General features: G+C 41.6%; 44 protein-coding genes (2 of these 44 cut by a window edge). 33 read left to right on the top strand and 11 right to left on the bottom strand.

The genetic code is table 11. The features are described 5' to 3' along the window. The 6 genes from LH29_RS12950 to leuB form a co-directional block, all read left to right on the top strand. On the top strand, positions 1 to 1,258 hold the 3' portion of the coding sequence (locus LH29_RS12950; RefSeq protein ID WP_052670898.1) for an OstA-like protein. The gene continues 332 nt to the left of window position 1, outside the view; 1,258 of the gene's 1,590 nt are visible here — the last part of the coding sequence; its start codon lies beyond the left edge, outside the window; it ends in the stop codon at positions 1,256 to 1,258. A gap of 379 nt (positions 1,259 to 1,637) precedes the next feature. Continuing rightward, the gene (locus LH29_RS12945) at positions 1,638 to 3,143 is read left to right on the top strand and encodes a 2-isopropylmalate synthase (protein WP_045030487.1); all 1,506 of its coding nucleotides are present in this window, start codon (positions 1,638 to 1,640) and stop codon (positions 3,141 to 3,143) included. A 132-nt stretch (positions 3,144 to 3,275) separates the two neighbouring features. Further along, positions 3,276 to 4,676: a 3-isopropylmalate dehydratase large subunit gene (gene leuC, locus LH29_RS12940; RefSeq protein WP_045030485.1), complete on the top strand. Its 1,401-nt coding sequence runs from the start codon at positions 3,276 to 3,278 to the stop codon at positions 4,674 to 4,676. A gap of 84 nt (positions 4,677 to 4,760) precedes the next feature. Further along, positions 4,761 to 5,348, top strand: coding sequence for a 3-isopropylmalate dehydratase small subunit (leuD, locus tag LH29_RS12935; RefSeq protein WP_045030484.1), 588 nt, complete (start codon positions 4,761 to 4,763; stop codon positions 5,346 to 5,348). A gap of 56 nt (positions 5,349 to 5,404) precedes the next feature. Further along, complete coding sequence (locus tag LH29_RS12930) at positions 5,405 to 6,985, top strand: alpha-isopropylmalate synthase regulatory domain-containing protein (RefSeq protein ID WP_198152444.1); 1,581 nt, start codon at positions 5,405 to 5,407, stop codon at positions 6,983 to 6,985. A 48-nt stretch (positions 6,986 to 7,033) separates the two neighbouring features. Next, complete coding sequence (leuB, locus tag LH29_RS12925; protein ID WP_045030482.1) at positions 7,034 to 8,098, top strand: 3-isopropylmalate dehydrogenase; 1,065 nt, start codon at positions 7,034 to 7,036, stop codon at positions 8,096 to 8,098. Positions 8,099 to 8,315: 217 nt separating this feature from the next. Here the strand turns inward: leuB and tnpA are convergent, their stop codons facing one another. Together tnpA and LH29_RS12915 are read right to left on the bottom strand one after the other, a co-directional pair. Then, positions 8,316 to 8,735, bottom strand: a complete 420-nt coding sequence (tnpA, locus tag LH29_RS12920; protein WP_045030480.1) for an IS200/IS605 family transposase — start codon at positions 8,733 to 8,735, stop codon at positions 8,316 to 8,318. 122 nt (positions 8,736 to 8,857) lie between these two features. Further along, positions 8,858 to 9,790 carry a CPBP family intramembrane glutamic endopeptidase gene (locus LH29_RS12915; protein WP_045030478.1) on the bottom strand — a complete coding sequence of 311 codons (933 nt, stop codon included), beginning with the start codon at positions 9,788 to 9,790 and terminating at the stop codon, positions 8,858 to 8,860. 205 nt (positions 9,791 to 9,995) lie between these two features. On the opposite strand from LH29_RS12915, the gene LH29_RS12910 reads away from it, so the two are divergent. The 5 genes from LH29_RS12910 to ilvA all read left to right on the top strand — a co-directional run bounded on the left by LH29_RS12910 (position 9,996) and on the right by ilvA (position 14,162). Continuing rightward, positions 9,996 to 10,625 carry a hypothetical protein gene (locus tag LH29_RS12910; RefSeq protein ID WP_198152443.1) on the top strand — a complete coding sequence of 210 codons (630 nt, stop codon included), beginning with the start codon at positions 9,996 to 9,998 and terminating at the stop codon, positions 10,623 to 10,625. Further along, positions 10,622 to 10,933, top strand: a complete 312-nt coding sequence (locus tag LH29_RS12905; RefSeq protein ID WP_045030474.1) for a winged helix-turn-helix domain-containing protein — start codon at positions 10,622 to 10,624, stop codon at positions 10,931 to 10,933. The genes LH29_RS12910 and LH29_RS12905 overlap by 4 nt, the downstream gene beginning before the upstream one ends. Positions 10,934 to 10,985: 52 nt before the next feature. Beyond that, positions 10,986 to 12,326, top strand: a complete 1,341-nt coding sequence (gene creD / locus LH29_RS12900; protein ID WP_045030472.1) for a cell envelope integrity protein CreD — start codon at positions 10,986 to 10,988, stop codon at positions 12,324 to 12,326. A gap of 152 nt (positions 12,327 to 12,478) precedes the next feature. Further along, positions 12,479 to 12,832 carry a diacylglycerol kinase family protein gene (locus tag LH29_RS12895; protein WP_045030471.1) on the top strand — a complete coding sequence of 118 codons (354 nt, stop codon included), beginning with the start codon at positions 12,479 to 12,481 and terminating at the stop codon, positions 12,830 to 12,832. Positions 12,833 to 12,902: 70 nt separating this feature from the next. Continuing rightward, positions 12,903 to 14,162: a threonine ammonia-lyase gene (gene ilvA / locus LH29_RS12890; RefSeq protein ID WP_045030470.1), complete on the top strand. Its 1,260-nt coding sequence runs from the start codon at positions 12,903 to 12,905 to the stop codon at positions 14,160 to 14,162. A gap of 83 nt (positions 14,163 to 14,245) precedes the next feature. On the opposite strand, the gene aqpZ is transcribed toward ilvA, so the two are convergent. Beyond that, entirely contained in the window at positions 14,246 to 14,935 is a 690-nt protein-coding gene (gene aqpZ / locus LH29_RS12885; protein WP_045030469.1) for an aquaporin Z, read from the bottom strand. 385 nt (positions 14,936 to 15,320) lie between these two features. Between aqpZ and LH29_RS12880 the strand changes: the two genes are divergently transcribed. From LH29_RS12880 to LH29_RS12860, 5 genes are all read left to right on the top strand, one after another. Next, the gene (locus LH29_RS12880) at positions 15,321 to 16,547 is read left to right on the top strand and encodes a dicarboxylate/amino acid:cation symporter (protein WP_198152442.1); all 1,227 of its coding nucleotides are present in this window, start codon (positions 15,321 to 15,323) and stop codon (positions 16,545 to 16,547) included. Between the two features lie 550 nt (positions 16,548 to 17,097). Then, on the top strand, positions 17,098 to 18,114 hold the full coding sequence (locus LH29_RS23845) for a sensor histidine kinase (RefSeq protein ID WP_052670896.1): 1,017 nt from the start codon (positions 17,098 to 17,100) through the stop codon (positions 18,112 to 18,114). 15 nt (positions 18,115 to 18,129) lie between these two features. Then, the gene (locus LH29_RS12870) at positions 18,130 to 18,867 is read left to right on the top strand and encodes a LytR/AlgR family response regulator transcription factor (RefSeq protein WP_045030468.1); all 738 of its coding nucleotides are present in this window, start codon (positions 18,130 to 18,132) and stop codon (positions 18,865 to 18,867) included. 115 nt (positions 18,868 to 18,982) lie between these two features. After that, positions 18,983 to 20,104, top strand: coding sequence for a serine hydrolase domain-containing protein (locus LH29_RS12865; RefSeq protein WP_045030466.1), 1,122 nt, complete (start codon positions 18,983 to 18,985; stop codon positions 20,102 to 20,104). A 75-nt stretch (positions 20,105 to 20,179) separates the two neighbouring features. After that, positions 20,180 to 20,800 carry a DUF4230 domain-containing protein gene (locus LH29_RS12860; RefSeq protein WP_045030463.1) on the top strand — a complete coding sequence of 207 codons (621 nt, stop codon included), beginning with the start codon at positions 20,180 to 20,182 and terminating at the stop codon, positions 20,798 to 20,800. Here LH29_RS12860 and LH29_RS12855 read toward each other — a convergent pair. Further along, positions 20,797 to 21,663, bottom strand: a complete 867-nt coding sequence (locus tag LH29_RS12855; RefSeq protein WP_045030461.1) for a 3-keto-disaccharide hydrolase — start codon at positions 21,661 to 21,663, stop codon at positions 20,797 to 20,799. The two genes, LH29_RS12860 and LH29_RS12855, sit on opposite strands and share 4 nt — an antisense overlap. A gap of 12 nt (positions 21,664 to 21,675) precedes the next feature. Then, on the bottom strand, positions 21,676 to 22,893 hold the full coding sequence (locus tag LH29_RS12850) for a serine hydrolase domain-containing protein (RefSeq protein WP_052670894.1): 1,218 nt from the start codon (positions 22,891 to 22,893) through the stop codon (positions 21,676 to 21,678). Between the two features lie 267 nt (positions 22,894 to 23,160). Between LH29_RS12850 and LH29_RS12845 the strand changes: the two genes are divergently transcribed. The 3 genes from LH29_RS12845 to LH29_RS12835 are packed head-to-tail and all read left to right on the top strand — an operon-like array spanning position 23,161 to position 26,531. Next, a complete protein-coding gene (locus LH29_RS12845) occupies positions 23,161 to 24,585 on the top strand; it encodes a monomeric [FeFe] hydrogenase (RefSeq protein WP_045030459.1) in 1,425 nt (474 codons plus the stop codon). Between the two features lie 20 nt (positions 24,586 to 24,605). Beyond that, positions 24,606 to 25,586 (top strand): oxidoreductase family protein, encoded by a 981-nt coding sequence (locus LH29_RS12840; protein WP_045030457.1) that lies wholly within the window; start codon positions 24,606 to 24,608, stop codon positions 25,584 to 25,586. A gap of 57 nt (positions 25,587 to 25,643) precedes the next feature. Further along, positions 25,644 to 26,531, top strand: a complete 888-nt coding sequence (locus LH29_RS12835; RefSeq protein WP_045030455.1) for a 3'(2'),5'-bisphosphate nucleotidase CysQ family protein — start codon at positions 25,644 to 25,646, stop codon at positions 26,529 to 26,531. A 206-nt stretch (positions 26,532 to 26,737) separates the two neighbouring features. Here the strand turns inward: LH29_RS12835 and LH29_RS12830 are convergent, their stop codons facing one another. The 6 genes from LH29_RS12830 to LH29_RS12805 form a co-directional block, all read right to left on the bottom strand. Continuing rightward, on the bottom strand, positions 26,738 to 27,628 hold the full coding sequence (locus tag LH29_RS12830; RefSeq protein ID WP_045030453.1) for a hypothetical protein: 891 nt from the start codon (positions 27,626 to 27,628) through the stop codon (positions 26,738 to 26,740). 26 nt (positions 27,629 to 27,654) lie between these two features. Then, positions 27,655 to 40,209, bottom strand: a complete 12,555-nt coding sequence (locus LH29_RS12825; RefSeq protein WP_045030451.1) for a DUF7507 domain-containing protein — start codon at positions 40,207 to 40,209, stop codon at positions 27,655 to 27,657. Positions 40,210 to 40,511: 302 nt separating this feature from the next. Continuing rightward, the gene (locus LH29_RS12820; protein ID WP_045030449.1) at positions 40,512 to 42,293 is read right to left on the bottom strand and encodes a tetratricopeptide repeat protein; all 1,782 of its coding nucleotides are present in this window, start codon (positions 42,291 to 42,293) and stop codon (positions 40,512 to 40,514) included. Positions 42,294 to 42,390: 97 nt separating this feature from the next. Further along, complete coding sequence (locus LH29_RS12815) at positions 42,391 to 43,206, bottom strand: hypothetical protein (protein WP_045030447.1); 816 nt, start codon at positions 43,204 to 43,206, stop codon at positions 42,391 to 42,393. Between the two features lie 77 nt (positions 43,207 to 43,283). Further along, positions 43,284 to 43,871 carry an outer membrane beta-barrel protein gene (locus LH29_RS12810; protein WP_045030445.1) on the bottom strand — a complete coding sequence of 196 codons (588 nt, stop codon included), beginning with the start codon at positions 43,869 to 43,871 and terminating at the stop codon, positions 43,284 to 43,286. A gap of 607 nt (positions 43,872 to 44,478) precedes the next feature. Beyond that, positions 44,479 to 46,014 carry an SLC13 family permease gene (locus LH29_RS12805; RefSeq protein ID WP_045030443.1) on the bottom strand — a complete coding sequence of 512 codons (1,536 nt, stop codon included), beginning with the start codon at positions 46,012 to 46,014 and terminating at the stop codon, positions 44,479 to 44,481. Between the two features lie 133 nt (positions 46,015 to 46,147). On the opposite strand from LH29_RS12805, the gene LH29_RS12800 reads away from it, so the two are divergent. The 14 genes from LH29_RS12800 to LH29_RS12730 all read left to right on the top strand — a co-directional run. Then, positions 46,148 to 46,498 (top strand): thermonuclease family protein, encoded by a 351-nt coding sequence (locus LH29_RS12800; RefSeq protein ID WP_045030441.1) that lies wholly within the window; start codon positions 46,148 to 46,150, stop codon positions 46,496 to 46,498. A gap of 155 nt (positions 46,499 to 46,653) precedes the next feature. Next, positions 46,654 to 48,870, top strand: a complete 2,217-nt coding sequence (locus tag LH29_RS12795) for an amino acid permease (RefSeq protein WP_045030438.1) — start codon at positions 46,654 to 46,656, stop codon at positions 48,868 to 48,870. A gap of 72 nt (positions 48,871 to 48,942) precedes the next feature. Further along, entirely contained in the window at positions 48,943 to 49,860 is a 918-nt protein-coding gene (locus LH29_RS12790) for a mechanosensitive ion channel family protein (protein ID WP_045030436.1), read from the top strand. A gap of 33 nt (positions 49,861 to 49,893) precedes the next feature. Continuing rightward, the gene (locus LH29_RS12785; RefSeq protein ID WP_045030434.1) at positions 49,894 to 50,250 is read left to right on the top strand and encodes a hypothetical protein; all 357 of its coding nucleotides are present in this window, start codon (positions 49,894 to 49,896) and stop codon (positions 50,248 to 50,250) included. A gap of 121 nt (positions 50,251 to 50,371) precedes the next feature. Further along, on the top strand, positions 50,372 to 50,830 hold the full coding sequence (locus LH29_RS12780) for a thioredoxin family protein (protein ID WP_045030431.1): 459 nt from the start codon (positions 50,372 to 50,374) through the stop codon (positions 50,828 to 50,830). Further along, on the top strand, positions 50,830 to 51,816 hold the full coding sequence (locus LH29_RS12775; RefSeq protein ID WP_045030429.1) for an FAD:protein FMN transferase: 987 nt from the start codon (positions 50,830 to 50,832) through the stop codon (positions 51,814 to 51,816). The genes LH29_RS12780 and LH29_RS12775 overlap by 1 nt, the downstream gene beginning before the upstream one ends. Positions 51,817 to 51,818: 2 nt before the next feature. After that, entirely contained in the window at positions 51,819 to 52,034 is a 216-nt protein-coding gene (locus LH29_RS12770) for a DUF4266 domain-containing protein (protein ID WP_082063686.1), read from the top strand. A gap of 13 nt (positions 52,035 to 52,047) precedes the next feature. Further along, positions 52,048 to 53,328: a DUF3570 domain-containing protein gene (locus tag LH29_RS12765; RefSeq protein ID WP_045030427.1), complete on the top strand. Its 1,281-nt coding sequence runs from the start codon at positions 52,048 to 52,050 to the stop codon at positions 53,326 to 53,328. Positions 53,329 to 53,659: 331 nt separating this feature from the next. Beyond that, positions 53,660 to 54,175, top strand: coding sequence for a cob(I)yrinic acid a,c-diamide adenosyltransferase (gene cobO / locus LH29_RS12760; RefSeq protein WP_045030424.1), 516 nt, complete (start codon positions 53,660 to 53,662; stop codon positions 54,173 to 54,175). A gap of 538 nt (positions 54,176 to 54,713) precedes the next feature. After that, a complete protein-coding gene (locus tag LH29_RS12750; RefSeq protein WP_157493687.1) occupies positions 54,714 to 55,169 on the top strand; it encodes a hypothetical protein in 456 nt (151 codons plus the stop codon). A gap of 171 nt (positions 55,170 to 55,340) precedes the next feature. Then, positions 55,341 to 55,940 carry a hypothetical protein gene (locus LH29_RS12745; protein WP_045030419.1) on the top strand — a complete coding sequence of 200 codons (600 nt, stop codon included), beginning with the start codon at positions 55,341 to 55,343 and terminating at the stop codon, positions 55,938 to 55,940. Between the two features lie 161 nt (positions 55,941 to 56,101). Then, complete coding sequence (locus tag LH29_RS12740; RefSeq protein WP_045030417.1) at positions 56,102 to 56,536, top strand: hypothetical protein; 435 nt, start codon at positions 56,102 to 56,104, stop codon at positions 56,534 to 56,536. A gap of 90 nt (positions 56,537 to 56,626) precedes the next feature. Continuing rightward, positions 56,627 to 57,199: a hypothetical protein gene (locus LH29_RS12735; RefSeq protein ID WP_045030415.1), complete on the top strand. Its 573-nt coding sequence runs from the start codon at positions 56,627 to 56,629 to the stop codon at positions 57,197 to 57,199. Between the two features lie 105 nt (positions 57,200 to 57,304). Next, positions 57,305 to 57,671, top strand: partial view of a hypothetical protein gene (locus LH29_RS12730; protein WP_045030413.1) — the 5' portion only. The gene runs 236 nt beyond the window's last position; only the first 367 of its 603 coding nucleotides appear in the window; the start codon lies at positions 57,305 to 57,307; its stop codon lies off the right edge, out of view.

The following is a 57,671-nucleotide window of genomic DNA, read 5'->3' as shown; positions in this document are numbered from 1 at the left end:
CGACCGTAGTTTTGCACAGGCCATAAAAAATGTAAAGCTGGTGAATAACGAGGTAACGCTTTACACCGACACACTGGATTACGACATGAACCTGAACGTTGGCTACTACGATTGTTTCGGGAAAATTGTTGACAGCACCAACACACTTACCAGCAAAGTGGGGAAATATTACCTCGACAATAACGAAGCACATTTTACCGACAGCGTTGTTGGTTTCTCTGATAAGTATACCATCAACAGCGAAGATCTGCGCTACAATACGCAAACCGAGGTTATCTATTTTAAAGGGCCAACGACCATACGCGATTCGGTGAATACCCTTTATGCCGAAGATGGTTGGTACAACACCCTAACCGGCGAGGCCGATCTGAAAGAAATGCCAAGCGTATTTAACGAAACGCAACTTTTAACCGCCCGACAAATAAGCTATAATAAAGAAAATGGCGATGGTTATGCCGAGGGAAACGTACATATCGAAGACTTTGAAAACCAAACCATAATTCAGGGAAACAAGGTAATTTACAACGAAACAAAAGAAACGGCGATAGCCACCGATTCGGCGGTTTTTATTTCGTACAGCGAAGCCGACAGCCTGTTCCTGCACGCCGACACCTTAAAAAGTATCCCTGACACCATTGATGGCGAAAATATTGTGATGGCCTATTATGGTGTTCGTTTTTTCAGAACCGACATACAGGGGCTTTGCGATTCGCTGATGTATTTCACCAAAGACTCGCTGGTTCAAATGCACAGCAACCCGGTAATTTGGAGCGAGCAACACCAACTCAGTGCCGACTATATTGAAATGATTCAGCACACTACCGCTCCCAACGAAATGCATATGATGAAAAACAGTTTTATCATTTCGAAACAGGACTCGGGGCGCTTCGATCAGATTAAAGGCAAGGACATGACCGGCTACATTGTTAACGGCAAACTACGCAATATTGATGTGGATGGTAACGGGCAAACCCTGTATTATGCACGCGACAAAGAAGCCATTATCGGGCTGAACAGAGCAGAAAGCAGCAATATCAGTATACGGTTTAAAGAAGGAAAGATTGATGCCATTGCATTTCAAAAACAACCTGAAGGGCAGTTAAAACCAATTCTAAAACTGGAAGATAGCGAGAAAACATTACCGGGTTTCGAGTGGAAAATAAAACTGCGCCCGCTTTCTAAAAAAGATATTTTCTGGCGCCCTGAGAAGAAAGAGGTGATTGAGGAAGAGGCAACAGAAGAAGTCACTGGTCAATAGTCACTGGTTGCTGCGACTGAAAACTGAGACTGCCCACTGAGCTCTAAACTTTTGACTTCATCAAAAGTTACTTCAATGTTAACGCAAAACAGACATTTCGGTATTATTCTTCTTTTTTTAATAAAAAAGCCCCATTTCATTTTCATTTTAAAATAATATTTTCATATTTGCAGGAAATCATAAGCAAATGACAAAAAATATCAACATTTCTATTCTTAACCTCCTCATTGGTATTCTTCTTCTAACAAGACAGAAATGAGAATGGTGTGTTGATTAACGATATTGGAATAAAGAAGCCATTCTCACATTGAGGATGGCTTTTTTCATGATAGATACGTACATAGCTTAAAAGAAAAATAACATAAATAGACAACAAATCATGAGCGACAGACTTTACATTTTCGACACAACTTTGAGGGACGGTGAACAGGTCCCCGGTTGCCAGTTGAACACGGTAGAAAAGATTGAAGTTGCCAAAGCTTTGCAGGAATTGGGAGTTGATGTAATTGAAGCAGGATTCCCCATTTCGAGCCCCGGCGATTTTGAATCGGTAGTAGAGATTTCGAAAGCGGTTACATGGCCAACGATTACAGCCTTAACCCGCGCAGTACAAAAAGATATTGATGTTGCAGCCGAATCACTCAAGTACGCCAAAAAAGGTCGTATCCACACCGGAATCGGAACATCTGACTTTCATATTTACCACAAACTCAACTCAAATCCCGATGCCATTATCGAGCGTGGTGTTGAGGCGGTGAAATACGCAAAAAAATACGTTGAAGATGTAGAGTTTTACGCTGAAGATGCCGGCCGTACCGATAACGAGTACCTGGCCCGCGTAATTGAGGCAGTAATTAAAGCCGGTGCTACGGTTGTAAATATTCCCGACACTACCGGTTACACCTTGCCACACGAATTTGGTGCAAAAATCAAATACCTGGTTGACAACGTGCCTAATATTCATAAAGCGATTATTTCAACGCACTGTCATAACGATTTGGGAATGGCAACTGCGAACACTATTTCAGGAATCCTGAATGGTGCACGCCAGGCAGAGGTTACCATTAACGGTATTGGCGAACGTGCGGGTAACACTTCTTTAGAGGAAGTGGTAATGACTTTGAAAACGCATTACAAAACACTGGGAATTGAAACCGGTGTAAATACTAAGAAAATTTACGGAACAAGCCGTTTGGTTTCTACTTTAATGAACATGCCTGTTCAGCCAAACAAAGCTGTTGTTGGACGTAATGCTTTTGCTCACTCATCAGGTATCCACCAGGATGGCGTGTTGAAAAACCGCGAGAACTACGAGATCATGGATCCGGTAGAAGTGGGTATCAACGAATCGGCAATTTTATTGACTGCCCGAAGTGGCCGCGCCGCGTTGAAACACCGTTTAGAGTTATTAGGTTTCGAATTGGACAAAGAAAAGCTTGACGAAGTTTACGAAGAGTTTTTGAAATTGGCCGACAAGAAAAAAGACATCCGTGATGACGATATCGCGTTGTTGGTTGGCGATGCAACGCGCAAGGAGCACCGTATTAAGTTGGATTACTTACAGGTTGTTACCGGAAAAAGTTTAAAACCAATGGCAACAGTTCGTCTGAATATTTCAGGAGAAAAATTCGATGCCACTTCGGATGGAAACGGTCCGGTTGACGCAGCCATTAAAGCGGTTAAAAAGATCATTCATCGTCAGGTTGTTATCGAGGAATTCCTGGTACAGGCCATTACCCGCGGAAGCGATGATATTGGTAAAGTACACATGCAGGTGGAATACGAAGACGGAATCTATCATGGATTTGGTGCACACACCGATATTATTACTGCTTCGGTTGAGGCCTTTTTGGATGCCATCAATAAATTACCGGCAGCATTGTAATTAAATACGGATAAAAGATGTAGACAATTCATCCCCCTTTATCCCCCTTCGAAGGGGAATGCGACGAAGGAGCAGGGGAATGAGTGTTAAAAAGAATAAAAGTTGAATCCATATAATAGATGGAAAGAAATCATGACAGCAAAAACATTATTTGATAAAATTTGGGATGCACACGTGGTGAAGAAGGTTGAAGGTGGCCCAAATGTATTGTATATCGACCGTCACTTTATTCATGAAGTAACGAGTCCGGTTGCCTTTTTAGGATTGAAAAACCGCGGATTGAAAGTATATCGTCCGGATCAGACCACAGCTACCCCCGACCATAACGTACCTACTATCAACCAGCACCTGTCGATTAAAGACGAACTTTCGCGCAACCAGGTTGACATGTTGAAAAAGAACTGCGATGAAAACGGTATCGTTTATCACGGACTGGGAACTGAAGGTCACGGTGTGGTGCACATTATCGGCCCCGAAATGGGATTAACCCAGCCGGGAATGACCATCGTTTGTGGCGACAGTCACACTTCTACACACGGAGCTTTTGGAGCCATTGCTTTTGGTATTGGTACCAGCGAAGTGGAAATGGTTTTGGCCAGCCAGTGTATTATGCAGCCTAAACCAAAGAAAATGCGCATCACCGTTAACGGTACTTTAGATAAAGGTGTAACTGCAAAGGATATTGCTCTTTACATTATTTCTAAAATTTCAACCAGTGGTGGTACCGGTCACTTTATCGAGTATGCAGGTTCGGCAATCACCAGCCTGTCGATGGAAGGCCGTATGACACTTTGTAACCTGAGTATTGAAAGTGGTGCCCGCGGTGGTATGATCGCCCCCGATGAAACAACTTTCAACTACGTAAAAGGTCGTCAGTTTGCACCAAAAGGTGAAGAATGGGACAAAGCCATGGAAAAATGGGCGGAGTTAAAATCAGACGAAGATGCAGTTTTTGATACGGATTACACTTTTGATGCTGCTGATATTGAGCCGATGATCACTTACGGAACCAACCCGGGAATGGGAATTGGTGTTTCGCAGACGATTCCAACATCGGAAGGTTTGTCAGGAACAGATAAAACAACGTATCAGAAATCGTTGCAATACATGGGATACAACGAAGGCGATGCCATGAAAGGCAAACCGGTTGATTTCGTATTCCTGGGAAGCTGTACCAACGGCCGTATCGAAGACTTCCGCGAATTTGCCGCTTTTGTAAAAGGAAAGAAAAAAGCCGACAACGTTACTGCATGGTTGGTACCGGGATCAAAAGCAGTGCAAAACCAGATTGAAGCAGAAGGACTTGTTCCAATATTAGAGGAAGCAGGTTTTGAATTGCGTCAACCGGGGTGTTCAGCATGTCTGGCAATGAACGACGATAAAATACCTACAGGTAAATATTCGGTATCAACTTCGAACAGAAACTTTGAAGGCCGCCAGGGACCGGGTGCCCGTACTTTGCTTGCCAGCCCGTTAACTGCAGCAGCAGCAGCAGTTTCAGGTGTTATTGCTGACCCAAGAGAAATGATGTAGAACCGCACAGCGCAAAGCGCACAGAGCGAAGCGAAAAAAATCGCTAAGCACTCTGCTCTTAGCACTCTGCAAAAATTGTAAAAAATGGCATACGATAAATTTTCAATAATAAATACTTCGGCAGTACCTCTGCCCTACGAAAATGTAGATACCGACCAGATCATTCCTGCACGTTTCCTGAAAGCAGTTGAACGTAAAGGATTTGGCGATAACCTTTTCCGCGACTGGCGGTATGAAAACGATGGAAGTCCGAAGGCTGATTTCCCGTTGAACAACCCAAAATATTCAGGTAAAATCCTGGTTGGCGGTAAAAACTTTGGTAGCGGATCGAGCCGCGAGCACGCCGCATGGGCCATCTACGATTATGGTTTCCGTGTAGTGGTTTCAAGCTTTTTCGCCGACATTTTTAAAGGAAATGCATTGAACAACGGACTGTTACCGGTTGTTGTTTCACCAGAGTTCCTTGAGAAAATCTTTGATCAGATAGAAAAAGATGCAGATTCAACTTTTGAAGTCGATCTTCCAAATCAAAAATTCACCATAACAGCTACTGGTGAGTCGACTGATTTCGAGATCAATCCGTACAAAAAGCATTGTTTGCAAAACGGATTGGACGATATCGACTACCTCGTTGAAATGAAGGATCAAATAGCAGAATTTGAACAGGCTTAAATCTATGGAGGGTTTCACCGATTGTGAAGCCCTCTATACATAACAGACAGACAAAAATGACAGGCAAAGCAGTAGAAATTTCAGGTAAGCGCCTGACCATTATGGATACCACCCTTCGCGATGGAGAACAAACCTCCGGGGTTTCGTTCAGCGAAGGGGAAAAACTAAGTGTAGCCAAGGTGCTGCTTGAGGATGTGAAAGTAGACCGCATTGAAATTGCCTCGGCAAGGGTGTCGGAAGGAGAATTTAAAGGCACTCAAAAGGTAATGAATTGGGCGGCTCAGAAAGGTCACCTCGATAAAATTGAGGTACTTGGATTTGTTGATGGAAAAATTTCGCTGGAGTGGATTGCCAAAGCCGGAGGGAAAGTGATTAACCTGCTGTGCAAGGGATCGTATAAACACGTTACCGAGCAACTGCGGAAAACGCCGGAACAGCATGTTGACGACATCAAACAGGTACTAAACTATGCCGACGAAATGGGAATCAGGGTAAACATTTACCTTGAAGACTGGTCGAACGGTATGCGCAGCTCAAAGGACTACGTTCATTTTATGATAGCGAGCCTGAAAGATGAAAAGGTGGAGCGTTTTATGCTTCCCGATACATTAGGCATCCTCGATCCGGACGAGACTTACGATTTCTGCCACGAAATGATCGAAAGCTTTCCTGACGTAGAATTCGATTTTCATGCGCACAACGACTACGACCTGGCCATTGCTAACGTATTTCATGCACTTAAAGCCGGAATTCGTTGTATCCACACCACGGTTAACGGACTGGGTGAACGTGCCGGTAACGCTCCCCTTTCGAGTGTTATTGCCACCATAAAAGATCACCTGAAAATGAAAACCCGTGTGAATGAAGCTCAGTTAAATAAGGTTTCGAAACTGGTTGAATCATTTTCTGGAATTCGTATTCCAACCAACAAACCATTGATTGGTGAATTTGTGTTTACCCAATGTAGCGGAATTCATGCCGACGGCGACAGTAAAAACAATCTGTATTTCAACGACTTGCTACCGGAACGTTTTGGCCGGACACGCCAGTACGCTTTGGGAAAAACTTCGGGCAAAGCCAACATCAGAAAGAACCTGGAAGACCTTGGCATTGAGCTGGACAAAGAATCGCTGAAAAAAGTTACCGATAAGGTTATTGAACTGGCCGACCAAAAAGAAACCATCACCAGCGACGAGTTGCCATACATTGTTGCCGATGTTCTGGAGAATGATCTTTTTGATCAACGTGTAAAAGTGGTGAATTACTCGATAAGTTACACTATGGGTTTGCGCCCGATGGCCAATGTTTCGCTTGAAATTGACGGAAAGATTTACGAGGAATACAGCGATGGCGACGGACAATACGACGCATTTGTAAAAGCTTTGCGGAAGATTTATGAACGTCTCGACAAAGCATTCCCGATGCTGGTTGACTATGTGGTAACCATTCCTCCGGGCGGTAACACCAATGCCCTGGTTGAAACAGTTATTACCTGGCGCAACGATCACGAATTTAAGACTAAAGGTTTGCATCCTGATCAGAACGCCGCTGCAATTCTGGCAACAACCCGAATGTTGAACATTATTGAAAACGAGTTCAACTCCACAAAACTGGAAGAATTAAAAAACGAAAAATAAAAACGACCTCGGACCTGCAGTTTTGTGTGTCCGAAAACTTTTAAGAAAATGAAACTTAACATTGCATTATTGCCCGGCGACGGGATTGGTCCTGAAATAGTTGATCAGGCCATGAAAGCAGTGAAAGCTGTTGCAAATAAATTTAATCACGAATTAGAATACACCGAGGCACTAACAGGTGCCATTGCCATCGACACAGTTGGAGATCCGTATCCGGAAGAAACGCACGAATTGTGTATGAAATCGGATGCTGTGCTTTTTGGTGCTATTGGCGACCCAAAATTCGACAACAACCCAAAAGCGCCGGTTCGTCCTGAGCAGGGATTGCTGGCCATGCGTAAGAAGTTGGGACTATATGCCAACATCCGCCCGGTAGAAACTTTTGAATCGTTGTTGCACAAATCGCCACTTCGCCGCGAATTGGTTGAAGGTGCTGATTTTGTTTGCATCCGCGAATTAACCGGTGGAATGTATTTCGGCGAAAAAGGTCGTAAAGACGATGGAAATACGGCTTTCGACACTTGTATTTACACTCGCGAAGAAGTTGAGCGTATCTTGAAACTGGGTTACGAATTTGCTGCCAAACGCAACAAAAAACTTACTGTGGTTGACAAAGCCAACGTATTGGAAAGCTCGCGTTTATGGCGTGAAGTTGCCCAGGAAATGGCTCCAAATTATCCTGATATCCAAACAGAGTACATGTTTGTGGATAATGCTGCAATGCAAATTATTCAGTGGCCAAAGAACTTTGATGTAATGGTAACTGAAAACATGTTTGGTGATATTCTTACCGACGAGGCCAGTGTAATTACCGGATCGCTTGGATTGCTGCCTTCTGCATCGGTTGGTATCCACACTTCGGTATTCGAGCCCATCCACGGTTCATATCCGCAGGCTGCAGGTAAAAACATTGCTAATCCAATTGCAACCATCCTTTCGGCAGCCATGATGTTCGAATATGCTTTCGACCTGAAAGAAGAAGGTAAATTGATCCGCGATGCTGTTGCAGCGTCAATGGCTGAAGGTTTTGTTACCGAAGACATTGCTGAAGGACCGGCACAAAGTACATCGGCAGTTGGCGACTGGATCGCTCACTGGATCGAAAAGAACTAAGAATATGCGGTTTTTAACCGCCTTCTATAAAAATAACCGATCTCTCTGGAGATCGGTTATTTTTTTGTTCCATATTTTATGTATCCGTCAGCTGAAGCTGACGGCAAAAGATATCCAAATCTCAGAAATAAAAATGAAATACATTTATCCTTTGCCGTTGGTTTTAACCAACGGAATAATAATATAGTTCAGACTCCCGGCTTTAGCCACTAATCTTCTAAAAATTATATCTTTTGAAAAACTGATCAACCTCGTCTTCCCATGTCAATCTTCTGTGATGTTCATCCTGATTTTTTATATATTCTCTCACTCTCACCACATGTGATTGACTTACTGAAACAGCGAAATAATCATCCTGCCAATAAAATTTTACCGGCATCACATTCATTTTATTAATCCAATACGAACTCTCACCTTTCAGTTGCTGCATTACATCTGCTATAGTCTGTTTTCTACCAAGATTTATTAGTGCATGCACATGATCTTTATGAAGATTAATGTAATCGAGAACAATACCTTTTTCACTTGCCTTTTCCCTTATATGATTAAGAAGAACAGGTCGAAAGGTATTCGAAATGATACATTCACGATTTTTTGTAGACCAAACACAATGGAGCCAAATTGTTGTGTATGACATGTGATTGAGATTAAATATTTAGTCTAATGTACAAAATTGTTTTGGACTGAAGCCCTTAGATCTGCACCTTATCATCCGTCAGCTAAAGCTGACGGCAAAAAATAGCAATTGAGAAGATTTAACTATACCGACTCCGGTTCTATCTTCTTCCAGATAACCGAAAAATCCCAATCTAAAATCAGTTTAAAAACCACCAGCAAAACTACCGATGAGAGCACTAAAACCAGCGATTCTTTAACAGGATCAGTTTCCTGTTGGAAAAACAACGCCGGAACTTGTATCGCTGATTCTTTACTGGTAACCAATAGTGCGCCCAGTGTATTATTAACGGCATGTATTCCAATGGCTAATTCAATTCCGTCATCAAGAACTGCTGTGATTGCGAATGCAACACCAAAAACAAAGTACGAGGGCATCATCATCCAGAAGCCGTGTTCTTTCACTTCGGGATTGGCGGCATGTAATAACGCAAACAGAACCGAAGGTATCAGAATAACTGCCCAGCGGCGTTTTGTCCATCCGGCAACTCCCTGCGCCAGATAACCACGAAAGATAAATTCTTCGGTGCCCGACTGAATTGGAATTAACAGTACAGCCACAAAAACCAGGGGAATAAATGCAGCCGGATCAAAACGAAACTCGAGTTCTTCGGGACTTATAGCTAACTGCGCGAAGAATAATATCAACATAATTGCACCCCACACAACAACGCCCAACCAAAACCTGTTCCACCTGAAAGCTTGTCCTCCGTTCACCACATCTTTTGAAGTTCGTTGATGAAACGACTTTATCAAAACAATGGCCAAAACAAGTGTTACTATAAATGGAATAACCATTAGTGCTAAGCCAAGGCTGGGATTAATTCCATAAGCCGATAAATCCATCGGGTTCTCTGGTGTTGCTACCTGCCCCCCATTCTTCGCAATGGATATTCCCATTACAACAATAAGCGGAATAGCACCAACTATTTGCCCAACGCCCAGGGCCACAAGAATTACCACTACAAATTTCCACCATTGATTTTCGCCATCGAAAGCGCGTGATAAATGTTTCATTTCTTTTCAATTTTTTTTGAAGGTTTTAAGTGTTAGCGAAGTTAGAACATTTTGTTAAACGGTCAAGCAAAAGTTATCGTTCTAAAATATACATTTCTGATTAACGGTACTCTCCTATCCTAAACCAAAAAAAATTGCATTAAAAATGCTCCCCCTATTTTATTTCTGAAAAACATTTACTTACTTTGTATTTCAAAGTACTTTCATGATGAACGAATCAGAAAAGCTGTTAAGCGAATTAAAAGACATCCGCAACATTATGGAGCGCTCAAGCCGCTTCCTGTCACTAAGCGGACTATCAGGAATAATGGTGGGTATCTATGCGCTGATTGGTGCTTTTTTTGCCTACCGCATCGTTTATATTCAATTTCCATCCGATGCCAGGCAGGAATACATAAACGACACACTAACGTCTATCTTTATAATCGGTATTACGGTACTCGTTCTTTCGCTATTCACCATTTACGTTTTAACGGTAAAACAGGCTAAAAAGGAGCAAAAACCCATTTGGGGACCGGGCTCAAAACTGCTACTCATCAATCTGCTTATTCCTTTGGCCACAGGTGGAATACTAACCACGATACTGGCATTACGTGGATACTACGGTGTTGTAAGTCCGTGTTTCCTTATTTTTTACGGATTGGCATTGGTAAACGCGGCAAAATATACCCGTCCCGAGATTTTAAGTCTTGGTTTGGTTGAGATCGTATTAGGATTACTTGCAGCAATATTTCCTGGATATGGGCTTTATTTCTGGGCCATTGGTTTTGGGATCCTTCATATTATTTACGGATTTATGTTCTTAAATCGTGAAAACAAAAATTCAGAAGCGTGAAGAATCCGATTCAAAATCTGAATAAAGCCTTTGAGAACAAAGTGAGGCTGGGCGTTATGGCTGCTTTGATGGTGAATTCGCGCTTAAGTTTTAACGAACTGAAAGACCTGCTCGAATTAACCGATGGCAATCTGGCCAGCCACATTAAAGCATTGGAAAAGGAAAAATTCATTTCGGTGAATAAAACCTTTGTGGGCAAAAAGCCCAACACTACCTACGCCGTTACATCAAGCGGTAGTAAAGCTTTTGAGCTGCATTTAAAAGCATTGGAAGATCTAATAAAAAATCAAAATATTACAAACAAATAATTTTTTTTATCATTCTACTTTGTACCTCAAAGTACTTTCAAAACAATTAAACATGGAAAAACAAGAAAACATTTTAGACCGCCTTGGAATCAGATTCCACAGAACATTGTCGTTCAAACTTTTAGTAATCGGGATGCTAATCATTATTCTGCTGATACCCAAAGTAATGATAATGGAGCTAATTGGCGAGCGCCAGAGCAATTCCTTTCAGGTTGTGGACGAAGTGATGTGCAAATGGTCGAACGAACAGCTCATTAGTGGCCCCGTACTCTTTGTTCCTTTTAAAAAGAAAATTTACAACGAGGAGGAAGACACGTACAACGAAGTAACACGTTACGCCACTTTCCTGCCAAAAGAATTATCGGTGAACGGAACATTGCTACCCAAACAATTGCAGCGCAGCATTTACAATGTTGATGTTTACGAGGCAGAACTTGCGATAACCGGAAATTTTAAAGACATCGATCTGGAGAAACAAAACATCGAATCTTCGGATATAATGTGGGAAGATGCCCAGTTGCAATTATCAATTAGCGACCTGAGAGGTATAAACAAAGGGCTGGAACTGAACTGGAACGACAAAGCCTATACATTTTCGCCCGGGAAAGCTTCATCGCCAATCGGACACAGCGGTGTTTCCATTCCGTTGAAAGAGATTTATACCAGCAACCTGAACGGAGCATTTACTATTAAACTGCAGTTAAAAGGCAGCCAAAACCTGATGTTCACTCCGCTGGGCGAACAAACCTCAGTTCATTTGGAGTCGACCTGGAACGATCCGGGTTTTACAGGCAATTACCTGCCTGCCGACCGTAATGTGGATGACAATGGTTTTCAGGCCGACTGGAGCGTATTGCATTTTAACCGCAACTATCCGCAACAATGGATAAGCACCAACCAATCCTTAAATCAAAACGACATTGAAAATTCAAAATTCGGTGTTGAAATGGTGAGCCTTGCCGATCATTATCAAAAAAACATCCGCAGCGCGAAATACGCTATCCTCATCATTATCATCACTTTTGTGGTTTTCTTTATGTTCGAAGTGCTGTCAAAAGAGCGCATTCACCCGTTTCAGTACATTATGGTGGGATCGGCAATCAGCATTTTCTATTTGCTGCTGTTGTCCATTTCCGAGCACCTGGGTTTTAACCTCGCGTATCTTGTTGCTGCGTTGGCAGTAATTATACTGGTGTTCTTTTACACGCGCAGTTTTATGCCAAAACTTAAAAACCAACTGGGAACAAGTTTAGGTTTGGCAGGCTGTTACAGTTTTATTTTTATCCTGCTACAACTCGAATCGTTTGCATTACTAACCGGCAGTATCGGATTATTTGTACTACTGGCTGCATTAATGTATTCAACCCGAAAAGTAAACTGGTATAAAGAATAAGAATCACACATTTCCTCCCGTGGTATTCCGGGAGGAAATGTCAAAAAAATTTCCAGCCATGAAACGAGCATGTATAACATTACCCCCTGAAGGACTATTAAAACACGAGCGAGTTCCATACTATACCGTTAGAAACAAACAATTTTAATAGTATGAAAAACGTCTTTCTAGCAAAAAGGCTACACAGCTTTAAATATGCACTTAACGGACTATGGCACTTATGGAAAAAGGAAATAAATTTTCGAATTCAAATTTTTGCAACTATAACTGTTGTGACCACCTTAAGTCGGCTTGTCGAAATTACCCGAACCAAATGGATGCTGATTACTATTTGTGTTGGAATTGTACTAGGAGCTGAAGCATTTAATTCAGACATCGAGCGCATTTGTGATTTTATTTCTCCGGAGAAAAATAGACAGATCAAAATCATAAAAGATATTTCTGCAGCCGCAGTTTTAATCGTTTCTGTAATGGCGGCAATCATTGGTGTAATTATCTTCTGTTAAAAGTCATAAAATCTATCCGGCGAGCTTGCTTTTAGCGGTGTCCCATATATCTTTGCAAAAAAATTGCATAATGAGCGACACAAAATATTTTCCTCAGTTAAAAGATATAACCACCGCAAAGCACAACCTGTGTGAGATTGTATTACACACCCCCCTTCAAAAAAACCTGAACTTATCAGAAGAATTCGGCGCCAACGTATTTTTGAAACGCGAAGATCTGCAAATCGTTCGTTCCTACAAAATTCGTGGAGCCTATAATAAAATTGCACAACTTTCGGATGACGAGCGCAAAAAAGGGGTGGTTTGCGCCAGTGCCGGAAACCATGCACAGGGTGTTGCCTACTCGTGCCGGCTTTTAGGTATTGAAGGCAAAATTTACATGCCTACTACAACGCCCAAGCAAAAAATCAAACAGGTAAAAATGTTTGGAAAAACGCACGTTGAGGTAGTTATTACCGGCGATACTTACGACGATGCCCACCGTGCAGCTTTGGAAGACTGCCAGAAAACCGGTATGGTATTTATCCATCCGTTCGACGATCCGCAAATTATTGAAGGACAAGCAACCGTGGGGCTGGAGATTTTGCAGGATTCTACCGAAACGATCGACCATTTGTTTATTCCCATCGGAGGTGGTGGTTTGGCGGCCGGTGTTGGAGCCTATATTAAACAAATCAGTCCGAACACAAAAATTATTGGAGTAGAACCTGCGGGTGCACCATCGATGCAAAAGTCGCTGGAAGCCAACAGCGTAATTAAGCTGGAGAACATCGATAAGTTTGTTGACGGTGCAGCTGTTCAGCGCGTTGGCGAAATTACTTTCGAAATATGTAAAAAGGTGGTTGACGAATTTCAATCGGTTCCGGAAGGAAAGATTTGTACTAAAATTCTTGAGCTTTACAACCGCGATGCCATTGTAATTGAGCCGGCAGGAGCACTGTCGATTGCCGCTCTTGATTTTTACCGCGAGCAAATTAAAGGGAAAAATGTAGTTTGTATCGTTAGCGGAAGCAATAACGACATCACCCGCACCGAGGAGATAAAAGAGCGCTCGTTACTTTACGAAGGGCTGAAACATTATTTTATTGTGCGCTTCCCACAACGTGCAGGAGCCCTGCGTACATTTGTTGATGTGGTTCTTGGCCCAACCGACGATGTTACCCATTTTGAATACTCGAAAAAAACAAATCGGGAAAAAGGCCCGGCTGTTATCGGAATTGAGGTGCAGAAAAAAGAAGATTTTCATGGCCTTGTAAAACGTATGGATGAAAACGGTTTTATATACGAGTACCTGAATGAAAAAGCTGATCTCTTTCAGTTTTTAATCTGATCGTTGCTAAAACAAATCAGATAATATGTGAAAAGAGCCATCCGTCAACTGACGGATGGCTCTTTTTGTATATTTCAGCGTAATTATTCTTCTTCAGGAGAAAGGTATTTATACACGATACCGGCCAAAATTGCACCAATTATCGGTGCTACCCAAAACAGCCACAACTGTCCGATCAATTCACCGTTACCGGTAAAAATTGCCTGGCTGGTACTACGTGCCGGGTTTACCGATGTATTGGTAACCGGAATGCTAATTAGGTGAATTAAAGTTAAACACAATCCAATGGCAACACCTGCCAGGTATTTTGGTGCCTTTGAATGTGTTGCGCCCAAAATAACGATCAGAAAGAAAAAGGTAAGCACCACCTCGCAAACCAGGGCTGCAACCATACCATAACCTCCCGGCGAGTAGGCTCCATAACCGTTGGAAGCAAAAGTTCCGATTTCGGCACCGGACTTACCGGTTGCAATAATGTAAAGCACAGCGGCACCGGCAATACCCCCCAGCACCTGGGCTACAATGTAGGGAATAAGCTCCTTGACATCAAAACGGCCGCCAATCCATAAGCCAACCGAAACTGCAGGATTTAAATGACAACCGGAAATATGCCCGATTGCATAAACCATGGTTAAAACGGTTAAACCAAAGGCCAGGGCCACACCGGCAAACCCAATTCCCAACTCCGGGAAAGCGGCTGCGAGCACAGCACTTCCACAACCTCCGAGAACCAACCACATGGTTCCGAAAAATTCAGCAACTAATTTTTTCATACGTTAATTTTTTTATTTGGAAATTCATTTAGAACAAATGCTAAACAATTAAATACGAGCTCTAACTGTTTTGCCAAGAAAAGTTAGGGCAATTGAAAGAAAAAAGCAAATATTTAAAAGACTGCCTCCCGCTCTCCGGAGGCATATAAAACCTGATCTTTTTCAGTTTTTGATTTGATCAATTTCTACAAAACGGATTAAAACCTGGCAATTTTACATTTCAGGCATTGCTCGATGTCAGTTTTGTTTGCTACATCGGCGAAAAAGAATAAATTAGCGACTCCTTAATTAAACCGGCATCAAAATAAAAATCATCACGAAAAGCGAAATCGGTTCTGTGCAGATAGATTTGGTTTTTCAATCCAAAAAAAGGCAATAAAAGGGTATGAAGATTCTGAAAATTAAATTACACTGGCAAATTCTTATCGCACTGATACTGGCTGTATTGTTTGGTTATTTTGCACCAAATGCAACCGATTATACTTCGTGGATGGGTGATATTTTTCTTCGCGCATTAAAAATGGTGATCATTCCGCTGATCCTGAGTTCAATCATCAGTGGAGTAACCAGCATGGGCGAAGGCAGCAACCTCGGAAGGCTGGGATTTAAAACAATGATTTATTACCTGGGAACAAGTACACTGGCCATTTTAACCGGTTTACTTATCGTTAACCTGGTAAAACCCGGCGTTGGTGTAGAGCTTGGATTTACCCAATCGGTAGAAGGCCTGGCCGAACAAGCAGGATCGGTAAAAGATATTCTTTACCGCCTTATTCCGGATAATATTGTTGATGCCATGGCACAGGGAACCATTTTGTCGGTGATCTTTTTTGCCATTGTTTTTGGATACTTTATTACAAAAGTTGACGAAACGTATAAAAATTCCCTAAAAACTTTTTTCGATGCCGTTTTTGAGGTGATGATGAAAGTAACACTGTTTATTATCAAATTCACTCCGCTCGGAATTTTTGGTATCGTTGCCGGAGAAGTAGCGCGCAATTCAGAACAACTGGCCAACATTGCCGGCAGCCTGGCAATTTACAGCTTGTGTGTAATTGCGGGTCTATTGATTCATGCGCTTATCATTCTACCGCTTATTGTACGTTTTATCGGGAAGGCAAAACCATTTGCACACTTAAAAAATATGGCCACTCCCCTGCTTACTGCATTTTCAACATCGTCGTCGAGTGCAACGTTGCCATTAACCATGGAAGCGCTGGAGCACAAAAGCGGCGTATCAAATAAAATTACCAGTTTTACTTTGCCTTTAGGAGCTACGATAAATATGGACGGAACTGCACTTTACGAGTGTATGGCTGCCATGTTTATTGCGCAGGCTTACGGCGTTGATTTGTCGTTTACGCAGCAGGTATTTGTGGTGATTACGGCTCTGCTGGCATCGATTGGTGCCGCCGGAATACCAATGGCAGGACTGGTTATGATTACCGTTGTTCTGACTGCCGTTGGATTGCCACTCGAAGGAATCGGGCTTATTTTAGCCGTTGACCGGATTCTGGATATGTTGCGCACCGCCGTAAACGTGTGGAGCGACAGTTGCGGAGCTGTTACTGTAGCCCGTTCGGAAAATGAGGAAACAACTGTAGCCATTTAAAGGCGGCATTCGTATTTGAACTCTACTTATAATTGGGATTTCCGCTATGCTCCAACTTGAAGCATATTAAAAAGAAACCGGTCCACTTTGGTATCGTCTGCAATAGCCACACCTACGCTTCGGCCTCGGCCGGTGAGCCGGAAATCAAGCGGTGACAGCGTTAAAAAATTACTGATGTTTGAGGAGGTACGACGAGTTTCAGGAATTTTAGTCGTCATCGCGTAGAATTTCCGAGAGAAGCGGACGCAGCCTTGGGTTTTCTGTCTACTCTTTGGGCAAAGCCAAAGAGTAGATTCCGCCTGAAAAGGCAAAAAGGAGGTTTCTTATGCCAGGCTACATCACGACTGCATAAAATTTACAAGCACTGGATATTTTTAATCGCATCTGCGAACAGCGCAAAATCATCTGCAAAAAACACTTTTTAATCTGCATAATTCAGATTCTTTTAAAGTAGTGTAGCTAGACGAATTTATTGGCTTATTGGCAGAAAATCAATGGATTATTCAAATAAATGGTTTACCATTGTATTGTAAATGCATTTAATAATACAATGAAGATCTTTAAGTACCGGGTTCTAAACCACATACTGTTTTGGATATTTATTTTTACTTTTTACACCATTCCGTACCTTCTGTCGGTTGGTTTTGTAATTGAAGCTTTTATAAATATCATCTACATCCCCATCGACATTATCGGCGTTTACATTGTTATCGAATACCTCATTCCGCGTTTTGTATTTAAAAAGCGGCGTTTTGAAATTTTTATTCTTGGCACGGCAATAATCATTGCGCTTAATATTGCCATCTCGCAATTTATAAAACTGAACATCCAACCATTACTGGGATTTTGGGTAGTACGCCGCCCGTTTAGTGCCGAAATGTTCTCGGCCTTGCTTAACAATTTTATGATCATCGGTACAGCCACCGCCTTTAAGCTGTTCAGCTATTCGTACAAATTTCAGTTAACACAATCCGAACTGGAGCGCAAAACCGTGCAATCGGAACTGGGCATTTTACGCTCGCAGGTAAATCCGCACTTCCTTTTTAATGTGCTAAATAATATTGATGCGCTTATTTACGAGGACAAAGAAAAGGCATCGAATGCCATTGTGTTGCTATCGAAAATTATGCGTTACATGTTGCAGGAATCAACACATGAGATGGTGAAACTGGACAAGGAACTCAGTTATATTCAAGACTACCTGGAGCTGGCGAAACTGAGCTTTGCCGATCCTGAATTCTTAAAATTTGAACAAAAAGGAGCACCTAATTCGCAACTTGTACCGCCACTTTTGTTTATCCCGATAATTGAAAATGCGGTGAAACATTGCAATAAACAATCGGAATCGCCCGGTGTAAAAATTAACTTTTCCATTGATAGCGACTGTATTGAACTGCGCACATCGAACATTGTAAAACGCAACAATTTTAAACTGCCCGACAGTGGCACCGGAACGGGATTAAAAAATGTTGAAAAGCGCCTAAAACTCCTTTATGGCAGCAATTTTACTTTTGATATTAAAAAGGATATGGATAAATTTGATGTGCATATAAAAGTGCCGGTATAATAAAAGAGTGTTTTTATGAAAATGAATTGCATAGCTGTTGACGATGAACTTTTGGCTTTAAAAAAGATAGAACGTTTTGCCGAAAAAATTGATTACCTCAATCTATTGGGCACCTTCGATAATGCCTTGTCAACCTTTTCATTTCTGCGCGAGAACAAAGTCGACCTTATTTTCCTCGATATTCAAATGGATGAATTTACCGGCATCCAGTTACTCGAAACCTTAAAAGATCCGCCATACGTAATTTTAACCACTGCCTTCGACGAATATGCCCTAAAAGCCTACGAGTTAGATGTGGTAGATTACCTTTTAAAACCCATTCCTTTCGAGCGTTTTGTAAAAGCCACCGAAAAGGTTTATGCCCGCTTTTTAAAAGACCAGAACAACCATACTCCGGCACCGGCGCAGCAGCCGGCAGAAAATAACGATCACCCGGAATATACTTTCATAAAATCGGGGAATAAAACGGTTAAAGTGTATTTCGATAAGATTTTATACATCGAAGGGCAGCGCGATTACCTGCAAATTCACACCGAAGACAGCCGGATTATGACCCTCCTGAATTTCAAAAAAATGCAGGAATTACTGGATGAGCAGAAATTTATCCGTGTGCATAAATCGTATATCATTTCAATCGATAAGATCGACTACATTGAAAACAATACCATTAAAATAAAAGACAAACTTATTCCGGTTAGCAGCACCTATAAAATTGCTTTCCAAAACCTGCTTCAGAAAAAGAATTTTCTTTAACCAACAGCTCCGGACACCTGTGTTTTTTAACAAAATTTCACGCTTACACTTTTTCAATTTTTATATTTTTGCAGCTGTTTTTTAGAGTTAAAACCAGTTTAAAAACCCAGTAAAAATGAAGCGAGTAATCCAAGTTTTTATTTTGTTTTTTGTTGTGGTAGCGCTAACAAACTGTAAAAAAGCAAACAACAACATTCTGTACGACAAAGCGTACATCGACGAGATTAAAGAAGTTAGAAAAGAACTCTCAACTTATTTGCGAACGAACTTTATTCCGGGGGCACAAATCGCTATTGCCAAAAACGGGAAACTTATTTATTCTGAGGGAATTGGTCGTGCCTCGACCGATCTTGATGTGAAAGTTACCCGTGATACAAAATTCCGGATCGGAGACTTATCCGAAATTTACACCACAATTATTTATTTAAAAATGGTGGAAGACGGCACACTTAATCCCGATTCTACCATACAGCATTATCTCCCTGATTTTCCGGAAAAACGACTTCCGGTTACCATCAAAAATCTTAAAAATCACACCTCGGGATTCAGAGAGATGAACAACACCGAAAATAACTGGCAGGCAACAAATATTACGCTGCAGAAAGGCTTGGAAACGTTTCAGGATGATGAGTTGATGGCACCCCCGGGAGAATTCCACATGGAAAGTCGCCTGAATTTTAACCTGCTTGGCGCTATTATGGAAAAAGCATCGGGAAAGCGGTTTAATGAGTTGCTGCAAGAGTACGTAACCGACACGCTGCATTTCGAAAGTACCTGTCCTGATAATCCGTTTTCAACAATAGAAGGACGCACTAATTTTTACGATCACAATATTATTGCGCAGGTGGTAAACGCCATGACTACCGATTTACGTTGGCGGGCTCCATCTGAAGGGCTTTTATCAAGTGCCGAAGATTTGGTAAAACTCACCGATATCTACTTCAATTCCGATTACCTGAACGACAGCACACGGGCTCATCTTTTTGATCCTGTTGAGCTGAATAACAATCAGGTAGCGCAATTTGCCAACGGTTGGCTAATTTTACGCGACCGCGAAGGAAATGTATTTTACGGTCGCGAAGGATCAGTACACGGAGGTAGTTCGTCTGTGCTTATTTACCCGAAAGAAGAGCTGGTTGTAGCAATTACAACCAACCTTACCCAGGAACGAAGCAATTCTACCATTTTTAAACTGGCCGACATTTTCCTGCCAAAACCGGAGGAAAGCGAGGAATAGAATTTTCTTTTCGGAACTTCAATACACGGGTTTTTATAAAAAGTTTTACTTTAGATATTCAAAACAAGACTTTTTATGGAAACCCTTATTTTTTTGGGAATACTTATTGGACTGGCTGCCGGAATTTTCGGAACGATTTATTATTACAAAAACCGCAACGAGAAACAACTGCACGACCAGTCGGTTATTTTGCTTGACAAAATAAAACAGGTTTGTAAATTAATTACCGTTGAAGGAGAATTCTCGGAACTATACACCCATAGAGATGAGAAACAGTTGTTCTTCAAACTTTTTCAAACCGAAAAACGAGCTTTACTAATTGTAAAAGCCAAAGTGATGATCGGTTTCGATCTCACCAAAATAAACATCGATATAAATCCGCATAAAAAACTAGTGGAGCTATCGCGCTTTCCCGAGCCCGAAATTCTTAGCATCGACAGCGACCTGGAATATTACGACATACAAAAGGGAATAATCAACAAAATAAATGAATCGGATTTGACCAACATGAATAAACGCTCGAAAGAATTTATTCGTGAAAAAGTGGAGGAAAGCCACCTTGTACAAATTGCGAAAGACCAGGCCACCGATACCATAGCTCTTGTACAGCAATTAATTGAATCCGTAGGCTGGCAATTTGAAGCCGAACACCGTAAAATAAGCGCTGCAAAAGTGAAACACCTGTTGAAAGATTAATTGAAATACTGTGCAAAGTATTCCGGCATTTCATCCAGTTCCCTAATCTCAATCTCTTTATAAAAAACCTCTGCCGCCTCGCTTTGCAGCTGTATTTTCCCTTTATCCAATGGCAAGGTTTCGCCATCTTTAATGTAACGCGAGTTACGTAAAACCATTACCACCTCGCCGTTTACCATATGAATGCTGTTTCCATCGTAACAAATCAGTTCCAGCAAGTTCCACTCTCCCGGCGCTTTTTCATAATTTCCGCTACGCAGACAAAAACCCTGAATATCCTCATCCTGCCCCATTGGCAAAAATGGCTGGCTGGCATCGGCAACCGGATTCATGATATATTCGGGAAGGTAAGCGCGTATGTCGATGGCCGAAGTAACCTGGCTCCAGTAATCTCCCAGGTGGCCTTCCATAATCTGGAATTCCTGCGAAAGCATCCATGTGCGCCAGTATTCAGCTCCCAATGGCCCGATGGAATGATATAAAATCCCCGAGTCTTTCAACAGGTTTTTACGCGGATCAAACTTTTTATCGCCCCATTTCATTTTTAGCCGTAAATGATAATTGTGATATTCTTTTTTTGTGATCAGGCAGCCATAAATCTCACCACTTATTTTTAACACATCTTCTCTGTCTTGTTCGGTTACCGTAAAAACATTATACCCTTCTTTATTTAAGCCAATAGGTTCTATTAAGTTGCCGTCGGCATCCTTTGGCTGTTGCCCGTCGTAGCCCAACTGGTGTTTATAACTTAAATACCGGTCCCACTTCGATAGATCTTTATCCATCAACGATTCCCATTCGTTTGATGTATTGCACGACAGGAGTATAACAGTGAAAAAAAGAAGCAGGATTGAATTTTTCATCTTTTATATTGGCTATTTAGTATAAGTATTGTCGATTATTGATTTGAATTCGTTTGCATATTCGAAATTACTCGGCATTATCTGCGTAGCTGTGATAATGATGAGCTGGTCGGTTGGATTGACCCAAAAATTTGTGGAAGCTGCGCCTGCCCAACTGTATTCTCCCGTTTCAAAATCAACAGCTCCTGCCAGTCCGTATCCCTTTTGTCCATTTTCGTAGGTTGCTGTTTCCGGCAATTGGTTACTCATAATCAATTCTACCGTATGCGGTTCCAATATTCTTGCGCCATCCAGTTCGCCTTTGTTCAGCAACATTTTACAAAAACGGGCATAGTCGTCAATGGTTGAAACCAGTCCTCCTCCACCCGAAAAAAGTGTTACGGGCTGTTTAAATACATCTGCAAATAGGTCTTGAGCAGGTGCCAGCATTTTATCCTCACCCTGATTATAAAGCCTACAGAAACGATCGTGCTTTTCTTCCGGCACATAAAAACCGGTATCATCCATTTTTAGCGGTCCAAAAACGTGCTCCTGAAGGTACTCATCAAAAGGTTTTCCTGAAATCACTTCCACGAGGTAACCGGCCACATCAATCGAAAGCCCGTACATCCATTGAGTTCCGGGTTGAAAATTAAGTGGCATATCAGCCAACGCAAGCATTTTGTCTTCCAGCTTTCCATCCCATCCACTTACATCATTTACCCGATAAAGCGAGTCAACATATGATGGATTCCAACCATAAGATATTCCGGAAGTGTGGGTCAGCAAATGCCGAATCGTCATTTCGTTTTCCTGAGGTTCCAAACTAAAACCATTTTCACTGGGTGTGTACACTTTACAATCGGCATATTTTGGAATATAATCCGAAACTTTATCATCCAGGTCAAATTTTCCTTCATCGTATAAAGTCATCAAGGCGACTGCTGTTACGGGTTTGCTCATCGAAAAAATCCGATAAATCGTATTCGTTTCAATAGGTTTCTCATTTTCCCGGTCGGCATAACCTTTGTTCATTCTAAAAACCTCTTCGCCATCTTTAATAATCAGTGCTGAAAAACCGGCCAACTCACCTTTATCAATATACTGCTGAATAAGGTTTTCTGCTGCCGTTAACGAATCGGCGGCAACTGCACCGGTGTTTGTTTTCTGTTCTTTTGGCGTTGAATTACATCCGGTAACAATTAAAACGAGCAAGAATAAAAACGGGAAATAAGCTTTGAAAGATTTCATACGATTTATTTTTATGTTAGTTTATTTTTTGTTTGATAATGTGAAGCACACAATACATTTTCAAATTTATAAAAAAGCGTATCCCAATCGCTTTCACCTTCTAAATTTATGATAATAACACCATATATCAAACTTTTTCAGTTGGCCTTAAACATTGCATGTTGCTTCGTTTTAACCCTGACTTAACAAGAGTCAACTTATCACTAAAAAGGTGTTGCGGAACATAAAAAGGCAGTACTTTTGCGGCGTCAAAAAAAGAAAGGCAACATGGGGTACACAAGTAACACACTGATTATTAGAAGAGATTTACTGAAACAAATCGTCAGGCTTTTTGCCGATGGTAAGCTGGTTGAGGAAATCGACCGCATTCCCATCCAAATGGCACCAAAACGCCGCGAAGCCCAACACCGTTGTTGTATTCATAAAGAACGGGCGGTAATAAAATACAAGTTGTTTCCTTTGCTGGGTTACACTGTTGACGATGAAAAAGATGAATTGACTCCCCTTAGTACCTATGCCGAAAATGCCCAAAACCGCACACAAGTAAAAAAAGAAATAATGACCGTGGTTGACGAAGCCTGTACAAGTTGTGTAAAAGCACAGTATGTGGTAAGTAACCTTTGCCGTGGCTGTGTGGCACGTCCGTGTATGATGAACTGCCCGAAAGACGCCGTTAGCATGGTAAATGGTCAGGCACAAATTAACACCGACAAATGTATTAACTGCGGAATTTGCCAAAAGCAGTGCCAGTACCACGCCATTATCCACGTACCTATCCCGTGCGAGGCGGCGTGCCCGGTTGGAGCCATTTCGAAAGATGAATACGGTGTTGAACGCATCGACGACGACAAATGTATTTACTGTGGAAAATGTATGGTAGCTTGTCCGTTTGGCAGTATTTTCGAAGTGAGTCAGCTTATCGATATTCTGATGTGTATCCGAAAAGAAGAGCATACCACCGCTATTTTTGCTCCGGCCATTCACGGACAGTTTAACCTGTCGACCGGGCAAATTGAAAACCTGTTAAAAGAAATTGGTTTTAACGAAGTGGTTGAAGTTGCTGACGGAGCACGTAAAACAGTGGAACACGAATCGGCAGAATTTTTGGAACGCCTTGATGAAGGTGCGCCGTTTATGACCACCAGCTGTTGCCCAAGTTATGTGGAAACCGTCGAAAAACACGTGAAAGGATTAAAACCTTTTGTATCGGATACACCATCGCCGATGATGTATGCGGCCGATATTGCCCGCGAGAAAAATCCGGGCACAAAATTGGTTTTTATCGGGCCATGTATTGGTAAACGAAAAGAAGCCCGCCGCAACGATAAAGTTGATCATGTAATGTCGTTTGAGGAGCTGAATGCACTGATTGTTGGTCTGGATATCGATTTGGGAGGAATTCCCGATAACGAAGCCCGACATAATAAAAAGACCGTTGACCGTGGTTTTGCGCTTTCGGGAGGTGTAACTGCCGCTGTTAAAGCCGAACGCCCCGAGGCAAACATTAAAGAACTGGTGATTAACGGTGTTGACAAAAAAGCAGTTGGAATGATGAAGGCTTACGCCCGTGGAAAAGCTCCGGCAAACTTTATCGAATTTATGGTTTGCGAAGGTGGCTGTATTAACGGGCCTGCATCGCTGGGCGAAATGGCCGGCAATAAGAAGTTGTTCAATGCCAACTTAAAAGACTAGACATCGCAAAAAAGGAAAACATGGATCAACATTTTCAGGATATCATTTTACAATCAACCGGAGCAGAAAGCCTCTACGAAATAGAAGTTATTCAGAGTTTGTGGAGCGGATACGGCGAAATCGTACGTTTTGGGCTGGAAGGTTACGAGCTTGAAAGTGTGGTGGTAAAACATGTTAACCTGCCCGAAGGAGGTTCGCATCCGCGTGGTTGGAATACCGATCTCTCGCATCAGCGGAAATTAAAATCATACAAGGTGGAAACAGAGTGGTACAAGTCGTTTAACGCCAAGTGCAACGATGATTGTAAAACACCACAATGTTATGCGCTGGAAACAAAGGGCAGCGAAGTGTTAATGGTTTTTGAAGACCTCGACAGCACCGGATTTGCAAAACGTTTAAGCACATCGGTTAACTGGGACAATATAAATGCCTGTTTACACTGGCTGGCCAATTTTCATGCAACTTTTATGGGAGAAAAACCCGAAGGTTTATGGGAAACCGGAACTTACTGGCACCTTGAAACCCGCCCCGAAGAGCTGGAAGCCATGGATGATCTGCCTTTAAAAAATGCCGCGAGCGCTATTGATAAAAAACTAAGCGAAAGTCCTTATCAAACGCTTGTGCACGGCGACGCCAAACTGGCCAACTTCTGTTTTTCGAATGATGGGAAAAGTGTGGCAGCCGTCGATTTTCAATATGTTGGCGGTGGGTGTGGAATGAAAGACCTGGCTTATTTTATTGGCAGCTGCATGAGCGAAAACGACTGTGAAAAATACGAAGACAAATTACTCGAGATGTATTTTACCCATTTGCGTGAAGCCCTTCAAAAGAAAAATACCACTATTGATGCCGATTCGCTTGAAGCCGACTGGCGTAATTTGTACCACATAGCCTGGGCCGATTTTCATCGCTTTTTAAAAGGCTGGCACCCGGGGCACTGGAAAATCAATTCGTACAGCGAACGTGTTTCGCGCGAAGTCATTGAAAAACTAGCGGAGTAAACCCAACTTTGTGTAACTTTAGCCCTCCATTTTATAATTTATCGATCAATCCTGCATATGCGTTTAACAACTACTGATCTACTGACACTCTCACAACTGGCCATTGAAGCGGCTCAAAAGGCCGGTACTCTCATTAGCGAATATTCCACAAAAGATGTGGCCGTAAACAATAAGGAAGCGGCCGACAGTCTGGCCTCGCAAGTGGTTACCGAGGTGGATGTAAAAGCGCAAAACTCCATTCTGGAAGTACTTTCACCTTCCCTATCAAAATACGACCTGGCTTTGCTTACCGAAGAAAGTATTGACGATAAAAGCCGTTTCGAAAAAGACTATTTCTGGTGTATCGACCCCATGGACGGAACGCTGGCATTTACCGAAAAAACACCCGGTTATGCTGTTTCCATTGGCCTGGTTTCAAAATCGGGAGAGCCGGTAATTGGCGTTGTTTTCGATCCGCTTACACAGAATCTTTATTACGCAGTAAAAGGCCAGGGAGCTTTTAAAAACCACAAAAGCTGGCAACCAGATTTGCAGCTTGAAGGCAAAAGAACCTTTACCCTACACATGGACCGTACTTTCCTGAAATACCAGCATTTCGATAAATTTATCAACGGATTGGAGGATAAGTTGCAAGAACTGCACATCAACCAATTGCAACTACAAAAACAGGCCGGTGCTGTTTTAAACGCCATCTGGACACTCGATCAGGCGCCGGGCTGCTATTTTAAATTACCGAAACCAACTCCCGGCGGAGGAAGCCTTTGGGATTTTGCCGCAACAGCATGTATTTTTAACGAGCTTGGTGCTCTGGCAACAAGTTTCGATGGCACACCTCTCGACCTAAACCGCAACGATTCTACCTTTATGAATCACCGCGGAGCTTTGTATGCTGGTAATAAAGAAATTGTTGATACAATTCACTCCATCCTGAATTCAAAATTGTAGTCTAGCTTACCTTTCAATGTCGCCCTTTTCAGCATCATCAACAAAAAAAAGGCAACCAATAAATTGACTGCCTTTCTCTCCTATAATTTAAGCTATTTTCTATCAAGAATTAATTTTTTCACCACTGTTCCGTTGTTACTTTTTTTTATTAGCAGGTACATTAATTTCATCATTCTCGAAGACCTCAAATATCTCCTTTGGATTAACTACCAGCCAAAGGAGTATCGTATTCTGAAACCAACGCTTTGACTTTTGATCTTATTAACATAGTTGTAACCGGAGGCTTGTGAATAGCTGTAAATGACCGAAGAAAAATGGAAATCAGTTGGATTTTCCACGTTATAGCTGATAAGAGTTTGTTGATTTTTTTCGTTTTTAAGGTCGTTAAGTCCTAATTCCAGATAAACACTTACATAAAGGTGGCGGAACTCATTTTTTAGTCGTTGTTTTATTCCCAATTCAAACAGGAATGAATAGCTACTTTTCAGCTTCAATTTTTCTTTACCGCTTTGTTGCGTATCCCACTCTCCGAATCCCATAAATCGCGGACTGGTTAAAAGGGCGTCCCATTGCGGGAAGTAGCCGGCAGTTTCAAGACCATCAACTGTCGCCTTGTAGTTAGCTGCAAGTGGTATTCCCAGTTGAATTCCGGTTGCAGTAAAGAAGCTGGTTGAAAGGCCTTTTGTTTCCCATTGAACAAGCAACGGAATATTGAGCATCCTGACAGTGTGTCGTTCGCGGTATAAATTGGCCGAGCTACGAAAAATCATATCATCTCCCTCTGAATCAATCAGGCTATAGCTGTCGGTGAAATCGTCAAGAATTATTTTGGAACGGTATGGTTGGTACTCCAGTCCTCCCGAAAAACTCAATCCTCGTGTAACGTAATAATTGTACTGAACACCTGCACCAAAACATGTTTCGCCACTGCCGTTATCAAATAGTTCTACATGCAGCATGGAATTAACTTCTTTCAGATAGAAAGAAAGTTCCCCCTGTGGTATTTGGGAATCCTGAGCGCCTGATTTTACCATCGAAAATAGCAGTAGCGTTGCTATCAGGATTTGTTTGTATCGCTTTAATTTAATAATATTCATGTTTTTTATTTTAAACTATCAATCAATTAATGAATAATGATTTTGGTGGTTAGAACAACGTTCGAAGCAGTCGTCTTTACCACATAAGTACCCGGAGCCAAATCTCCTGGAAGCGTAATCATCGTGATATTGCTTGCTGACATTTCCCTTATCACCGGCGTTCCATTCATATCTATGATCTGAACGGTGCGGTTGCTCAACATACTGTTGTAATAATTGGTTGCAACTTTTATTGTACTTCCTGCTTTTACCGGATTGGGGCTTGCGGTTAAGCTAAAGGTTGGATCCAGTATAATTTTGAAATCGCAGACGTGAATCACGTCCCCGTCTTCGGTAGCCAACTCGACCGAATAGGAAGCGTTTGGATCCAAAACGTCTGAAGCGTTTTGCCCTGCCGAATAATATTGTTCGGTTCCAATTAGCTGGTCGTTTTTGTACCATTCAAAGGCCACGAAACGATAGCCACCGTTAGTTGCGGGATTGTTGTTTACCAGCAAAACATTGTTATACTTTTGCTCTATTATCTCATCAAAGCCAAAACGCTTTTCAATTATAATGTGATAAGTTAACTGATGGATTTTATCTTCAGAGGTGATGGTTACGCTTTGATGATAAATACCACTAACCGGTATTTCAATTACCAACGGATTAGGTTCGCTGGAACTGGCATTCGGGTGGGTGCTGTAGTTTATTGATATTGACGACTCATGATTGTCGCAATCTATAAGGTAGTAGAATTCCTGATCCGGATTTAAAAATTCTTCGCCATTAATCGTCAAGCTGTGGATACTAGCATCCGAACTAAGAATGGTCAGCTCCAGTGTGGCAATTGAATCACAACCTTCAGCATTCGTCAGAACATGTGTATAAGTGCCTGACTGGGTATAGGTATTTCCGTCGGTCCAGGTATAGTTGTCACTGGCCGTGACAGTAGTCAGGGAGCTTGAACTATTCAAAATGGTCAAATCTAGAGTTGTGATGGAATCACAACCAGATGCATTGGTCAGTATTTGTATGTACTGCCCCGATTGCGTGTAGCTATTGCCATCAGTCCATAGGTAGCTATCACAGGCGGTTATATAAGTCGTTGAGCTTGTTTCAGTATTGATGGTGAGCTCTAATGTAGCAATTGAGTCACAACCTTGAGTATTAGTCAGCATCTGTTTATACGTGCCAGACTGCGTATAGGTATTTCCATCCGTCCAGGTATAACTGCCACAAGCTGTAATTTCCAGTAAAGAGTTAGTGCTTTTGTTGATTGTCAGCTCAAGTGTTGCAATTGAATCACAGCCTATTGCATTGGTCAACGTATCAACGTAATTACCACTCAGATATATTCGTTGTCCGAGCCAATCGTAATAATCGCAGCTGGTAACCTTTTCGGTAGTCCGGTCTAAATGAACCGGAGTAGTACTAGTCGCATTTGTAGTTACTATATTTCCTTGTGGAGATAAACTGCTTACCGTTGCAGTATTAGTAACTACTCCTGCATCAAAATCAGCAGTTGTAACAAGGTATTGAACGTTTACTGTATCACTGGCATTCGGTGCCAAATCATTCATTGCCTGAGTTAATCCGATTAGAGGATTATCCAGACTAAAATTGGTAAGCGTAACATTACCTGTGTTTGTGGCAATTAATTGGTAGTCGATAATATCGCAATTAACCACTGCAGTTTTTTCCAGGAATAATTGTGGATTTTGAATAGCCGCTATTACCAGCGAGTCAGAATCTGTAATCGTTTTATTGCCTGGATCAGAACCAATAGCCGATGCAACATTAAGCAATTCTCCATTATCGAGATCATTCTGAACAATCTTATAACTGGTGCTGAATTGTAATGTTTGAGCCACCCTTAAAGTATCAATAATTTCACTCAGGCCTGTTAGCGGATCATTCAGCTGAATGTTATTTAGTGTTTCGTTACCCGTATTTCTGATAGAGATATTATAAGTGATCACATCACCAACTGCATTAAAATCGGTCTTGTCAGCAGTTTTGGTAACATCGATAAATGGTTTTGCCTGTGCATTTAAAGTTACAGTATCCTTGTCGTGTAGAAGATTATTTAATGGATCTGTTGCCGATACTTCGGCGATATTAGTTAATGAGCCATAATCAATATCCGACTGCTTAATAAAATAAGCGGTATTCGTAACATTTTGTGCTCCAGGGGCGAGAACCGGTAGTAATTTATTTGTTCCGGTAAGCGGATCACTGATTTGAATAGTGTTCAGCGAAATATTCCCTGTGTTGGTAACTGTCAGCGTGTAATTAATAAGATCACCCGCTGTATCATAATTAGCACGATTGGCCACTTTTTCGATTTCAATCGCCGGCCGATTTACTGCCGAGAGTGTAATACTTGCCACGTCGCTAATGCCAAATTTTCGAGGAGAAGTTCCCAGAGCTATAGCAGTGTTGACCAAAATACCGGCATCCAGATCTTTTTGAACTATGGAATAAGAAGTGGAGTATTGAGTAGATTCGCCTGCAGCCAATGTGTCAATTGTATGCACAAAACCTGTCAACGGATCATTTACTCGTACGTTGGTTAATCTAACATTACCTGTATTTTGTACACCTATTGTAAAGTTAAGCACATCGCCAATCATAGAATATTCTATATGATCTGCTGTTTTTGTAACGTCGATTGCAGGTTGCTGGTCGGCGAGAATAACACAGCTTGCTGAATTGGTTATAGGTGTTCCAACAGGATTTTCAGCAATCACCTCAACTTCATTCATAACCGACCCGTTATCCAGATCAGCTTGTGTTATGGAATAATTTGCTGAAATTGTTTCAGTAACTCCCGGAGCAATTGTCGCAAATGTTTGCGTTGTTGCAGCCAGCGGATCAGTAACCACTAAATTGTTCAATGTTACATTACCGGCATTTTTTACATGAATAGTGTAGGTGATTATTTCTCCTACCGATGAATAGGTTGAGGTGCTGGCAGTTTTTGAAACACTCAATCCTGCTGCACTCATGGCGGTTGATAGTGTTTCATCGCGACTTTCTATTGTTCTTCCGGACGGTATGGTTCCGGAAACTGCCGCAGAATTAATTACCTGCCCTCTGTCAATATCGGTTTGAGTTACAGAGTATGTACTGGCCATAGTTGTTGATTCACCTGGTGACATTGTTCCCAAATCCCAGCTGTCGCCTGTTAGCGAGTCAGTAAGTTCAACGTTCGAAATTGTCAGGTTGCCAATGTTGCTAACCTGAATCTCATAATTAAGCAAGTCACCCGGCAAACTATACAATGGATCGCTGGTGGTTTTTATTACTTCAATGCCACCTTTACCAAAAATAGCAACCAATGCCTGATCTTCTTCTCTTATTGTAAGTCCAACCGGTGTTTTAGCCGAAACCTCAGCGATATTTCGGATTATAATTCCGTCGATATCCTGCTGGGAAGCGGTGTAAACAACTGTTTCAGTCCAGGTATCGCCGGGAGCCAAGCTGGTTCGTTGTTTACCAAATGGAATCTTCGAATCATTAAGTTGTAAATCGCTTAGTGTTGTATTACCGGTATTTATCACCGAGAATGTATAAGTGATCTCATTTCCTGCCTCAACAATAAGTGTCGGACTGGCTGTTTTTTCGAAATCAAGAGCAGGTGCCTGCAATGCAATAACAATGTTACCATTACTTATCTGTACTGTTTTCCCGTTAGGATCCTCACCTGTTACGGTCGCAATATTTTGAATCAACCCTGCATCTAAATCAGATTGAGTAGCAGCATAAGTTGCTGTCTCTGTTTTTGCCTGGCGTGGGAGAAGGCTTCCAATATTTATGCTGGTTCCGGTAAGCGGATCAACGACAGTTACATCATTTAAAGTTACATTTCCCGCATTGGACACTTCTAATGTGTATGTAATAACATCACCAACTGCATTAAAACTTGAGACATCAGAAGTTTTAATCAGGGTGGTTGCTGCGAACTGGTTTGCTGAGAGTATCAGCGAATCCATATCATTTACGCTTATATTCTGAGGAGATAGTGCAGTTACACTCGCCTTGTTATATAATGAGCCGGCATCCATGTCCGATTGCTTGATCGTATACAGACCGTGATAAGTTTGAACATCTCCCGGAGCCATAATTCCGATGTTTTGAACTGTCCCGGTTAGTGTATCTGTCAGCACTACATCGTGGAGTGTTACATTACCTGTATTGCTGACTTCAAGCGTATAGTCGATCACTTCGCCATCGGTATTGTAAGTTGATTTATCAGCTGTTTTTACAACTTCGATTCCCGGTGTTTGAACCGCATAAACGGTGTAAGAATCATTGTCTGTTAAAATTCCGGATAGACTATAAACTTCATTGCCAACTATCGTTGCTGCATTAAACACTGAATCTCTGTCAAGGTCAGCCTGAGTGATGGTATAGTTGGCAGAAACAGTCTGGCTCGTGCCTGGTGCTAAGGTTGCTATTGCCTGGTTTGTTCCGGTCAGAGGATCTGTTATGGTAATATTTTCCAATGTAACATTCCCTGTATTTTTAACTTCCAGGTTGTAACTGATCACTTCACCTACTTGTGAGTAAGTATTAGCTACGGCAGATTTATTCAACTCAAAGGCGGCATTTCTTGCTGCTGTCGAAGTTACTTCGTCGACCGATTCCACAGTTCTTCCCAATGGAGTTGCTTCATTTGCCGTTGCTTTTCCCTGGTTCACCACAGTGCCTCTGTCGATATCATCCTGAACCACATTGTAAATCGACAAAAATTGCTGAGATGCACCTGGTGCTAGCGTGTCAATTGTCCAGGTCTCGTTGGTTAATGAATCACTAACAAGCACATCTGCAAGGGTGATATTTCCGATATTGGTTACTTCAACCGTATACCGCAAACGGTCTCCCGGTGCTGAATAAATTGTATCGCTTGTAGTTTTTACTACCTCTATTGCTCCTTTGTCTTTTACCGCAGCCAGCGCGTGATCTTTATCCGTAATCGTTGAATTGGGGCCTTCTGCAGAAACATAAGCCGTATTCGCAATTAGTAATCCATCTAAGTCTTCCTGAGTAACGTCGTAATCCAGAGAAGTGGTCCAGACTCCTCCCGGTGTAATCACAGGGAAGTCAAGATCAACCAGAATTTTCGGATCACTTAAATTCACGTCTCTTAAAGTAACGTTCCCGGAATTGCTAATTACAAAAGTATATTCAATAATGTCACCAACATTTTCAACCAGTTGTGGAGAGGCAGTCTTATCTATTTTGATTGATGGAGCTTGCAAGGCAACTACTGTAGCTGTATCTGTTGATTGCAATTTACTCATATCAGGAGCCGAGGCTGTGGCGTTGGCCACATTTGTTACTAAGCCTGAGTCAAGGTCAGCCTGAGTAATAAAATAAGACGCATCAATTGTTTTTATTTCTGCCGGAGCAACACTGGCAAAAGTTTGATTTACTCCGGTTAGCGGATCGCTCACCTGAACATTCAAAAGGGTAACATTACCTGTATTTTCAAAAGCCAATTTATAGTCAATTTTGTTGCCAATGGTAGTGTAATTACTCTGAACGGCAGATTTGGTCAGCTTCATTAACGGTTTTTGGATGGCGTTAATGGTCAGCTGATCTTTTGTTTCCACTTTATTCAATCCAGGATCGGAACCATAGACAGTTGCTTCATTCTCGATGTATCCATTATCCAAATCCGACTGATTTACGGTATAGGAAACCGGAATATCCCGAACATCAAGAGGAGCCAAATCACCTAAATTCAAAGCTGTTCCGGTTAGCGGATCTTCAACCTGAACGGCAGTTAAAGTTACATTTCCACTATTTTGAACACGTAAATTATATGAGATGATCTCACCAACAACCGAGAAACTGCTCTTGTCGGCAGTTTTGGCTATGTTTAGTGATGGATTTTGTTCTGCAACAACAGTTAATTCTGCAATGTCGTAAACGTTAACTTTCTTAGGAGAAACTCCCGTTGCTAAGGCAGCATTGATAACTTCCCCGGCATCAATATCAGATTGAGTTATGGCATAATCACCCGTGAATACGCTTGAGTCTCCCGGTGCCAGCATTGCCAGGGTTTGATCCAGAGCAATCAAAGCATCAACAACTTCTACATCGTTTAAGGTAACGTTTCCGGTATTTTTTACGGATATGGTGTAAGTTATAACATCAGTAACCGAATTGTATGTGCTTTCGCTGGCCGTTTTAGAGATACTTACCGAAGGCGATTGTAAGGCACTGACTTTTTCTGTGTCCTGATTTTCAATATTTGTACCCTTCGGATTTGTGGCATCTACAGTGGCAGTATTATAAAGTATGCCACGGTCGATATCAGTCTGGGTGATGGTGTAAGAGGTGTTTATCGTCTGAATGTCGCCCGGAGCCATCGTTCCTATCGGTTGCGTCAGTCCGGTTAATGTATCCGTCACCAGAACATTAGTCATGGTAACATTTCCGGCATTGCTTACCGTAACCGTATAATTGATAATGTCGCCAACAGAACTGAATGATTTGGTTTTTGCCTTTTTAGTGATTTCGATGGCACTATTTGTAACAGCTTTCGAAATGGCTTCATCCATAGCTGTAACCGGATCTCCCAAAGTGGTATTTCCTGTAGCGGAAGCCACATTTCGAATGGTTCCATAATCAATATCAGCCTGGGTTGCCTCATATCCTACTTCATAAACAATATATGAGAATGGATCCATCACTCCAATGTTCCATGTCTCGGCGGTCAACGAATCGGTAAGCACCACATTTTCGAGTGTTACGTTACCAATATTGAAAATACCCAGGGCGAACTTAACGGAATCGCCCGGTGCGCTGTATTGTTTAGTCTCCGTAACTTTTACTACTTCCAATGCGCCAACGCCATCAATGGTAAGATAGGCATCGTCGCTATCATTTATTGTAGTTCCGTCAGGTGTATCTGTCGAAACTGTGGCAGTATTCTTTACAACCTGGTTATCCACATCAGTTTGCGTCAGTGTGTACTGTGCTGAATCATTCCACACTTCGCCTGGCAATAATTGAGCTATATTTTGCGCATATGGAATTCGCGGATCATCCAACTGGATATTTGTGAGTGTTACGTTTCCGGTGTTATTTACTTCAAATTTATACTCAGCCACATCGCCGGCAAAAAAGAATACGGTTGAATCAACCGATTTGGTCAATTCAATATTCGGTGCCTGAATTGCAAATACTTTCACCTGATCGCCCGCTTGAACGGCTGTTCCGTTGGCATCACCAATTACTGATGCTGTATTCAATACATACGCCGTATCAATATCGGTTTGTGTAATGGTGTGTGTGGTTGTAAAATTCTCAGTTGCACCTGGAGCAAGTGATACTATTGTTATTGTGAATCCGGTGAGCGGGTCGTTGACAACAGCATCGGTGATCGTAACATTACCGGTATTCTCAACTTCAATACTATAAGTAATTAAATCGTTTGCTGTCGAATAGCTTAATGTGTCAGCTGTTTTGCTCAGATCGATTGATGGGTGTTGATCTGCATTAACTGTAACCGTAGCGTTATCCGACCATGTTGTAACGTTTGGATCAGTAGCGGTTACAGTTGCCACGTTGGTTATATAACCGGCATCAATGTCTGATTGGTTAACGGTGTAGCTTCCACTCAAGAATGCATAGCCACCGGGAAGTATTGGTGTACTCAACACCGTATCAATACCTGTAAGCGGATCCAAAACGTGAACATTCGTCATTGTTACGTTACCCGGATTCTTTACTTCCAGTAAATAATTTATTACATCTCCCGGAGCATCATAATTTTGCTCAATTGCTGCTTTTTCAAGAACAATTTCAGGAGTTTGATCGGCATTAATTGTTAAGTTGGCATTTGCCGACACAACTGTTGAAACAGGATCTGTGCCACTAACCGTTGCAATATTAGTCAACGATCCGGCATCAATATCTGCCTGAACAATGTTATAATCTGCGGAGAATTTTACCGAGTCACCCGGAGCAATTGTTCCAAAATTGTGGTCAATTGTACCAGTAAGCGGATCGTTGAGAGTGACATCAGAAAGCGTAACGTTACCGGTATTTTTTGCGGTGAAACTGTATGTGATGGTATGCCCAACCTGCTTGTAACTTGTTGCATCGGCGGTTTTTGTAAGTTCAATTGCCGGAAGAGGAACACCTCCAACTGTTTCCGAATCAGTGGCGGTCACTTCCAGACCGTTAGTGCCCAATCTTCCGTATATGGTCGCAACATTGGTAACTTCCCGTGCGTCCATGTCTGCCTGGGTAATCGAATACGATATGGTTTCCTTGTGGATATCGCCGGGAGCCATGTCTGGCAGCGGTTTTGTCAGGTTAACAAGTGAGTCGATCAATGCCACCTGCCCGAGTGTTACGTTACCTGTGTTGGTTGAAACAATTTCAAACTGCAAATCTCCAACCGATCTGAATTCAGGAGCCAAAGCCGTTTTTACGATATCGAATGAAGGACGTTGATCAGCAGTTAAGAAAATCTCGTCGTAATACGATACCCGAATTCCGCTTGGGCTAATACCACTGATGGTTGTCCCATAAACAATGTAACCACGGTCCAGGTCTTCCTGTTTTATGCTGTAACTAAACTCTGTGCTATCCAAGGTAGAAGGAGCCATGATTCCAGGCCCCCAGCTTGTTGGATTAAGAACTAAATCCAATGAAACACTATCCAAAGTTACATTACCGGTGTTACTGGCTTTTAGCTTGAAAGCGATCGGTTCTCCAACCGCACCATAAACCAGTGTGTCGGCAGAAATATCCAGTAAGATTTGTGGTGTTTGGATCGCATCTACCGTAACCGTATCCGACAATGTTGGTGGCGGACCGGCTGCCGAAGAACCTGAAGCCGTTGCAATGTTTGTGTAACTTCCGGCATCCAGGTCGGCCTGTGTTACCGGATGAGGATAAACAGCTGTCCAGATTTCTCCGGGATTTAATAAACCATCACTGTTGGCGTCTTCGTTTGCATTTGGAAATATTATCGGATTAAGCGATCCGGGATCGTCAAGCTGAATATTTGAAATATCAACATTCCCGGTGTTGGATAAAGTCAATTTGTAAATAAGTGCTTCATTAACCTGGGAATAACTGGTCGATGTAGTTTCTTTAGTAAATGTCCAGTCAGGATTGCCCAGGCCGGTGACAAGGGTAAATACAGAACCGTCAGGCAGATCCAGTGCCAGGAAAATTAAAGTGCTATTAACGTATGTCCCATTGTATTCAGTCACGGTTCCGGTGGTAAAATCACCGTCGCCATCTACATCAACAATAAGTTTAAAATCGGATGAAGCGCTTCCGCTAAGTGATAAGCCGTTAAGGTCGAAAATAAAATTATTGGTAAGATCGCCGGTGCGTTTTACTTTCCACTGCCGGCCCAATCTTAGATATCCGCTTAAACTCGTTGGAAGTCCGGTAGTCTGTTCGCTTAATGCGCCGCCATCGTTTCCGATGATTAAAAAATCACCATCGTCTAAAGAGGCTGCGCCCGCAATCTGGATATTACATTTTCCTGACTGCCCTGTTCCGTTTCCGTTTCCGGTATTAATACTGTTCGATGAACCTTGGTTCAGGCCACTGCCGTCATCTTTACCAATACCGAAAACATCATTGTGATATGTGGCATTAACGGTAGCATCCCAGATCGGTGTGCCTCCGCTGTTAACGTAATTTCCAGCCAAATGAATACCATACTTAATGGCAAGATAAGATTCTACTTTCAGCTTTTCCGTTGCAGAGAGGCCGGAGGGGTAAAGCACGATTTCTGCCACTTCTCCAACGGCATGAGGCCAACCTGAACTACCTGCGCTTCCAGCGTTGTTGGTACCACCTATCATTGGGGTAAACACGATGTTGGCATAATCGGAACCTGGTGAACTTAAAGTTTGGGCAATCCCATTAACTCTGCCTGAAGCGAACGGATTTGTGGTTGGAGACACATCCATATTCACCACATTGTAACTATTGGTTAGGCCCGGGGATGTGAAATCGGAATAAAAAGTTCCTGTCCCATTGCTTACATAACTGCTGTTTGCACCAAAACTCGCAAAGATTGCTGCGCCATAAGCCAATCCGGGAGCTGTACTTCCTAAAAAGTTTGAGTTGTTACTGGTATGCTTGTATACGGCAAAACCATCGACATAAGTAATATCTGTATTACCCGAAAGCCGATCAGAAGGCAAAGACGTCACCGGATCGGTGTTATTGAATGTAACAGCTGGGTTAAAATTGATGGCATCCGCCTGAAAACCAGGAGTACCAGTAACGGTAAACGTATTTGTTCCGGTCTGGTCTGTCCAACCGGTAAGATTGGCGCCACTGTTTGTCGCACCGTTATCTGCTTTTAGCCAAAGATTAGGACCGTTTACACCCGGTCCAAAGGTCGCTCCCACCACAATTGTAAAAACAGCATTATCAGGAAGGGTTACTGCATTAAATTCAACCTTATTGCTTGCAAAAGCTGTTGCATCTATGGTCTGAACGGTTCCGGTCTGGAAATTTCCATCGCCATCGGTATCAATAACTAATTTAAAATCTGATGCCTGTGTTCCAATTCCGGCTATTCCACTTAAGTCGAACTCCATATCTACCGTTCCGACATCGCCATCGCGGTCGGCTTTCCACGATTTTGCCAATCGGGTTCTTCCTGAAAGAGTAGCCGGTAAATTTGCTCCTGTTGCTGTCAGCGTTCCTGCATCGTGTGCCAGCGTCAGGAATTCGCCCTGTGTATCGTTCGAGCTGGGATTATCAATAGTTAAAATACTGGAAGTTGCGGTATTGATTTGCTTGATTCCCGAACATGCCGAACCGAAAGCTCCTACTCCGGTAGCATCGTTAGGAAACGTAGTTGCATGATCGAAATTTGCAGCAATATCGTAATAATCGCGGCCGTATTTTGCCCCAAGATAATCGTTTACCTGTTCCAGTTCACAATCAGTAAGTGCACGCGCGTAAACGATTACTTCCGCAATTTTTGAATCATAGAATTGATTACTATTCCTGTTTGCACCTATCCTGTAAGCGTTGAAGCCCAATGCTGTTCCAATATCCTGCTGGTTTTGTTCCACGCCATCAGACAATGTTTTTAATGTTGTTCCCGATTGCCTGACGGTAAACAGATCCAGTTCCTGGTTGAAAGGTCCGAATGCTAAGTTACCGTGATTGGTTCGTACCTGGAAATTTTGGGAACTTGCAAGGTAATCAATCTGAAAACTATTCGTCTGTGAAGGATTATTCCAGGAAGAGAAAAAGGCATCATAATCAGCTGGACTTGCGGTTTGCCCCTGCAAAACGATAAAGAGCGTAAAATCGCCAATATAATCCGAGGCCAGGATTTTTCCCAGCGCTTCATTGTTGCCTTTATCGAAACGCAGCGCAGCCTGACCGTTAAACTGATTATTCAAATACGATGGTGGGTTGATACCACTTCCTGCAATACCGGCAGTAGTAACGTCGTTCCCGTTTCCTGATTTATCTGTCCATGTGGTAACATCCGTATTATCAGCCGGGTTGTTTCCTGGATTGCCATCGCCATCGGGATCGGAAGCATCGAGCCAGAGTTCGGCTTTTGGAACATCGCCGGGTGATGGATCGTCGTCAATAACATGTATGGTCAATGTTTGCTTTAAACCATCGCCATTGGCATCTCTAACGTCCAGATCGCCACTTGCTGAACTCAGGTTGATCTGAATGGTACGGTCGCCTCTTCCTTTCGTATCGTTTATCAGCGAAAAACCTAATGAAAGGGAATCAGCAATCGCATAATCTCCAATAGGGACGTTGAGTGTTTTTGTCGGGAAAGTATAATCGATACCTTCATCAGCATCTACTGAAATAACCGTAAAGGTTATGGTGGAAGCACTTTGTACCTCACCATTCACCACTATATGCGGGTCGAATCCTGCAGCTTCCGATTCGTTTATTGTAAATGAACTCTGTCTGAATTCGCTTAATCCTTTCAGTCCAATGTTTACGTTATCCAGAAAATTCCCTGAGCCGCCACCAGTGGTTGATTCAAAGCCAATTTGGTAGACACCGGTTGAACCGGTAAACGTATAACTCCCGGTACGGTGATCCCACGCGCTTGTGCTACTTGCTGTGTGGGTGTCGATGGTGTATAATTTCGAGCTTCCATCCTCGCTGTATATCGAATACTGAACAGTTTCAGTAGCAGTTGCAACGCGTTGCCTGTGGTAGTATTCCCAATCGATGGTTTCGCCATTTACCAGGAAAACTATTTGATAAAGCCTTGATGAGTGAGAAACGTTTAACTCTACAAAATACCCACCTTCCTGTGCTGGTACACTGTTAAATCCGCTTTGCCAGTGTTCAATTGCTCCTTCTGCTCCGTTATAAGTTGGATGTGTTGAGTACCAGCCATCAATCTGTGGATTATCGCCAACCTGCGATTCAAGATAAGCAACGCCGTTGTGTGGAATCCCAGATCCGGTTTCAAAGGAAGGATTTACAATAATCCGGTTTTGGGCATTCAAAGTTTGGTTAAGCCCAATAAAAAACAATAGTAAAATAAAAAGTCTGAAAATTCGAAATACTTTCAAAGTGTTGGTTTTGCAGGTATAGTTTTGCATACTATTTTGTGTTTTTGTGTTTCAAATTGAGTAATTCTTCTAATGGTGTCGAATGGGAAAATTACATTCGATCAATACGATCTTTAGTTACGTTTGTTAATTATGCTTGTTTAAAATACAAAAAATGAAACAAATATGATTAAAAGTGGTTTTGGAAAGTTGTATTAAATCTTAACTAAATTGCAAATTTAACATATTACATTTCTAGCTAACTTCAGTAAGCTGCAGAAATGTTAACATGCAGGGGTAACAAAAAGTGTACAATGCCAATCTTGCTGATCAGCTTTGGGTAAGGAAGGCCTTCAAAATTTCGTTAAAAAGTGGATGAGGTTAACTTCCCGCGAAAGCCCCAGTTTTTTTCGTAAACGATAACGGGCCGTTTTTAAGCTTTCTACATTCTGGTAGGTAATGGCGGCTATTTCTTTATTCGACATATTTAGCCGCAGGAATCCGCATAAACGCAAATCGCCCGCCGTTAATTTTGGATAGGCTTTGCTCAGGCGCTCGTAAAAATCGGTATGTACTTCCTTAAAGCGTTTTTCAAATTCTTCCCAGGAGTTATCGTGGGCTTTGCTTCCTAGTTCTTCAATTATTTCTTTAATTTTCCCTGCATCCTTTTGTGGCAGGTCATTCTGGATTTCTGTTAATTTTTTTGAGACAAGTAGAATTAGATTGTTTTTCTGGGCGAGGTACATGCCGTTGGTGGCCATTTCTTTTTTCTTGTGATCCAGTTCTTCTGATACCTTTTCTTTTTCCATACGGTGCAAAGCTTCCTCGGTTTGCAGCTGCTTGTGTCGATTGCGCTGTTGCAGGAACAGTAGTAAAATCACAAGTGCTGTTGAAACCGACAACAACAGAATGATAATATAGATCATATCCTTTTTATCTTTTCTGAATTTTATAACGGCAAGCTCATTTTTTGTCTCGGTCAATTCTTTGTCCAATTCGTGCTTTGCCCTTAATTTTATTATCTCTTCCCCCGAATTACGTTCGTTAAGTATATTACTGCTCTCGGCATAACTCTTGTAATAAAATGCTGCCTTTTGCATGTTTCCACTTTTCTCGTTACTTGAGGCAAGTAGTTGTAACACCTGGGTTTTAATGCCGTATTCATCCAGCTTTTCGCTGTAGTCAAGTGCTTTTTCTAAAGCATGCAGAGCCTGTTTGTATTGTTTGTTGTTGTAGTAATTTTCGCCCAGTTGCCGGTAGTAAGTGGCGTATTGAAAATTCATTGAACCCGGGAAAGAGGACTCAAGTATTTCGAGATCGGCTTTTTGAATGTTTAAGTATTTTGATACACTATCGTGTTGCTGGGTTTCCAGAAAAATATCGACAAAATTCACCGACATTATTTGTTCGCCGTAAGCATCATTGCGTGCACCCGGATAATTCCATGCCTTCCGAAGATAATACAATGCACTATCCGGCTTTTGCTCTTCAACATATATTAAGGAAAGATTATTATAGGCACTTGCCGGCGAAAAAAACAACTCCTCTTTTTTTAGCATTTTGGCAATTGCAATGGTTTTGTTGAACATTTTTTTGCTGGCTTCCAAATCGCCCAAACTTTTTAGGTGAGATCCGAAATTATTGTAAATGGAATACAACCAGGTGCTGTCGTTTAGTTCCTCAGCTATTTGCAGGCCTTTGGAATAAAGCTGAAATGCTTCTGTGTATTTGTTTTGCAAATCATACAAATACCCAAGATTGATAACCACGCTAAATGCTTCAGTTTTGTTTTCGAGGTGGTTTAATAGTTGCATGGCTTGCTCGTAACTGGCAATTGCAGCATCTTCATTTTGTTGCATCAGTTCAATTCGGCCCAAAATATTATAGAATCGGAATAGGGCACTATAATTTTTACTCGCTTCTGCCAGTTTTAGGCCTTCATTTGCATAATACCGGACAGAATCGGGCTGGGTATTGAGATACGATTTTGCAATTTCTGTTACTAATAAAACTTTATTTTCTATGCTTACTTCCGCAGTGTATTTGGTCTTTAGGCTATCAACATTTGGCTGAGCAACAACATGTGCAGCCATCAGAAAAGTAATAATGAAAAAATAGATCGATTTAAGGTTCATAGAGTATAACTTCGGTGAAGCAATAAAGATAAACAATTGAGGTAAAAAAAATCCATGCCGGTTAAAACATGGATCTTTTGTTATTTGTATCTAACTATTATTTCCTGTATAAAGGCGATCGTTTAAGCAACCACTGCAATGTAACAGTGTAAGCATCTTCTGTCATCCAGAATGAAGTGTGCGATTTGGCATAAATATTCTGTCCCTGGTCGGAATACATTTTCATATCCACCTGGGTTTGAAAATTATCGGTTGAACTGGAAGAGGTTGAGGTATAACTCTTGTTTTTGTTATTCTTTTGCTCGCTGGTCTTACTTGAACCCGAATAATTGGTTGTGCTGGTATAACGCACAGTAACCGTTCCCATTACCACATACTCAACTTCCAGAATATTACACAGCTCAGCCGGAGTAAAACCATCGATATTCGACGAATTTATACTGTGTTTTATCAAGGTTGCGTTTGTGGTAGTAGGATCTTGCAGAATGAACTCGCTGGCAAACTTTGTCATCAAGGTGTAACAGTCAGACTGTACTTTTTTTTCCATTTGATCATCGTGCGCTCCATCACTACTCATATAGGTAAAAGGCAAAACCGCCACCTTGTTATGATGATCCTGCAAAGAAACATCAGCTCCGGAAGCTGAAGCGGTCTGCGCTTTATTAAGTATTTCTATTCGTCCGCTTGCAAATTGAATTTTGTTAATATCGGCTTTCGAATACGAGTATTTCAAGCTTTCATTTTTATGGACAAACTCAATACTTTGGTCGTTCATGGCAACAACCTGCCCAATGTGTTCTTCGCCATTTAGCATAGTCACTTTGTCGAAACTTTCCTGTGCCTGTGCCGAAACATTTACAAGCAGAATAGTGGCTACAAAAAAGATGAATGAAATTGCTATAGGTTTCTTCATTATTTTGAATTTTAGAATTTAAAGGACAGCCCCTGCGAATTATTCCACAGGGGCTGTCAGAATATTTGGAGTATGTATTAAAAATCAATATGTATTCCTGCGTTTATAATAAAAGCGCCGTGTTTGCCATTGTCGCCATTAAAAGCATCCGAGAAATAATCGTTTAACGAATATTCGTAGTTTGCCTCAACAAACAGGAAGAGAATATCTAAACCAATACCTCCGTCGATAGCCCAAATGGCACTGTTTATATTGTCTTTATCGAAAAACTCGTCACCATCTTTTATCGATCCGGGAATAGAGACTGAAGGGCCGGCAAAAAGACGTAAGGCAAACATGTCGCTTTCGTGCCCCAATACATGGTAGCCTGCATACACCGGAATTTTAACCAGGTTTTGGCTAAAATCAACTTCGCCAATGGTGCTGCCTTCGCTAACTAAAATGCTGCGTGAGTTGCGAACGAACTGAATGCCCGGCTCCACATAAAATTTATCGCCAATTAAAACACCGCCACCAAACTGGTAACCAGCTTTGGCCGATATATCGGCGTCGGTACCATGGAAAGTGGCAAAATTCATCCCAACAAGGCCTTTAATTTCAACCTGTGCTTTTGCACTTGTAAATCCAAGAATGGCAAGTGCCAGTAAAAGAGTTAATTTTTTCATTTGTTTACTTTTAGTTTTTGTTATGAGTATTGTGATAAGTTACAATCAAACAGTCTTTTAAGTTTAAATAATTAAGTAGACAAAAAGTGAACAAGAGTGGCAATAGGTATTTGTGAGGTGTTTTTACTAAACTTAACAGAAAAACGCCATTTCTTAAGGGAGTAATATTCTGTTGTTCTTGTAACTCACTGATTACAGGCTTCCTGCAGCCGTGTAATTACCCAGCAAACTTTGTGGATGGCGTGTTGCAGCGCTGCAAATGGCAAAAAATTTTTCTTAGACCCCTCCTGCAGCCGTGTGACATGCCTGCAAATTTGTTTAGACCCACCAAGCAGCCGTGCAACTACGATTAATTTCGTTGAGACCCACCTCGCAGCATTGCAACAGGCAAAAAATTTTGTTTAGACCCCCTATGCAGTTTTGCAGCAGGGGTAAAATTAAACTGAGACCGGATTCGCGCATTTTCGAAATGCAAAAGAATATTGTGGCTACCCTGTTGTAGCGCCTCGGTAGGCAAAAAAATGTTATGGAAGGCTTGCCGCAACCACGCAACAAGCCAGATATTTTTTTTGTAGTTAACTTCCTTCAGCCGTGTAACAAAACTATTCTACCCCACCGCAGCTGCCCAATCAGGGAATACCGAAACATCAATATCAAACACTAAAACACCCCAGAAATACATAACCAGTGTGGCCACAATAATTCCGGCCAGGTTGAGCAATATTCCGGTTTTAACCATGTCTTTTACCTGAATGCGGTTGGTGCCAAAAATTATGGCGTTGGGTGGTGTAGCAACAGGAAGCATAAAAGCCAGCGATGCCGCCAGGGTGGCGGGAATCATTAACAACAAAGGATTAACTTCGATAGTGGTTGAAAGCCCCGAAAGAATAGGCAGAATCATTTCGGTAGTTGCTGTGTTCGACGTTAGTTCGGTTAAGAACGACATCATGGTAACATTGGCAAAAGTGAGTACAATGGGCTCAACATTGGCAAGACCGGCCATTTGCTCGCCAAACCAAACCGAAAGTCCCGACTCAACAAATCCCTGTGCCAGGGCAAATCCGCCACCAAATAAAAGCACAATGTTCCAGGGAATTTTTCGCGCCGTTTTCCAGTTCATTAGCCGCTCGCCTTTTTCAGATTTCGATGGCAGGATAAAAAGCAAGAGCGCAATAAAAATGGCCACCGTACCATCGTTGATATAAGACGGATTTTTGAATAGCTGCGACCAACCGGGAATCTCAAACGACTGAATGGTAAATCCCGACCGGAATATCCATAAAAACGCCAGAATAACAAATAAAATCAGTACGATCTTCTCTTCGGGTTTTGCTTTACCCAGCGCCTGGTACTCTTCGCGAAACTGATCAATGTGAACCTTTTTCCAGCTCTTTTTGGGTTTGTACATCGCATACAAAATAAGCCATGCCATTACAAATAAAAGAACCGTAACAGGGAGCGCAAAAATAAACCAGTCGGCAAACGATATTTCAGTCATCTCGGGGAAAATGATGCTTACAATTCGGGCGAACGACAAATTTGGGGGCGTCCCCACCAGCGTAGCAACACCGCCAATCGATGCTGAATACGCAATTCCCAGAAGCAGGCCGATCGCATACTTCCCCATTTTCTTTTCACCCAGACTTTCTTCCAGTTTTATAATTATTGAAAGTGCAATAGGAACCATCATCATAGCTGTGGCTGTGTTCGACATCCACATCGACAAGAAGGATGTCGCCAACATAAACCCCAGCAAAATACGCCCGGGACTTATCCCGACAACCAGCAAAATCCGCAAAGCTATTCTCCGGTGTAAATTCCACCGCTCCATAGCAAAAGCCATTAAAAAGCCGCCAATAAAAAGAAAAATCAGGTGGTTAAAATACATGGCCGAAATCGTCTTCCCATCAACTACGCCAAACAACGGGAATAGTGCAACCGGTAGCAAGGCCGTAACTGCCAGTGGAATGGCTTCAGTTATCCACCATATGGCCATCAACAAGGCGATGGCAAAGCAATAGGTAACATTCCGGTTTTGCGGATCGAGATCGGCAAAAAGAATAACCAACAAACTTATTAGCGGAGCCACAATTAAAGCCCACTGCCGCACTCCCTGTGGTTTCGATTGTTTTAATTCAGGCATTTTCGTTTTATTCGTTTTTCCGAATTTAGTACAACACAACGACTTATACAAAAGGCCGCCAATAAATAGCTGTTGAATAAATTACGTTATTCGCTTCCAAATCCGTATCTTGAGGGGAACAAAACACATAAATATGTACACCTACAAAGCAACAGTTGACCGTGTGGTTGATGGCGACACCATCGACCTGGTTATCGACCTCGGATTTAAAATCACCACTTTTCAGCGTATTCGTCTTCGTGGCATAAACACCCCCGAAACTTACAATGTAAAAAAGGATTCGGAAGAATATAAAAATGGCATGAAAGCCAAAGCATTTGTTATTGAGCGGATAACGAACAACAACAACCAGGTGATTGTTGAAACCGACAAAGAGGTTGGTAAATTTGGCCGTTATATAGGGACTATTCGCCTTGCCGACAACGAGCAAACCCTTAACGATGAGCTGGTGGAAAAAGGTTTTGCAGAATATGTAGAATATTGACTTGGGTTTGCTTGATTAACAAAAAAACATTCTATCTTTTCGTTCGTTTATAATTGTTTATTTTTAAGGAAATCATGGAACTCGCATAATGATTCTGTTGAGGATTAAAAGCTTTTTATTATGCTTGTTTTAAGGCAGATTTGTAAAATACATATATGACTACACACAGCAACAAGTTTGGAACAGCCCCGGTATTTCTTACAGCTATATCAACCATTTTAGGAGCAATTTTATTTCTTCGTTTTGGTTATGCAGTAGGTACGCTGGGCTTTTGGGGCGTTATCCTGATTATTTTCCTTGGGCACCTGGTAACCATTCCTACGGCACTTGCCATTTCCGAGATTGCCACCAACAAACGTGTTGAGGGTGGCGGTGAGTATTTTATTATATCGCGCTCGTTTGGACTGAATATTGGAGCCACAATTGGTATCGCGCTTTTCTTTTCGCAGGCCATTAGTGTGGCATTTTATGTTATCGCCTTTACAGAAGCATTCGAATTCTTTTTTAATCTGCTCGCTGATAAATATGATTTTCTTCTGCCGCGGCAGGCCATCAGTTTACCTGTTATGGCCGGTCTGGCTTTTCTGATTATAAAAAAAGGAGCCAATTTGGGTGTTAAAGCCCTTTATTTTGTGGTGGCCATTTTGTTTGTTTCCATCATTATGTTCTTTCTCGGATCGACAGAGTTTTCGCAATCGGCCCATCTGCCTTTTTCGAAAGATCAGTTTCGGAATTTTGAGAATTTCTTTGTTGTTTTTGCCATTATTTTCCCGGCGTTTACAGGAATGACGGCCGGTGTCGGACTGTCGGGCGATTTAAAAAATCCATCGAAATCCATTCCGCTCGGAACAGTACTGGCAACAGTTTCGGGCATGATACTTTACATTTTTATTGTGTATAAACTAACCATGTCGGCCTCCATAGAAGATTTAACGGAACACCAGTTGATCATGGGAAAAATAGCCATAGCCGGTTCGGTAATCGTACCGCTGGGGTTGGCGGCGTCAACCATTTCGTCTGCACTGGGTTCGGTAATGGTGGCTCCGCGTACTTTGCAGGCGCTGGCTCTTGATCATGCTTTCCCATCGAAACGAATCAACCGTTGGCTGTCGAAAGCAAATGCAGCCGACAACGAACCACAAAATGCATCAATAGTTACCGTGGCCATTGCATTTGTTTTTGTGGCGCTTGGCGACGTAAATGCTGTGGCATCTATCATTTCTATGTTTTTTATGGTAACATACGGTTCATTGTGTCTTATTTCCTTTCTGAATCATTTTGGAGCTTCGCCGTCGTACCGCCCTACTTTCCGCTCGCGCTGGTACCTGTCGCTGGTTGGTTTCCTGGTATCCATTTGGGTGATGTTTAAAATCAGTACCTCATATGCATTGCTGTCAGCCGGTGCCATGACATTGATTTACCTGTACATTAACCATTACCACAAACACCGCAAAGACTTTGCTTCGCTGTTTGCCAACTCGCTCTTTCAGCTGAACAGGAAGTTGCAGGTGCACCTGCAGAAACGCAAAAAAATGGTAAAACAAAACGAGTGGCGCCCCAGTGCTATTTGTATTTCGGATAAAACTACCCACAATAACCGCGCATTTCAGTTGTTAAGCTGGATTTCGTACAAATACGGATTTGGAACTTTTTTATACCTCATAGAAGGTTATTATTCCTCAAAAACCGTTGAAAAAGCTGACGAGATGTTAAATCTTATGCTTGAAGAATCTGACGAAGAAAACTACGTTTATATCGATACGATTATTTCGCCATCGTACACATCTGCAATTGCACAAGCTATCCAAATTCCGGGTGTTGCGGGTATGGAAAACAACATGGTTATTTTTGAATACAACAAAGATAAACCCGATAATCTGGGAAGAATTATTGAGAACTTTGCATTGGTAAACAGTGGCGATTTTGATATTTGTGTGTTGGCATCGTCGCCTAAAAAAATGAAAATCCAGAATGGTATACATGTGTGGATCAATTCGTTCGACACCGAGAATGCCAACCTGATGATTTTGCTGAGTTTTATTATTCTGGGGCATCCTGATTTAAAAAAGGCGAGCATCGAAATTTTTGTGGTTTGTCACGAAAACGAAGTGCAGCAATCAAAACAGGAAATGAAAAAGCTGGTGCTGTCGGGAAGGATGCCGATTACCGAAAAAAATATCAAGATCATTCAGCGCACCGACGAAATTTCTACACGGGCAATCATCAATAAAACATCGAAAGATGCCGGTTTGATTTTGGTGGGGCTGCGCGAAGAAATGGTAAAACACGAAAAAGAAAACACTTTTGCAGGCTACGACGATCTGGGTACTATTTTGTTTGTTCATTCGAAAGAACAGAAGGCAATAGAATAATGCATTTTAGCTGGTGTTGCTGAACAAAACAAAATATTTCGTAACTTCCGCTAAACGCTAATCCGGATATAAATGAGGGAGATAAACGAATTTATTACCGACCAAACGGGCCTGAGTGCTGCCACCCAGCACAAAATAATTATCTCGATTCTTATCCTGATCTTCTTGTCGATCATCCGCCTGTTAATTCTGCGTATTGTTTGGCGGCAAACACAAAACGTAAAAATCCGTTACTCGTGGAAACGTGCCCTCTCCTTTATTATTCCTTTTTCAGGATTAATATTGATCAGTGCAGTCTGGATTCATGCCTTTGAAGAATTCGGCACGTTCCTGGGCTTATTTACTGCAGGTATTGCTATTGCTTTAAAAGATCCTATCACGAACCTGGCCGGGTGGTTTTTTATCGTTGTACGCAAACCATTTCATGTGGGCGACCGCGTGCAGGTTGGCCCGCACACCGGCGATGTTATCGATATCAGGCTTTTTCAGTTTACCATTCTTGAAATCGGGAATTGGGTAGACGCCGACCAAAGTACCGGCCGAATTATTCATATGCCCAACGGCAAGGTTTTTCTTGAACCACAGGCCAATTTCAGTACCGGTTTTGAGTACATCTGGAACGAAATGAAAGTGAACATTACATTTGAAAGCAACTGGCAAAAAGCCAAAGACATTTTGGATCAGATTATTCACGATTACTCAAAAGACATTCACATAAAAGCGCAAAAAGAGATTCAGGAGGCCAGCAAAAATTATATGATTTATTACAAGCACCTCACTCCAATTGTGTATACAAAAGTGATGGACTTTGGCGTGCGTTTAACCATTCGCTACTTATGTAATCCGCGGCAACGACGGGGATCGGAAAATACAATCTGGCAAAACATTCTAACAGCATTTAATAAAGAACCGGATATTCAATTCGCTTATCCTACCACACGGTTTTACAAAGCAGGCGAAGCAACAAACGCACAACAGCGCAACCTTTAACCCGACGCAACCATCTTAATCCAAACTGCTGTTATGAAACGTATTATTCTCATTCTTTCAGTCTTATTGTTTGCCATTGCTGCCTGCAACGATGAAAAAGGCATTGAAATGGATATTGTTGAAACCAGCTGCATGAATGGCTGGGACGAATTTTACGAAGGCTCCGGCGATTTCAAACAAGCTGTAACTGCCTATCTCGAGCACAATAACATTGCAGTTTATTCAGTTCAAAAAATCAATTACTATTCAGGTCCGGTTTGTTTGGCTTGCTCTTGTCCAACCGGTAACTTAATCGCAATCAGAGTTGCCGAAAATGATGTTGACAAGGCAGAGCAGCTGGGTTTTCATCTTGTTGTAAACAACCGAAATAACATCCCTCTGGAAGATTAAACCACCGGTCTTCTACATTTAAATTCTGTTAAATTTACAATATGGCAAAACAATTTGAACGTTGATAAGTTATACATATCGAAAAATCTAGATGATTCGATAATTTTAACAGAATAAAACAATGAGCAAACAACTAATTTTAAAAAGTGCCTCATTGACTTTTCTACTTACCCTTATTCTTTCGGGTATCTCGTTTGGTCAAAACTGGCAAAGCGATTTTCAGCAATCATTACAAACTGCAAAAACAGAAGACAAACCCGTCATCCTGGTATTTTCCGGATCGGATTGGTGTGCCCCTTGTATGAAACTGGAGAACGAGATCTGGAGTTCAGATGAATTTAAAAACTATTCGGCCGAGCATTTTGTGCTTTACAAAGCCGATTTCCCGCGCCAAAAAAAGAATCAGCCCGACAGCGGGCAGGTGAAAGCCAACAAAGAACTGGCCGAAAAGTACAACCAAAAAGGTTTTTTTCCGCTGGTGGTAGTGTTGGACAAAACCGGTAAAGTACTGGGCGAAACGGGCTACAAAAAACTCTCGCCCGTCGAATACATCAAACATCTTGAAACCTTTGTGAACTAATGGTTCGCCACATAGCAATACTATTGGTTTTAGTAATACTGGGGCTGCCGGTTTTTTGCCAGCAACCTTACAAACGAACGCTAAAACTTATGGGAAGCCGCTTCGACATTACCGTTGTTGCCAACAGCGAGCAGGAAGGAAACGGCTATATTGATCTGGCGGTTGCGGAAATTCAGCGCATCGAGAAGCTGATCTCATCATGGGATGCCAATTCCGAAACTTCGGCGATAAATAAAAATGCAGGCATACAAGCTGTAAAGGTATCGCCCGAACTTTTTGCCTTGATCGAACGGGCCATTCGTATTTCGGAGCTCACCGACGGGGCTTTCGATATCAGTTATGCCTCGATGGACCGAATCTGGCATTTCGATGGAAGTATGACCGAAATGCCTTCGGAGGCAACCATTGCGGCCTCGGTGGCAAAAGTCGGGTACCAGAACATTGTGCTGGACAAAGCAGCTTCAACCGTTTTCCTTCAAAAAGAGGGAATGAAGATCGGTTTTGGTGCCATTGGCAAAGGTTATGCTGCCGACAAAGCCAAAGCATTGCTGATGAGCAAAGGTGTGAGTGCGGGTATCATTAACGCATCGGGCGATATGAATACCTGGGGCAAACAACCCGATGGCTCGTACTGGAGAGTGGCCATTACCAACCCCATGAACAAAGACAAGGCCTTTGCACTGCTACCCATTAAAAATGGTGCGGTGGTAACTTCGGGCGACTACGAAAAATATGTACAATTCAACGGAATACGCTACACACACATCATCGATCCGCGAACCGGTTATCCGGCACATGGCATTATCAGTGCTACTGTATTTGCGCCTAAGGCCGAACTGGCTGATGCACTGGCAACATCAGTTTTTGTAATGGGAATTGATGTGGGTCTCGACCGCATTAACCAGTTGCCTCAAATAGAATGTATAATCGTTGACGATAAAGGAAATATTCATCAATCAGAAAATATTAAAATCGAAACAAAATGAGGATGAAGAAAAAATTTGTTTTAATGGCCGGACTGGGCATCATGCTTTTCAGTTCGTGCACAGTACTTAAAGAGTACGAAAAGGTAAATATAAACGATCCGGATATGGCCTTGGCCGACCGCAAGATCGACAAATTTCAAACTACTTTTCAATCGTACAGAGAGGCTGCTTCGGGAGCAAACGGAGGTAAAACCGGTGGCGGATGCGGCTGCAATTAAATCCAGTTAAAACATGAAGTATTTATTGAGTTTATTATTGATTGCTTCAGTGCTTGCTGTTAGCGCCCAGGACGACAATGCTGCGGGCGAATACAAAAAACGCGTACTGGAACATACAGAGATAGATATTCTGCTGAACTATTACGAGCAGGATGGAGAAAATGCCGCTGTCACAGGTGGCCGGGGAACCGAGGAACTTACCGATTTTTCGCCAACTATAATCGTGGCTGTTCCGTTGAACGACGACGACGTGCTGACTATAAACGCGAACATTTCGGCCTACACTTCGGCATCATCAAGTAACGTAAACCCTTTCGATGGCAAACAGCCGGCCGACCCTTTTGTGGCCAGTAGCGGCGCATCAAAATCGGATGTATGGGGAAATGTGGTTGGAAGTTACAGCCACAGCTCCGACGACAGAAACCGGCTGTGGAATGCCAACCTATCGGGTTCTGCCGAATTCGATTATATTTCGATTGGATTCGGCGGAGGACGCACCTGGTTGTTCAACGAAAAGAACACCGAGTTATCGCTGAATGGCAACGTGTACCTCGATACCTGGAGCCTCATCTACCCTATCGAACTAAGGCCGGATGAGGGAAGTTCATTCCAACAGGTAGTTCCCGGCTACGACCCGTCGTTTAACGAACATAGCAGCAAAGCACGGAACTCTTACTCGGCGGGTATCGGTCTTTCGCAAATCCTGTCGAGCCGGATGACAGGTTATGTTTCGGCCGATTTTATATTGCAGGATGGGTTGCTGTCGACACCGTTTCACCGCATTTATTTTGCCGATAAGGAAGATTACTTTTTCGAGAATTTCCATTTGGCCGACGATATTGAGCAGCTGCCCGACTCGCGCTTTAAAATTGCGCTGGGGGCCCGCCTCAACTATTTTGTAAACCACCGGGTAACCTTGCGAACCTTTTACCGGTATTACACCGACGACTGGGGAATTACTTCGCACACGGCAAGCATTGAAATCCCGGTAAAAATTACCGATAAGTTTACGCTATACCCGTCGTACCGGTTTTACAACCAAACGGCAGCCGACTATTTTGCGCCGTACAACGAGCATTTATCTACCGAAGAATTTTACACCTCGGACTACGACCTGTCGGAATTTTCGGCCAACAACTACGGCTTTGGTATAAGCTACACCGATGTGTTTACGAAAGGGCACATCTGGAAATTGGGCTTAAAAAGTATCGATTTAAAATACCACAAATACGACCGCGACTCGGCATTCACCGCATCGATGTTTTCGTTTGGAGTGAAGTTCGTGGTTGATTAAAAAATTGGCAACTGCACTATTCGAGCCCGGAGCTGTATGCATTTTAACGTACGGCCCCGGGCTTTTTTTTGAAATAGAAAGTTAGCTGTTTAAAGCTTTACCCTCATCCGTCAATCGACGGAAGCTCCCCTCAAAAGGGGAGCCGGTTACAAGCTACATTCAAACTTTACATCATGGCTTTTTTCTTTTTTAAGAGAAAATGTTGACAGACAAAAGGGTAAAGCTAATTCTGTTCTTTTCCCCATTTAGCAACTCTAATTTATGCACAGCAACCACAATTATTTTTAAAAGCTTACGAAAGAAACTACTTTTGCAAAAACCAAATTTCAGCATGAAAGGCTACGTACACATATACACCGGAAACGGCAAAGGAAAAACAACAGCAGCTTTTGGACTGGCTTTGCGGGCCTCAGGAGCAGATAAAAAAGTGTTTATCGCCCAGTTTATAAAAGGAAAAACCTACTCCGAAATAAAGGCAGTACAAAACTACCTGCCGCAAACCGAAGTAAAACAATACGGCAACGGATATTTTATTAAAAAGAAGCCCAACGATTCCGATATTGAAACGGCACTACAAGGTTTGTATGAGATTAACGAGATGGTAAAATCGGAACGTTACGATTTAATTATTCTGGATGAAATTTTTATTGCGCTGCACTACAAACTCATTTCTGTTGAAGCGGTAAGGCAGTTGATTACCACCAAACCCGCCAACCTGGAACTGGTGCTTACAGGCCGTTATGCCCCCGACGAAATAATTGAACTGGCCGACCTGGTTACCGAAATGAAAGAAGTAAAACATTACTACAAAAAAGATGTGCCGGCGCGCAAGGGTATTGAGTTTTAACTACCTGTTTTGTTTTATTGCTCTCCCCCTCGCCTCTTTTGTCAACAACTGGCAGCACCCTAACGTCTGCTTGTTGAAAATTGAAACTCCTCGCAGCAGAGCTGACGAGGAATCCGATTCCGTTAAGTACTTTTTTATTGTTCTGTTCGCTTACCCCGAGCCAAAGCCATCGGCGAATGCACTCACCGGAATTCAATATTGTTATTCGGTTACCGCCTCTTCACTACCTCTGGAATTAGAGCAAGGTGTTTTCAAACCCAAATAAAAAACATTATATTTAATGCAATAAAAAACCAAAATTACCGAATACATTGAACCCGACTCTTGCAAATAGACAAACCAAAATCGGCCCGCATTTCGACGATAATACGAACATTATTAAAGAATTACAGCAGTGCAAACTAATAAGATATATGTTGCAATGCAATATGCACGTACGTTAGCGTGCAATTTGAAAAAATTGCAAATTACATAGCGTCAAAAAAAAGATAAAATGCTGGATATCTAAAAAAAATCAACATAAAAAATATCAACACAAATGAACACAAAAAACCTATTCCTAATTTCACTTATCTGTCTAATTATTGCTTCATGTAATTTTTCGCCAACACAAACAACAACAAAAGTGACGTACGGGGAGGATGTAGCATTATTTGCAGACTTCAAAAAAATAAATGGTGTCGAATATCTTTTTAAAAACCATGTTAAGTGTGACACAACTATCACTTTTCAACGCAATAAAAATTTTCATCTAAAGAACAAAGTTGTATTCTGGGGGATGGACAAGGATATTGAAATAGAAATAAATAAATCAGATTTTGAGAAAAAGATTGACTTTGATAAAATTGAAGCCTTTCGTATTGACAGTGTGTCATTTTCTGTAAATGAAAATAAAGATAAAATAGATTTGATTTATTATCTGGACTTGGGTAATAAACGCAAAACGGTAACGATTGGACTGGAAAAAGATAATGAAACTTGGAATTTAAACTAAAAAACGACATGCTAACATTTTGTATAAGTAATGGCAGGCAAAGTAGCGAATATCAAGGTTTGTAGCCCGCTCAAACTGCGTAGCGGTTTGACATGAAAGTGCCATGCAATCTGCCACTACTCATACAATTTACCGTTATGGCAAGTTTGAAAACCAAACAATAAACTGACAATGAGACTAATTTTAACTTTTACTATCTGTATCTTGACTTTATCTGTAAATGGACAAGAAAAAGAACTAAAGAGCAAAAATGCTAAAGTGTCGATTAACAGTAAAATTAAACCCGCTACTCGTGAGAAAGTAGACATCAACTCTCCTCTTAAAGTAGTCAATTTAGACACGGACAAGCCTGACAGGCAGCCAGCATATTTTATTGACGGCAAACACTTTAACGAATCAATACTAAAAACATTAAATCTTCAATTTATTGACAGCATGACTGTTATAAAAGAGGCAATTACTGTTGAGGACAAGACTTTTTACGGTCAGATTCATATAAAAATGAAAGGAGAATATGAACCTAAAATAGTTTCATTGACTGATTTAAAATCAAAATATTTAAAACCAAGTCACAAACCTACAATTTTCATAATTGACAACGATGTAGTAAAAAGTGAATACAATGAGTTCCTCATAGATGAAAACTATATACTTAAAATTGAGACTCAAGTAATTAAAAATGAGAAAGAAAAACTAAATATAAACGTGATTCGACTTGTTACTAAAACCAAAGAAAATATTGAGGAAGCAAATAAAATCTGGATTCGTTGAGTCGGTACAGAGATATAAAAATATTAAAAACCAGCTGTTAACACAGTACATATTGCAGGGCGGGATTCGGTGGTACGCCAACTGCGTCCCGAGAATCCACAACGACAACTTGCAAGTGACCGTTAGTCACAAGCTAAAAAGAGATTAAGTATTACAGAAGAATGGAAGAACCTCAAATTAAATATAAAAACCGGTTACGCAATATTCTCACTATTTTTTATTGGACAATCGTGGTCATAGGAACTTTATTCATTTTATTTTATTCGAATTTGATCAAGAATAATTTATCAATATTACTTTTGATTACAGTTGTGATTCTTCTTCTTTCACCTACCAAAATTTTAAAGCTTCGCATTGATTATGACATGATAGTTTTTTATGAGTGGGCAGCGCACCCAACCTTTAACAATGTATATGGAATCGCATTCCATAATATCGATGATTATAAAATAAACCGTGTAGTGTCAAGATTCTATTTGGTTGAACTGAAAAGAAAAAATGGAAAAAATATTCGGAAACTTATATGGTTTACCACAAGAGAATTATCAAGTTTAATAGCAATTCTAAAGGAGAAAACAAGTATTAGTAAAAGATAAGAAAATGTAAAATTAGGATGTATAATCCGGTTGGCTATCATCCGCCACATTCAAGTACGTGTTAACTGCCATCTCAATAACCAAACAGAAATGATAGAAAGAGCAATTACAGAAAAAGACCATTATAGTAGATTTTACAAGCATAATGAAAGACTTGCAAAATCGTGGGAAGAATTTGCTACGCAATATTCAGCGAAAATCGATGGTATTGTCAATGGATCCATTTTAGAATTCACAACTGTCTTTTGTTTTCAGGAGAAACAGGTAACAATAAAGGCGATACGCCAACATTCAAACAACAAAGCTGGTCCGCATTATAACTATGTAATAACAAAGAATACAATTATAAAAATTGAACCGCTTAAGCTAAAAGAACAATACTGGAGAATAAGAAAGCATAGCACATTACTTGAAATGTTTTTGAAACTAAATAATCACTGTGCACCATTCTATTTTGATAACAGTTACTCAATAATTTCAAAATCAAGAGTGAATGAAAGAATGCTATTTAATTCAGGTTTTTGGGAATTTTTGAGCAGTTTATCAGAGATTAGAAGAATTAGCTATAAGAACGAGCTATTCGAAATTGAGTATTTCAATTTCTTAGGCCCCCGGAATGTAAAAGCATTACTAAATTATACATTAGAAAAATACAGAGTCTGACAAATTGGAATAAGAAAAATAGCACACGGTTACATTCATATACATTGGCGGTTATGCAAACGCAACCTATTGTATTAAATTAACATCATAAAGAAAAGATAAACTATGAGAAATATATTGATTTTTATAGCAACTCTAACATTTCTTATTGCCTGCGAGAAAGATCGAGATATTAGTTATGAAGGATTTGTCCCGATTTTTGAGGAAAGTATTTATGACTCTCTCCAGGTACATGCAGATTATGACTATTATGAAATTCGAAATAATGTCTGTTTTGATAATAACAGCTATGATATAGTATATTCGGAAGGGACAAAACCTTACACTGATTCAGTATTTGCACCGACAAATGAGGGAGTATACTATTCTCAAGGTGATTTGTGCGCATACAATAACATATTCATTAAGAACGGGGAAGAATCTTACTTTCTTACATCTTATTCGGAGATTATTGAATTCTTAGGGGAGGTTG

Origin of the sequence: Draconibacterium sediminis (assembly GCF_000949475.1) — a bacterium.
Classification (GTDB): domain Bacteria; phylum Bacteroidota; class Bacteroidia; order Bacteroidales; family Prolixibacteraceae; genus Draconibacterium; species Draconibacterium sediminis.
The sequence above is the reverse complement of the archived record's forward strand: the minus strand, read 5'-3'. Positions and strand labels throughout refer to the sequence as shown.

What these genes read in the sequence shown, in the direction of transcription:
- LH29_RS12825 (WP_045030451.1), bottom strand. Translation starts at nt 40,209, where the DNA reads ATGCAAAACTATACCTGCAAAACCAACACTTTGAAAGTATTTCGAATT.
- cobO (WP_045030424.1), top strand. Translation starts at nt 53,660, where the DNA reads ATGAAAGGCTACGTACACATATACACCGGAAACGGCAAAGGAAAAACA.
- LH29_RS12750 (WP_157493687.1), top strand. Translation starts at nt 54,714, where the DNA reads ATGAACACAAAAAACCTATTCCTAATTTCACTTATCTGTCTAATTATT.
- LH29_RS12740 (WP_045030417.1), top strand. Translation starts at nt 56,102, where the DNA reads ATGGAAGAACCTCAAATTAAATATAAAAACCGGTTACGCAATATTCTC.
- ilvA (WP_045030470.1), top strand. Translation starts at nt 12,903, where the DNA reads ATGAGCGACACAAAATATTTTCCTCAGTTAAAAGATATAACCACCGCA.
- LH29_RS12815 (WP_045030447.1), bottom strand. Translation starts at nt 43,206, where the DNA reads ATGAAGAAACCTATAGCAATTTCATTCATCTTTTTTGTAGCCACTATT.
- creD (WP_045030472.1), top strand. Translation starts at nt 10,986, where the DNA reads ATGGAAAAACAAGAAAACATTTTAGACCGCCTTGGAATCAGATTCCAC.
- LH29_RS12855 (WP_045030461.1), bottom strand. Translation starts at nt 21,663, where the DNA reads ATGAAAAATTCAATCCTGCTTCTTTTTTTCACTGTTATACTCCTGTCG.
- leuB (WP_045030482.1), top strand. Translation starts at nt 7,034, where the DNA reads ATGAAACTTAACATTGCATTATTGCCCGGCGACGGGATTGGTCCTGAA.
- LH29_RS12770 (WP_082063686.1), top strand. Translation starts at nt 51,819, where the DNA reads ATGAAGAAAAAATTTGTTTTAATGGCCGGACTGGGCATCATGCTTTTC.
- LH29_RS12790 (WP_045030436.1), top strand. Translation starts at nt 48,943, where the DNA reads ATGAGGGAGATAAACGAATTTATTACCGACCAAACGGGCCTGAGTGCT.
- LH29_RS12810 (WP_045030445.1), bottom strand. Translation starts at nt 43,871, where the DNA reads ATGAAAAAATTAACTCTTTTACTGGCACTTGCCATTCTTGGATTTACA.
- tnpA (WP_045030480.1), bottom strand. Translation starts at nt 8,735, where the DNA reads ATGTCATACACAACAATTTGGCTCCATTGTGTTTGGTCTACAAAAAAT.
- LH29_RS12775 (WP_045030429.1), top strand. Translation starts at nt 50,830, where the DNA reads ATGGTTCGCCACATAGCAATACTATTGGTTTTAGTAATACTGGGGCTG.
- aqpZ (WP_045030469.1), bottom strand. Translation starts at nt 14,935, where the DNA reads ATGAAAAAATTAGTTGCTGAATTTTTCGGAACCATGTGGTTGGTTCTC.
- LH29_RS12765 (WP_045030427.1), top strand. Translation starts at nt 52,048, where the DNA reads ATGAAGTATTTATTGAGTTTATTATTGATTGCTTCAGTGCTTGCTGTT.
- LH29_RS12840 (WP_045030457.1), top strand. Translation starts at nt 24,606, where the DNA reads ATGGATCAACATTTTCAGGATATCATTTTACAATCAACCGGAGCAGAA.
- LH29_RS12845 (WP_045030459.1), top strand. Translation starts at nt 23,161, where the DNA reads ATGGGGTACACAAGTAACACACTGATTATTAGAAGAGATTTACTGAAA.
- LH29_RS12800 (WP_045030441.1), top strand. Translation starts at nt 46,148, where the DNA reads ATGTACACCTACAAAGCAACAGTTGACCGTGTGGTTGATGGCGACACC.
- LH29_RS12830 (WP_045030453.1), bottom strand. Translation starts at nt 27,628, where the DNA reads ATGAATATTATTAAATTAAAGCGATACAAACAAATCCTGATAGCAACG.
- LH29_RS12870 (WP_045030468.1), top strand. Translation starts at nt 18,130, where the DNA reads ATGAAAATGAATTGCATAGCTGTTGACGATGAACTTTTGGCTTTAAAA.
- LH29_RS12745 (WP_045030419.1), top strand. Translation starts at nt 55,341, where the DNA reads ATGAGACTAATTTTAACTTTTACTATCTGTATCTTGACTTTATCTGTA.
- LH29_RS12860 (WP_045030463.1), top strand. Translation starts at nt 20,180, where the DNA reads ATGGAAACCCTTATTTTTTTGGGAATACTTATTGGACTGGCTGCCGGA.
- LH29_RS23845 (WP_052670896.1), top strand. Translation starts at nt 17,098, where the DNA reads ATGAAGATCTTTAAGTACCGGGTTCTAAACCACATACTGTTTTGGATA.
- LH29_RS12880 (WP_198152442.1), top strand. Translation starts at nt 15,321, where the DNA reads ATGAAGATTCTGAAAATTAAATTACACTGGCAAATTCTTATCGCACTG.
- LH29_RS12895 (WP_045030471.1), top strand. Translation starts at nt 12,479, where the DNA reads ATGAAAAACGTCTTTCTAGCAAAAAGGCTACACAGCTTTAAATATGCA.
- LH29_RS12910 (WP_198152443.1), top strand. Translation starts at nt 9,996, where the DNA reads ATGATGAACGAATCAGAAAAGCTGTTAAGCGAATTAAAAGACATCCGC.
- LH29_RS12915 (WP_045030478.1), bottom strand. Translation starts at nt 9,790, where the DNA reads ATGAAACATTTATCACGCGCTTTCGATGGCGAAAATCAATGGTGGAAA.
- LH29_RS12820 (WP_045030449.1), bottom strand. Translation starts at nt 42,293, where the DNA reads ATGAACCTTAAATCGATCTATTTTTTCATTATTACTTTTCTGATGGCT.
- leuC (WP_045030485.1), top strand. Translation starts at nt 3,276, where the DNA reads ATGACAGCAAAAACATTATTTGATAAAATTTGGGATGCACACGTGGTG.
- LH29_RS12785 (WP_045030434.1), top strand. Translation starts at nt 49,894, where the DNA reads ATGAAACGTATTATTCTCATTCTTTCAGTCTTATTGTTTGCCATTGCT.
- LH29_RS12930 (WP_198152444.1), top strand. Translation starts at nt 5,405, where the DNA reads ATGACAGGCAAAGCAGTAGAAATTTCAGGTAAGCGCCTGACCATTATG.
- LH29_RS12735 (WP_045030415.1), top strand. Translation starts at nt 56,627, where the DNA reads ATGATAGAAAGAGCAATTACAGAAAAAGACCATTATAGTAGATTTTAC.
- LH29_RS12795 (WP_045030438.1), top strand. Translation starts at nt 46,654, where the DNA reads ATGACTACACACAGCAACAAGTTTGGAACAGCCCCGGTATTTCTTACA.
- LH29_RS12805 (WP_045030443.1), bottom strand. Translation starts at nt 46,014, where the DNA reads ATGCCTGAATTAAAACAATCGAAACCACAGGGAGTGCGGCAGTGGGCT.
- LH29_RS12865 (WP_045030466.1), top strand. Translation starts at nt 18,983, where the DNA reads ATGAAGCGAGTAATCCAAGTTTTTATTTTGTTTTTTGTTGTGGTAGCG.
- LH29_RS12780 (WP_045030431.1), top strand. Translation starts at nt 50,372, where the DNA reads ATGAGCAAACAACTAATTTTAAAAAGTGCCTCATTGACTTTTCTACTT.
- LH29_RS12850 (WP_052670894.1), bottom strand. Translation starts at nt 22,893, where the DNA reads ATGAAATCTTTCAAAGCTTATTTCCCGTTTTTATTCTTGCTCGTTTTA.
- LH29_RS12945 (WP_045030487.1), top strand. Translation starts at nt 1,638, where the DNA reads ATGAGCGACAGACTTTACATTTTCGACACAACTTTGAGGGACGGTGAA.
- LH29_RS12835 (WP_045030455.1), top strand. Translation starts at nt 25,644, where the DNA reads ATGCGTTTAACAACTACTGATCTACTGACACTCTCACAACTGGCCATT.
- leuD (WP_045030484.1), top strand. Translation starts at nt 4,761, where the DNA reads ATGGCATACGATAAATTTTCAATAATAAATACTTCGGCAGTACCTCTG.